Here is a 57,671-nt window from a genome sequence, read left to right as displayed (position 1 = left end):
CCGTCGCAATGACCTTCTGGCCGGATTTGGTCACGGCGTTGAAGGCAAGGCCCGACACGTGCGAGCCGACCCCCTCATAGGACAGCGAGACATTGCCAAAACTTTCGGAATAAAACCCCTGGACGTCATCAATATCGGCGTTGACCAGAATGCGTTTCTTGTCATTGCTGTCGCCCGCCTGCTTCTTGTCGGTCACCTGGTTCAGCAATGATCGCGCATCGAAGGATTTTCCCTTCACATCGGCCCGGTAGCCATAGCCGGTGCGCGATACCTTGACGGCGATATCGTCGGTGCGGTTGAGGCTGACCTGGCTGAAATCCGCGCTGACAAGATCGCCCTTGGCCACCGAGATGTCCCCGCGCAGCCGGAACGTTTCTCCCGCAATATCGAGATTGCGGATGCTGATATTGTCCGCATCCTGCTGCAAGCCGAATTTGGCGGTGGCCTTCACGCCTGCGCCCTTGGTCCAGCCAAGCTGCGCAAGCCTGACCTCGGCCTTGGACAAATCCGCAACCGCGACCTGCGAACCATCCGCCGCCTTGTCGATATCGATGCTGACCGGGCCGGATATGAACGGATCGAGGCTTGGAAACAGGGCGTTGCGGGTCTTGTCGTCCAGCTGCAGCGAAACCGACTGCTTGCGCTTGGCCGGATTGCTGCCAAGCGGCTCGAACATCGTGATATCCGCCGGAACGCCGTTCAGTTGGGCTTTGACATCGATATTCGCCTCGGTGTCGTTGACGTTCAGCGTCCCGTTGGCATTGGTTATGGTCTGGCCATCGACCTTTTTGGCAAGATTGACGCCGTTCAGCGCGATCTCCGCCGACCATTGCAGGCTTCCCTCCGGCGCATGGCGGGTCACGGGGAATGTCACGAGGACGTGGGTTTTCACATCGCCGCTGATATCCGCCGGGGTGAAAGGCACGCCCTTGACCGCATTGATCGGTTTGAAACCGGCGATTTCGGCAATGGCCGAGGCATCGCCGGCAATATTCAGATCAAGCTCCGACAGCACCGGACGCTGCGGGCCCCACGGGATGATCAGCGTGCCGTCCACAATGTGCGCCTCCCGGTTGCCGGGCGTGAACGCCGCGCCCTTGAGCAGCTTGATCGTGGTATAGGCACCGCGCACGCTGATTGCACCATCCGCATCACGAATGGGCGGCAGATCGCCGACAATGTCGAAGCGCGTGTCCTGCACGTTGAAATCCACCTGCACTTCATCGGCCGTCAGCGGCGGCGGTTTGCCCGGACCGTCGAAACGGCCGGCGGCAAACATCACATCGACCCGGCTGTCCCTGACTTCGCCGCCGAACAGATTGTCGAGCACCCAGCGGCGCGCACCGGTCGCCACCCAGATCGGCCACAGCTGCTTGACCTGGGCGGTGGGCATTTTCGGTATGCGCAGCGCCAGCGTCATGGCTGGCGACCCCTTGCCGAAGATGGCACTGCCCTGCCCGTAAAGCTCGCTCTCGCCATCGGCGCGCACGGCGATCTCGGAAATGTCCAGCTTGGCCTCATCGGACGCAAACCGGCCGGCAAGACGCGCGTTGAAGGCGAACGGCGGTTCGCTCGAATCCGCGGGGGCGGACACGGCTTCCTGGGTGATCAGCTCAAAACGATAGCCGGGATTGGCAACGGCGGCGACGGCCGTCGCATCCTCCGGCAGCGGTTCGGGTCCGACCGCTCCCTCGATCACGCCTTTGAAACCGCCAAAATGGATGGCCGACGGCGTGATTTCAATCTTCTCAGTACCGAAGAGATGCTCGAAATTGATCTGGGCACTGGCGCCCATATTCTCCACATTGCCGATGCTCACCGGCCCTTCGCCCACATTGAGCGACCCCGAAATCCGCATGGGGATGGTGTCCGCCCCGGCCACGCCCTCCAGTCGGATTTCAGCTTCATTGTTGTAGGCGAAATAGGATGTATCCGGCTTGATGCCATCGGCATCGGCAACCGGCGGTTCACCCTGTTCGCCGATGAGCGGAATTTTGCTGATCGCAAGGGAGAACGAATCGATCTTGGCGCCAAGGGCAGCACGCTTGACCTGCGCCGCGACATCGATGATTTTTCCGCGCCATTCCACCATGCCCTTGATGGCCACGGGGCCGCCGGTTTCCGTCAGTTCCAGATGGATGATGCGCAGGTTTTCCGGGCGCCCGGCAATGGTAAAATCAAAGCTTGCATCGGCAACCGTGATATCGCGGGTTTCCCGCTGGTCGAGCAGCGAAACCGCATTCTGCAATCCGGTGAAAATGAGTTTGGAAACCCCGTCGAGGTTGACGAGGCCGCGATCGTCCTGCGGCACGATCGACATGAAGTCGAACGGCTCCTGGCTGGCTGCGACCTTGATCTGCGCGCCGGTCAGTTCGAGGCTCTGCACCTTCACATCGCCCTGCAGCAGCGGCAGGGTGGCAAGGCCGATGCGCACGGAACGGATGTTCTTGATCTCGACCCCGCGCTTCACGTCCGAAATATTGACGTTGCGCGCTTCAAGCGCCACGTGCTTGCGCTGGTCGAGGGAAATTTGCGCCGACTGGATCGTCGCGTCGGTATCGGGGCCGACAACGGATTTGAGCGCGGCCTCTGCCCGCTGGGTCAGGGCTTCACCGCCGATACCCACCCGCAGCACGACAAACGCCACGCCGGCCAGAACCACCAGAAGAATCAGGAACGACGCCAGCGCCCCGCAGGCGAACCGAAACCGCGAGCGGCGCGCGGGCATGGCCACGGGCACCTCGCCTTGCTCGACCGCAGAGGGGTAATGATGAAATTTTAGAAAGTCCCGCTTTGTAAAACGGACTCTTTTCGGTTTCTCTGTCAAATTCCCAAGCCAATTGAGGAATCATGTGGGAAACCGTAGACGATTCCCGTGCCTCTCTTATAGTTGCCCAAGTGAGGCGCGCATTCAATGATGAAAGAAAGGCTTTCCTATGACAACGCTCGATATCGGCAGTTCTGCCCCGGATTTCACCCTTCCCCGCGATGGCGGCGGAACGCTTTCCCTGGCTGAATTGCGCGGGAAACCCGTTGTTCTCTATTTCTATCCCAAGGACGATACGAGCGGTTGCACCCAGGAAGCCATCGAGTTTTCCGGGCTGAAGCCGGAATTCGAAAAACTGGGGGCCAAGGTCATCGGCATGTCGCCCGATCCCACCAAGAAGCACGACAAGTTCAAGACGAAGTACGATCTCAAGGTGGATCTCGTTGCCGATGAAGAAAAAACGATTCTGGAAGCCTATGGCGTCTGGGCCGAAAAAAGCATGTATGGCCGCAAATATATGGGCGTTGAACGCACCACCTTCCTGATCGATTCGAACGGCAGGATCGCCCGGATCTGGAACAAGGTCAAAGTTCCCAATCACGCCGCCGAAGTCCTCGAAGCAGTGAAGGCTCTCTAGGGCAGATCCAGGGCCGCCACTACCGCTTTCTACCTGAAATTGATGGAAAATCGGGGTTCCGTCAGGATTTGTTAACCATAACCGGGTGTAATGCCTTCTATAAATTGAAGCTGCAAAATGACGAGCGAAGCGGCCATGAAGAAGGCAAAACATTCCCCCATCTTCAGCAACCAGCAGGAACCCCACACGATCATCATCGCGCGGGGTGAAACGATCCGTCATTTCACCCTGCGCCCCTGGGCCGCCATCCTCGGCGGCACGCTGGCCTTTGCGCTGGCCGGCACCTACCTCATCGCCACCTCCTATCTGGTTTTCCGCGACGACCTGATCAACGGCAGCGTGGCGCGCCAGGCGCGGCTGCAGCAGGCCTATGAGGACCGCATCGCCAGCCTGCGCACGCAGCTCGACCAGGTCACCAGCCGCCAGCTGCTTGACCAGCAGGCAATGGAAGGCAAGGTCGCCGAACTCATCCAGCGGCAAAAATCCCTCACGGAACGCCACGCGAAGCTTGCCCCCATGCTGGAGCGGGCCGAACATGCCGGCGCAGCCATTCCGCCCGAGGCGGACAGCAATGCGCCGATGGACAGCAACGGCCAGGATATCGTCAGATCGAACGATGATGATGCGTTCTATGGCATCGATCCGATCATCACCGGTCCGACCAGCGTGACCCACAAACCGGCACCGCGCGATGACAGGCCGCGCAAGAGTGTCGACAAGGCCGAACTGCTGCTGAAATCGGTCACTACATCGCTGACGGATATTGAGGCCAGGCAGATCGCCCAGATGCAGGCGCTGTCCAACACCGCCTATGAGAATGCCGACAAGATCATGGAAGCGCTTGCCGCAACCGGGGTCAAACCCGTTCTCGATGACAAATCGGATACGGGCGGCCCCTTCATTCCCGCTGGCAGCGTTGCCCCGTTTGACGCCAAGCTGAACGACCTCGATCAGGCGCTGGAACGTCTGGAGGGCGCCAAGGCGCTTGCCAAATCCATCCCGATTTCCAATCCAGTCCCCGGCATGCCGGTTTCCAGCACCTTTGGCGTGCGCAAGGACCCGATCATCGGTTCGATGGCGTTTCACTCCGGCATTGATTTTCGCGCCATGAGCGGCTCGTCGGTCCGCGCCACGGCCAATGGCACGGTCACCGAAGCGGGTTACAATGGCGGCTACGGCAATATGGTGGAGGTCGACCACGGTAATGGTCTTTCCACCCGCTACGGCCATATGAGCCAGATTCTCGTCACCCCCGGCCAGAAAATCAAGATCGGCGACGTCGTCGGCAAGGTCGGCAGCACCGGGCGCTCCACCGGCCCGCATCTCCATTACGAGGTGCGCCGGAACGGCAGCGCGGTCAATCCCGCGGGCTTCCTGACCATCGGCCGCGAGGTTGCCGCTGAACTCTAGGCCGCTGAACGCGGACAGTCAGATCATCATAAAAAATCCCCCGGCAGGACATCTCCTGCCGGGGGATTTTGATTCAGCTGTCATGCTGGGCTTAAGCGATATCCTGCACTTCCACGTCGCTGCCGTGCACGCGGTGTGCCAGCGCTGCCTCCATGAACATGTCGACGTCGCCGTCGAGCACATCCTGCGGGCTGGTGCTTTCGACGCCGGTGCGCAAATCCTTGACCAGCTGGTAGGGCTGCAGGACATAGGAGCGGATCTGGTGTCCCCAGCCGATATCGGTCTTGGAGGCGGAGATGGCATCAGCCGCCTGCTCGCGCTTTTCCAGTTCCGCTTCATAAAGGCGGGCGCGCAGCATCGACCACGCCGTGGCACGGTTCTTGTGCTGGGAGCGTTCCGCCTGGCACTGCACGACGATGCCCGTTGCGATGTGCGTGATGCGCACCGCCGAGTCCGTCGTATTGACGTGCTGGCCGCCGGCTCCGGACGCGCGATAGGTATCGATGCGCACATCCGATTCCGTCACCGCGATCTCGATATTGTCATCGACGACGGGATAGACCCAGATGCTGGAAAACGAGGTATGCCGCCGCGCATTGGAATCGTATGGCGAGATGCGCACCAGCCGGTGCACGCCCGATTCCGTCTTCATCAGGCCATAGGCATTGTGCCCCTTGATCAGGATGGTGGCCGACTTGATGCCCGCCTCTTCGCCGTCATGGATTTCGAGAAGCTCGACCTTCATGCCCTTGCGGTCGGCCCAGCGCGTGTACATGCGCAGCAGCATCGACGCCCAGTCCTGGCTCTCCGTGCCGCCGGCGCCTGAATGCACTTCGACATAGGTGTCGTTGGCATCGGCTTCACCCGACAGCAGCGTGTCGATCTGGCGCCGGTCCACTTCCACCTTGATGGCGCGAATGGCCTCTTCCGCTTCCGCGACGATGGACTTGTCACCCTCTTCGTCGCCCATGGCAATCAGCTCGATATTGTCTTCGAGCGACTGGCTGAGCGTGCGGATGGAATTGATACCGTCTTCCAGCTGCTGGCGCTCGCGCATGAGCTTCTGGGCTTCCTGCGCGTCATTCCACAGCGCGGGATCTTCGGCAAGCTGGTTCAGATAGCCAAGGCGTTTGATTGACGTATCCCAGTCAAAGATGCCTCCTCAGCAGGCTTATGGCCTGCTTGATCTCGTCGACCAGCGTCTCGATTTCAGCGCGCATTGGCTGTCCGTTCCTTCTGTTTTTGCATTGTTTTCCAATTGCGGCGGACCATATTCACTGGTCCGCGCGATGTAAAGTCTTCAGACTTTACGAAAATTCACCGGTCCCGGCGGTCAGAAAAGTCCGCCGCCGCCGCCCTGAATGACCCTGTTGACGTTCGGGGACTGCACCTCGACAGGCGCGCCTTCGGAGAAGGAATTGGCTCCGATGACGGAATAGCTGTCCGCAGGACCCGTGCCCGGCTTGAAGGCTTCCATGATCACATTGGGCTGGCCTTCGGTGGCGCGCATGCCGGTCTTGCGGTCGATCGCCACAACCGTCATGCCTTCCGGCACGCGGAAATCAACCGAACGCTGGCCCTTCATGGCAGCGTCCATGAAATCCTTGAAGACCGGGGTGGCAAGGCCGCCGCCGGTGCCGCCGTGACCCATCGGCGTCGGGGTGTCATAACCCATATAGAGGCCAACAACGAGGTCCGGCGTGAAGCCGATGAACCAGGCGTCCTTTTCGTCGTTCGTCGTACCGGTCTTGCCGGCGATCGGACGGTTGAGGCTCTTCAGGATGGTTGCCGTACCGCGCTGGATGACGCCTTCCATCATCGACGTGATCTGATAGGCGGTCATCGGATCGAGCACCTGATCGCGGTCGTCGACCAGCTCCGGCTCCGGCTGGTTCTTCCAGTCCTCGGCGGTGCAGTTGTCGCATTTGCGTTCATCGTGCTTGAAGATGGTCTTGCCATACCGGTCCTGCACGCGGTCGATGATCGATGGCGTGATCTTGCGTCCGCCATTGGCGATGATCGAATAGCCCGTCACCATGCGCATGACCGTGGTTTCACCCGATCCGAGCGCCATGGCCAGAACCGGCAGCATCTTGTCATAGATGCCGAAGCGTTCGGCATATTCGGCAACCAGCTTCATGCCCATGTCCTGCGCCAGGCGCACCGTCATCAGGTTGCGCGACTGCTCGATGCCGTAGCGCAGGGTGGACGGACCGGCAAAGTTGCCGCCATAGTTCTTCGGCGCCCAGACGCCGAGACTGCCGCCCTGATCGATCGAGATCGGGCCATCGAGCACCACCGATGCCGGGGTATAGCCATTGTCCAGCGCGGCCGAATAGACGAACGGCTTGAACGACGAACCCGGCTGCCGCATCGCCTGCGTGGCGCGGTTGAATTCCGATTCGGCAAAGGAGAAGCCGCCGACCATCGCCAGCACACGGCCCGTATGCGGGTCCATGGCAACCATTGCGCCTTCGATTCCCGGTATCTGATGCAGGTCGTAGGCCGTATCGCTGCCTTCCTTCTTCTGCACGAACACCACGTCGCCGGGCTTGAACACGCCGTCAAGCGACTTTACCGAGCTGGCTTTGCCGGCCTTGAGCAAACGGAACGCCCATTTGATGTCGGCGGCGGCAATCGTGCCCTTCTTGCGCTCGGCAACCAGACCATTGGCATCGTTGCGCTCGGGCTGCAGACCGATGACAGCCTGGGTTGGCGTCACCTCGAGGATAACCGCGAGCTGCCAGTCCGGAACGTCGGAGAATGCCTTGATCTCGGCCAAAGGAATACCCCAGTCGCCGATGGTGGAAATCGTCTTGTACGGGCCGCGATACCCCTTGGCCTCGTCATATTTGAACAGCCCGTGCTGCAGGGCGGCGCGGGCCTGCACCTGCATCTTCGGGTCGAGCGTCGTCCGCACCGACAACCCGCCCTCGTAGAGCGCGTTTTCACCATACTTGCCGATGATCTGGCGGCGGACTTCTTCCGTGAAATATTCAGAGGCGAACAGGTAGTTGCCAGTATGGCGCGGGGTTACGCCCAGCGGTTCGGTCTTGGCTGTCTTGGCTTCGTCCGTTGTGATGTAGCCGTTCTCGGCCATGCGGTCGATCACCCAGTTGCGGCGTTCGAGCGCCCGCTCCGTCTGGCGGAAAGGATGATAGTTGGACGGTCCCTTGGGCAGCGCAGCCAGATAGGCCGCCTCGGCGATGGTAAGCTCGTTGACCGACTTGTTGTAATAGGTCAGTGCCGCACCGGCGATACCGTAGGAATTCAGACCGAAAAAGATTTCGTTGAGATAGAGTTCGAGAATACGGTCCTTCGAATAGGCCTGCTCGATGCGGAAGGACAGGATTGCCTCCTTCACCTTGCGGCCCATCGTCTGGTCGGACGACAGAAGGAAATTCTTCGCCACCTGCTGGGTGATGGTGGAGGCGCCGACCGGGCGACGCGAGCCCCAGTTCTGCACGTTGACGATGATCGCGCGGGCAAGGCCGCTGATGTCGATGCCGGGATGCTGATAGAAATTCTTGTCTTCCGCCGACACGAATGCCGCCTTCACCCGGTCCGGAATGGCCTGGATCGGCAGATAAAGCCGGCGCTGCCTGGCGAATTCGGCCATCAGCGCTCCATCGGACGCGTGAATGCGCGTCATGACAGGCGGCTCGTACTTGGCCAGAACTTCATAATCAGGCAGGTCTTTGGATACCTTGACCACATAGAGCGCTGCGCCGCCTGCGGCCAGCAACGCGACGACGGTACCGATTCCGAAAAAATATCCGATCAAGCGTATCATTTGTATCCGGAACCCGTTTCATCCATTTGGCATGTCGATAGTCGATGCACGATCTTGGTCAATGCAAATTGCACGCCGGGACGTGGTTTTCCCGGCACTCAACCGGATTACACAACGCCCGGCAATTTCAGTGACGCAATTGAGCGACAAATGTGACAAAGGCAAGGACAACCCGGTTCTGCGCACAATTTAAATACCAATTGTGGAGTTTCGGCAACGCACGCACAAGTATATTAGGCCCGGCAAACTGCGTTGTGGTCAATCGTTGCATGAACGCTGTCGGAAACTGTCAATTCGATGCGCCCGCTGTCTTTTTTCCTGAAAATTCGCCCACGGCTGCAGCAAGCCGCTCAGCCACATGGGTCCGCCATGCCGGGTCAAGCATCAGTTTTGCGTCTTCATCATTCGACAGATAGCCGATTTCAACCAGCACGGACGGCACGTCAGGCGCGCGCAGCACCTGGAATCCGGCAAAGCGATGCGGATTGTTGATCATGTTCACGTCGCCCTTGAGCGCCCGCACCACCCCCTTGGCGAAACTGAGCGAAAATGTATGCGTCTCGCGCCGGGTCAGATCCATGAGAATATCGGCAATCTCCGGCGTCTCGTTGTCAAAGGCGACACCGGCAACCGCATCGGCCTTGTTTTCGCGGTCGGCCATGGCCCGCGATGCGGCATCGGATGCCTTGTCTGAAACCGTATAGACCGTTGCCCCGCGGATGTTGCGCTGGTTGATCGTGTCGGCGTGCACCGAGATGAACAGATCAGCTTCGTATTGCCGGGCAATGCGCACGCGCTCCGTCAGGCGCAGGAATTCATCGCTGTCACGGGTCATCTCGATCCGCAGGCCGGGAATTTTGCGCAGCTGGTCGCGCAGCTCGCGTGCGAACATCAGGGTGACGTCCTTTTCCATGATGCCGCCGGTGCTTTCGGCGCCGCTGTCTATGCCGCCATGCCCTGCATCCACGACGACGGTGAACGGCTTCGGCGCCTTGCCGACTTCTTCTGCCGCCGTACTGGCAAGACGGTCGCCCTTGGCACCAACCTGCGTCGACGCTGTGGTGGCATTCTGGTTTTTGAGCGCTTCGGCAAATTGCCGGTCCGACGAGGCAACGAGATCGGCAACGAGACGATAGCCCGGGCTGTTGTCATTCTTGAGAACATCGATGCGCTCGACACGGAACGGCCCCTTGACCGTGAAGATCAGCCGCGAACGCGCATCGCTGATCATCCCGTAGCGCACATTGTCGATCAGGCCGCGCGGTTCGACCGACTTCTTGTCAAAGGCAAAGACCGTTTTCGGCAGATCGATCACCAGGCGATGCGGCTCGCCCAGCAGCAGCGTCGACACTTCAGGTTCATGGTCGAAATTGATGACGACGCGGGTTCGCAGCTCGTCGCCCGCCGCCTGATAGGTCAGCGCCGCCAGATCATTGGCCGCAAAGACGCCCTGGTTCGACTGCATGACAGCAACCGAAGCCAGAAAGACTGTTACCAAAAACCGGCAGATCACATTCATGTCATTGCAGATGGACGCCGGCATGTGCCGGGCAATCATCCCCTCTGGTGCTATTTCGTATCAGACGGAGCCACATTATATGTGAATGATGAGTAACCCGTCGTGGTTAATTTAGTCTTATTAACCGCCTATCCCCGCTATTCCCCCGCCATCGCGACCGCCACTTCTGTGCCATACCGATGACACGATTATGAAGAAGGCCTTGTCATAACGCGACACACCTCCTAAAAGCAAAGGTGGGTTACTTTCCGCCATCCGGAATCATGCTCGCTATGTCACGGCCATTGGCCGGCTGGCACTGAAGGCAGAGACACGGAGTGGCAGAAGCGAAGCATCGCTGTGGTAACCGGAAAAGAATTTGGCGTGAGCAGACAGGGAATGTCGGCTGCGCTTTGTGTGAACGGCAGATGGCGCAGACAAGGCGCGTCGAGCCAGCCCTTTCGAGGGTGTTACCGCATAACCCCAGAAATCATTTTCGATTTTTGGATAAGGATTATGCGCAATCTTAGGTGTTACTGCGTCTCTGTGCGTCCGAAAAGACGCACGGCGCAGTAACGGGTCGGCAATGCTTCAAAGCATGCCATTCGTAGAGGTCGTTTCGTCAGGAACAGAAATGTTTGATACAGACGTGACTATTACCGGCTTGAACGCCGCGGGTGCTGAAAAGCAACGCCGCGTGATGCCGTGTCTGTCTGTTTCTGCGAACCTTAATATATCCGGCAAATGTGAAAACGCGGCTCCGGCACCCCTTTGGGCGTCCCGGTTGTCCCGCGTTTTGAGCGTTTCAGCCGGGGAGAAGAATTATAATGTCGGACAAAATGCTAATCGACGCCTCCCACCAGGAGGAAACGCGCGTTGTCGTGGTTCGCGGCAACCGGATTGAAGAATTTGACTTTGAGTCGGAACACAAGAAACAGATCAAAGGCAATATCTATCTCGCGCGTGTCACACGTGTAGAACCATCGCTTCAGGCAGCTTTCGTTGAATATGGCGGCAATCGCCATGGCTTTCTCGCCTTCAGCGAAATCCATCCTGACTATTACCAGATTCCAATGGCGGATCGTCAGGCTCTGATCGAGGCGGAAGCCGAGGCAGCCAGCCAGGACGAAGACCACGAGGAAGCAGCCGGTGAACAGCGCGCCCGTGATCGCAATGATCGCGGACAACGCAATCGCCGCCGCAGCCGCCGCGGTACGCGCCAGGGCGACGAATCGGTCAAGCTCGAATCGGCAGATGATGAAAACGCCGCCGCGGATGATGCCGGCGACAGCCATGAATCATCGGAGCAGGCTGCATCGGATGAAAATCCGTCCTCCGAAAACAATGGCGGACAGACGCTCGCTGCCGCCATCGACGCCGATGTTATTTCCGAAGCCGTTATCGTTGATGCCGACGATGCGGTTGACGCTGCCAATGATGCCGCTGAAAAGGCTGACGACGGTGACCACCAGCCGCGCCGGTCGAAACGCCGTTCGCAGGACGACAAGGAAGAGCCGCACGACGAGCTTGACGAAGTCGATTCCATCGGCGCCGAAGATGCCATGGAAGAAGTTCCGACGCATCAACGCTTCCAGCGCCGCCAGTACAACATCCAGGACGTGATCAAGCGCCGGCAGATCCTGCTGGTTCAGGTCGTCAAGGAAGAACGCGGCAACAAGGGCGCAGCCCTGACCACATATCTCTCGCTCGCCGGCCGTTATTCGGTTCTGATGCCGAACACCGCACGCGGCGGCGGCATTTCGCGCAAGATCACCAGCATTCAGGACCGCAAGCGCCTGAAGGATATCGTCAAGGACCTCGAAGTGCCCAAGGGCATGGGTGTGATCCTGCGCACGGCCGGTGCAATGCGCACCAAGCCGGAAGTGAAGCGCGACTACGAATATCTGATGCGCCTGTGGGAAAATGTCCGCAGCCTCACCCTCGCCTCCAGCGCGCCGACCCTCGTCTATGAGGAAGGCAGCCTGATCAAGCGCTCCATCCGCGATCTCTACAACAAGGACATCACGGAAATTCTCGTGGCCGGTGAAAACGGTTATCGCGAGGCCAAGGACTTCATGCGCATGCTCATGCCGAGCCATGCCAAGGTGGTGCAGCCCTATCGCGAGCTGACGCCGATCTTTGCCCGCAACGGCATCGAAGCGCAGCTCGACCGCATGCTGCAACCGCAGGTGACGCTGAAATCCGGCGGTTACATCATCATCAACCAGACGGAAGCGCTGGTTGCAATCGACGTCAACTCCGGGCGGTCAACGCGCGAACATTCGATTGAAGACACGGCCTTGCAGACGAATCTTGAAGCGGCAGATGAAGTCGCGCGCCAGTTGCGGTTGCGCGATCTTGCCGGTCTGATCGTCATCGACTTCATCGACATGGAAGAAAACCGCAACAACCGTGCGGTGGAAAAGCGCCTGAAGGATTGCCTGAAGGACGATCGCGCCCGCATCCAGGTCGGCCGCATTTCGCACTTCGGCCTGCTTGAAATGTCGCGCCAGCGCATCCGCGCCAGCGTGCTGGAAAGCACCACGCAGATCTGCTCGCATTGCGGCGGCACCGGCCATGTGCGCTCCGCCTCCTCCATCGCGCTGCATGTCATGCGCTCGATCGAAGAATACCTGCTGCGCCATTCGCAGAACAACATCATCGTTCGCACCACGGTTGCAACGGCGCTGTATGTGCTCAACCACAAGCGTCAGAACCTTGCCGATCTGGAGGCCCGTTTCGGCCTGACGATCAGCATCGAGGCCGATGACAGCGTGGGTGCGCAGCATTTTGCCATCGACAAGGGCTCCATTGCGGTTGGCCCGGTCGTTCCGCTCAGCGAAACACCGGCGCTTGGCCTTGCCGACGACTTTGACGAGAGCGATCCGGTGATCGAGGAGATCGACGAAGACGCCGACAGCGAAGCCCAGCCGGGTGACGCCGCCCGTTCGGGCGATCACGACGAATCGTCGCGCAAACGCCGGCGCAAGCGGCGGCGGCGCGGCGGCCGTGACCGTCAGGAAGCGGCAGCCGGTGAACCTGGCCAGGCCGTGCGCGGCGACACCGATGGCGACGATGCGGATGTTCCGGCTGTCGAGGGCGAGGATGCCGCGGCAACCAAAGCCCGCGAGGAAGAGAATGAACGCCGCAAGAAGCGCCGGCGCGGCCGTCGCGGCGGACGCAAGAACCGGCGTCCGGAAGATGGCGACGATCAGGAGATCGCAGCCAAATCCGTGCCCGATGCCGAACCGGTCTTCGTAACCATCCCTCTGCCCGATTTCAGCAAGCCGGCGGCTGCGGTTGAAGAGACGGTTGTCGTTGAAAGCACGGTGGTTGAAGCCGTTGCGGATGCGGAACCGGCGGTTGCCGAGGAAGTCCCGGCCAAAAAGCCTTCCCGCCGCAAGCCGCGTGCCAAGGCTGCAGCCGAACCGGTCGCGGAAGCGGCCGTTGAGACTGCGCCCGCCGAAGCTGTAGCCGAAGCACCGGCCAAGCCGAAACGCGCACCGCGCAAGACCGCGAAGAAGGCCGTTGCCGGGGAAACGGTTGCCGAGCCGGCACCAGAGGTCGAAGCGGAAGCACCGGCTGCCGCTCCAGCAGAAATCGAACCGGAACCCGCTGCGCCTGCGCAGGCCGAACCGGCGAAAGCGGACAACAGCACCCCGGTCGTCACCTCGACCACAGCCAAGGACAAGAAGGACGGCGAAGCCGCTCCCAAGCGCGGCTGGTGGCAGAAGAAGGGTTTCTTCTGAGAGCCAGAAACGCGTGGATAACTGAACTGGAGAACCGGCATCTTTGCCGGTTCTTCTTTATCAGGACCCGCCTTTTCCCTAAGCAGGACAGGGTCCAGGCCTCAGATTTGCCGGAATAATCCGCCATCTCACAAAAAAGAGAACACGGTCTGCTTCTCTTTCCTTCAAAGTCCGACTTCGATACGTATAAGCCATGATGACAGTTCGACAGATCATTTCCCGTCAATCGTTCACTGCCATGGCGCGCAGCACGGTCGCGGCCCTCGTTGCGGGCGCTGTCAGCCTGGTCCAGACGGGCATTGCTGCGGCGCAATCCAACCTTCCCATTGTCCGGGATGCCGAAATCGAAGCGCTGGTGACCGACTACGCCACGCCGATCATCAACACGGCGGGCCTTGGCAAGCATGCCATCCGCATCGTTCTCGTCAACAACAGCAGTTTCAATGCGTTTGTGGACGGACGGCGCATTTTCATCAACACCGGCGCCCTGCTGCAGGCCGAGACACCCAATGAGATCATCGGCGTTCTCGCCCATGAAACCGGGCATCTGGCCGGCGGGCACCAGTTCCAGCTGCGCGAGCAGATGTCGCGCGCCAAGACGATGGCGGTCGTTGCCGGGCTGCTTGGCCTTGGCGCCGCCGTTGCGGGCGCAGCGACAAAGCAAAGCGGCGTGGCCCAGGCCGGGACCGGCGTGGCCATGGGCGGCACGGAGATCGCCATGCGCAGCCTGCTCAGCTATCAGCGCACGGAAGAAATGGCGGCTGACCGCTCGGCAATCACCTATCTCGCCAACACCGGACAATCGGCAAAAGGCATGCTGACGACATTCGAGCGTTTCTCCAACGCCCTGTCGCTCAGCGGCACGCGCACCGATCCCTACCGCATCAGCCATCCCATGCCGCGCGAGCGCATCGCCAATCTGGAAACGCTCGCCCGCGCCAGTCCCTATTTCGACAAGGCGGACAGCCCCGCGCTGCAGCAGCGTCACGACCTGATGCGCGGCAAGATCGCCGCCTATACCGGCGGCGGCGCCAGCGTGCTGCAGAACTTCCGCAAGGACCCGAACAATATCGGCGCCCGCTATGGCAGCGCCATTGCCACCTACCTCAACGGCTCGTCACAGGAAGCACTCGGGAAAATCGATGCGCTCATCCGCGAGCAGCCAAAAAATCCCTACTTTCAGGAAATGCGCGGTGAAATCCTCCTGAAGCAGAACAAGGTCATGGAGGCGGCGGCGGCCTACAAGAAGGCCGGTACGCTCGATCCACGCAAATCGAGCCTCATCCGCATGGCCTATGGCCGCGCGCTGATGCTGAGCGGCACGCCCGCCAACCTGAAGGCTTCGATCAAGGAAATCCAGGCCGGGATCGACCGGGACCGCGAATTCCCCGACGGGTATGGCTATCTGGCGCAGGCCTATGGCCAGCTTGGCGACGGGCCGCGTTCGGACCTCGCCGCGGCCGAGGAGAAATACTATTCCGGCAAGATCCAGGACGCGCAAATCTTCGCCATAAGGGCCCAGCGCGCCCTTGCCAAGGGATCACCGGACTGGGTTCGCGCCCAGGACATCATCAATTCCAAGCGCAATTGAGCAGGATCATCCTGCTTTTTGCCGACACCGATACAAACAAGGACATGACGTTATGAAAAAAGTCGCTCTGGTAAGTGCATCCGCAGGCCTCGCGGTCCTGGCTGCACTCGGTTTCAGCCAACAGGCTGTCATGGCACAGACCAGCACGGCTGCAACGCCGCAGCCCGCCATGTCCTCGACCGTCAACCGTGCGGAAGTGGAAGCCATCATCAAGGATTACCTGATCAAAAATCCGGAAGTGCTGCTCGAAGCGCAGGCGGCGCTCAGCGCCAAGCAGGAAGCCTCGCAGCAGCAGGCACAGGGCCAGGTCATCAGCCAGAACCGCGACAAGCTGTTCAACTCGCCGCTCGATGCGGTCTTCGGCAATCCCAAGGGTGATGTCACCGTCGTCGAGTTCTTCGATTACAATTGCGGCTATTGCAAGCGTGCCCTGCCCGACATGGACGCCCTGCTCAAGAGCGACCCGAAGCTGCGCTTCGTGATGAAGGAATTCCCGATCCTCGGGCCTGATTCCACCAAGGCCCACATCGTCGCCAAGGCATTCAAGGCTTTGATGCCGGAAAAATACCTGGAATTCCACCGCGATCTCCTCGGCCGTGACGGCCGCGCCACGGAAGACGCGGCCATGCAGATTGCCGTCAAGCTTGGCGGAAACGAGAAGGCGATCCGCGAGAAGATGAAGTCGCCCGACATCGCCCAGGCCTTCCAGCAGAATTACGATCTCGCCAATGCCCTGAACATCAATGGCACGCCGTCCTACGTCATCGGCAATGAGGTGGTTCCCGGTGCCCTCGGTGCCGATGCGCTGGCGGAAAAAATCAGCCATATTCGCAACAAATAATGCTGCATTCATGCCAATGACTGCGGAAACCATTTGCGGACAGGCAATCGCGTGAATTTCCGGCTGGCGAACACCCGCTTTGTCAGGCAGTTTCGTCCGGTGGATAAACATCGGACCTGCTACCTTCCTTGTGGATTGCTTCGCCATCCGGGAAACACAGCTAGTTCCATTTGGCTATTCATTGCTCTATATGGGACCCGTCATCGGGTTCCGAAACCCGTCAATCTGTCCGGTATGGTATGAAACAGCTGATTTTTGTCCTCAATGGCCCGAACCTGAACATGCTGGGAAAGCGTGAGCCGGGGATCTATGGTGCTTCCACATTGAGCGACATCGAAGCCCTCTGCCGTGCCGAGGCCGAAAAACTTGGCGCCGGGATCGAATTCCGCCAGTCCAATCATGAGGGTGATCTGGTCTCGTGGATTCAGGAGGCAGGCGAGAAAAACGCCGCTGTTCTGATCAATCCGGCCGCCTATACGCATACGTCAATCGCATTGCATGATGCCATTCGCGCGGCTGCCGTCACGCTGGTGGAAGTTCATCTGTCCAATATTCACGCGCGCGAGTCATTCCGCCATCACTCCTACGTTTCCCCTTTGGCCAAAGGGGTGATATGTGGCTTCGGAGTGGATGGCTATGTGATGGGCTTGCGCGCACTCGTCAAAGCAGCGGCACCGCAATAACAAGGGTTGCCGAACAGAAATAAGGGGCTTGAAAAAGCATGGCTAGCAGAAACACCGGGATCGACAAGGTCATGATCCGTGATCTCGCAGAAATTCTGAACGAGACGGATCTCACCGACATCGAGATCGAACAGGGCGATCTGCGTATCCGCGTATCGCGGCAGATCACGATGCAGGCGGCGGCACCGCAGGCTGTCTATGCGCAGGCGCCCGCCGCCATTGCCGCTCCCGCCGCAGGCGCTGCGCCCGCCGAGGCGGCCAAGCCGGCCGGTGATACCTCAAAGAATGCAGTGCCCTCGCCGATGGTCGGCACCGCCTACCTCTCGCCGGCACCCGGCGCCCGCGCCTTCATCGAGGTTGGCTCGAAGGTCAAGGAAGGCCAGACGCTGATGATCATCGAGGCCATGAAGACGATGAACCAGATTCCATCGCCGCGCGCCGGCACAGTCACGGCCATTCTCATCGAGGACAGCCAGCCGGTCGAGTACGGCGAATTGCTAGTTGTGATCGAATAAATCGAGAGCGTGATGTTTCAGAAAATTCTCATAGCCAACCGCGGCGAAATTGCCCTGCGCGTCCTGCGCGCCTGCAAGGAGCTCGGCATTCAGACTGTCGCGGTCCATTCGACCGCCGACGCCGACGCCATGCATGTCCGCCTGGCGGATGAAAGCGTCTGCATTGGACCGCCCCCTTCGCGCGAAAGCTATCTGAATATTCACCAGATCGTTGCCGCCTGCGAAATCACCGGTGCCGATGCCATTCACCCCGGCTACGGCTTCCTCTCGGAAAACGCAAAATTCGCGGAAATCCTCGAAGCGCATGGCATCACCTTCATCGGCCCCACCGCGGCGCATATCCGCATCATGGGCGACAAGATCGAAGCCAAGCGCACGGCCAAACGCCTCGGCATTCCGGTCGTCCCCGGTTCCGACGGCGGCGTGACCGATGACAAGGAAGCCGCGCGCATTGCTGCCGAGATCGGCTATCCCGTCATCATCAAGGCTTCGGCCGGTGGCGGCGGACGCGGCATGAAGGTGGCGCTGAGCGAAGACGAGCTTTCCGTTGCCCTGTCGACGGCCCGTTCGGAAGCCGGTGCAGCCTTCGGCGACGACGCGGTCTACATCGAAAAATACCTGCAGAAGCCGCGCCACATCGAAGTTCAGGTGATGGGCGACGGCATGGGCAAGGCCGTGCATCTGGGCGAACGCGACTGCTCGCTGCAGCGCCGCCACCAGAAGGTCTGGGAGGAAGCCAATTCCCCGGCGCTCAATGCGGATGCGCGCGACCGCATCGGCATGATCTGCGCCAACGCCATGGCCGATATGGGCTATCGCGGCGCCGGTACGATCGAATTCCTCTACGAGAACGGCGAGTTCTATTTCATCGAGATGAACACCCGTCTGCAGGTGGAGCATCCGGTCACCGAAGCCATCACCGGCATCGATCTCGTGCACGAGCAGATCCGTGTTGCTTCCGGCGGCGGTCTCTCCGTCACCCAGGACGACATCCGCTTCCTTGGCCATGCCATCGAGTGCCGCATCAATGCGGAAGATCCCCGCACCTTTGCGCCCTCGCCCGGCAAGATCACCCACTACCACACACCCGGCGGGCTCGGCATCCGCGTCGATTCCGGAGTCTACACCGGCTACAAGATTCCGCCCTATTACGACAGCCTCATCGGCAAGCTGATCGTGCATGGCCGCAACCGCGTGGAATGCCTGATGCGTCTGCGCCGGGCACTGGATGAATTCGTGGTGGATGGCATCAAGACGACGCTGCCGCTGTTTCAGGACCTGATCAACAATCCTGATATCGCCAATGGCGATTACGATATCCATTGGCTCGAAAAATATCTGGCCGGCGATCCCGCGACCGCCGAAGAAGAGGCATGACGGGCAAGGACCCGGCAGAGAGCTTCAAAATCGACCCCGAGTTGCTGCTGCGCGCCTATGCAACCGGGGTCTTTCCCATGGCCGAAGAGGCCGACAACCCGGAAATCTTCTGGGTTCGTCCGGAACGGCGCGGCATCATTCCCTTCGAGAATTTTCACGTTTCGCACAGCCTGCGCAAAACCATCCGCCAGGGCCGCTTTGCCATCCGTTTCGATACGGACTTTGCCGGTGTGATCGACGGCTGCGCCAGCGGCAGCGGCGAGCGTGCGCGCACCTGGATCAATCAGCCCATCCGCGAAGCCTATGGCAAGCTCTTTGCCCTTGGCCATTGCCATACGGTCGAGGCGTGGCAGGAGGACCGGCTTGTCGGCGGCCTCTACGGCATCTCGCTGGGATCGGCCTTCTTCGGCGAAAGCATGTTCTCGCGCCAGCGCGATGCCTCAAAAGTCTGTCTTGTTCACCTCGTCAGCCATTTGATCGAAAAGGGTTTTACCCTGCTCGACACCCAGTTCACCACCACCCATCTGGAAAGCTTCGGCGCCGTTGAAGTTCCCCGTCGGCAGTACCAGAAGATGCTCGACAATGCCCTGGCACAGTCAGCAGAGTTCTGAAACGTCATAGTCCTCGCGTGAATCTGTAGTATTGTGCCCTTGGCCGTGCTGTCGACGGGAGCAGACCGGCCGAATAATTTTCTGATGAACAGTGTCGGGTTGCAATCTTTCCATACGTCCTTGGACGGGAAGAGCCCAATCCATGCGAGGAGAACTGTTATGAAAATCAATGCTTATCTCAGTTTCAACGGACAATGCGAAGAAGCATTCAAATTCTACGAGAAGGTCCTGAACGGCAAGATCGAATACATGGCCCGTTTCGCTGACATGCCCGAAGGCGCTCAAATGGTCGGATCGGAGCATCTGATCATCCATGCCCACATGACCGTCGGCGAAAACGAACTGATGGGGGCCGACGCACCGCCGTCCTATTTCGAAAAGCCGCAGGGCATGCACGTTTCCCTGCATGTCGATAGCGCTGCCGAGGCCGACAGGATTTTTGCCGCGTTGAGCGATGGCGGCAACGTTACCATGCCAATAGGCGAGACTTCCTGGGCCACACGCTTTGCCATGCTCGTAGACCGGTTTGGCACGCCCTGGATCATCAACCACGCCAAGCCGATGTAATTGGGCGGGATAGCCAGATCCCGGTGCTCCAGTGCCGGGATCGATCAGCTTTTGGCTGGTGCGGGAACATCCGAGGACTGTTTACAGCCTTTGAGCCAGACGTCATACACGGGATGCTCGACGGCATTGAGACCGGGGCTGTCGGCAAACATCCAGCCGGAGAAAATCTTGCGGATCTTACGGTCGAGGGTAATCTCGTCCACTTCGACAAATGTATCGGTTTTCGGCGTTTCCGTATCCGGACGCGTATAGCATACGCGCGGCGTCAGCTGCAGCGCGCCGAACTGAACCGTCTCATCGATATAGACGTCAAACGAGGTGATTCGTCCGGTGATCTTGTCGAGCCCGGAAAAAACAGCGATCGGATTGGAAATCTTGTCGTCGGCGGCATGTGCCGGTGCGCAAAGGCCGGCGGCCATCAGACCGGCTGCGAGAAGACGGGCTTTGCTCTGGAACAGAAAGGACATGCTGGGACGGATCATTTCAATTCCGGCTGTGTTCAGGCTGACGGGACGGTTTCATACCAGCCCGTCGATAATCGCCAATTGTGGCAGAAGAAAATCCGCTCAGGATCCCGGTGTCCACGCATCGTAATCGCCCGTCACAACAGGACGATTGTCGCCATGGGCAATGGAACCCTTCGGACGGTAGGCGGCAGCGGAACCCGTCAGGTTCGGCTGATGGGTCTTTTCCCAAGCATGCGCCTTGTAGTTTTCACGCGATGGCGGTGTTTCGGCGCGATGATGAATCCAGCCGTGCCAGCCAGCAGGAATGGCCGACGCTTCCGCATAGCCCTTGTAGATCACCCAGCGGCGCGTGCGGCCTTCGGAGTCCTGCGTGCCTTCATAATAGACATTGCCGAACTCGTCCTCACCGACTTTCGTACCCTTGCGCCAGGTAAAGACGCGTGTACCGATCGTCTGACTGTTCCACCAGGTGAAAAACTGTAAAAGGAAGGTCTTCATTGCAATCCTGCTTCGAACTCTGTCGTTCAACTCTTCGGGTTATGGCCGTATCACCGGGCGATAGCAAGGGTCAAGTTGCCGCTGGCAGGGCTTCCAGAACCATTTTGAAACCGGCATGGCTCTTCTTGAACCCCAGCCTTTCGTAGAAACGGTGCGCATCCGCGCGCTTGGCGTTCGACATGAGCTGGATCAGCCCCGCGCCGCGTTCCCTGCCGAGCGCAATGCAATGATGGATCAGCTTGGCGCCGATGCCCTGGCCGCGCATGTCGTCGCGCGTCTGCACGGCTTCAATCGTCATGTTGGTCCGGCCGCGGCTGGGAAGCGAGGTTGTGAAGGTGACCTGCGCCGTGGCAACCACCTCACCGCCGAAGACGCCCACCAGAAGGATATCGTTGGCGCTCGCCTCGATCCGCTCGAAGGCCCGCTCATAGCGCGCAAACGCATCCGGATGGACGGTATCGCCGTGCCCGCCCAGGGCATCGGCGGCAAAAAGCGCAATCAGCGCCGGCAAATCAGCGCGTTCAGCCCGGCGGAAAACAGGTTCAGCGGCTGAGGTCACGGTGCAAGCTCATATCCGGACAGGGATTTTTCCATGACCAGAACGGAAATACCGGAATTGGCCTCTCCCCAATTGTCGGTCCGCGCACCGGTCAGGTCAAAGCCCCGGCTTTCATAGAAGCGCCGGGCCTTGTGGTTCGCTTCGATCACTTCGAGCTGCAGCATGAAGACGCCGGGAAACGCGCTTTCCACTTCCGCCAGAAGCAGCGACCCTACGCCGTTGCTCTGCTTTTCCGGATGCACGTAGAGCTGGTTGAGCAGTGCCAGCTTGTGGTCCTTCTGCGAGGCATAGGCCATGCCATAGAGATCGGCGCCGTCATCGGCGAGAATGAACTCGGAATAGGGCTTGGCCAGCTGCTTTTTCAAGGCGTCCAGCGAGTGGTAGCGATTGGTGACCGCATTGACCTTCTCGACGCCATAAACATCGTCATAGGTGGCGTGCCAGGTCGCTACGAGCAATTCACGGACAGTTGCCAGATCGTCCTTCGTCGCGCTTCGAATCCACATGCTTTAATCGACAATCCCGAGTTTTGCCTTGACCAGATCGCTGACAGCCTGCGGATTTGCCTTGCCACCAGTGGACTTCATCACCTGCCCGACAAACCAGCCGGCCATGGTGGGCTTTGCCTTCGCCTGCTCGACCTTATCAGGATTCGCGGCAATGACATCATCGACAGCTTTCTCGATGGCGCCGGTGTCGGTTACCTGCTTCATGCCGCGCTCTTCAACCAGCGCCCGCGGATCGCCGCCCTCATTCCAGACAAGCTCGAACAGGTCCTTGGCGATCTTGCCGGAAATCGTGCCTTCCCGGATCAGATCGATAATACCGCCAAGCTGGACCGGCGATACGGGGGATTCCTCGATGCCCTTGCCCGCCTTGTTCAGCGCGCCGAGCAGATCGTTGATCACCCAGTTGGCGGCAAGCTTGCCGTCGCGCCCTTCAGCCACGGCTTCGAAATAATCGGCAATTGCCTTTTCCGTCACCAGAATGGATGCGTCATAGACCGACAGACCCAGCGCCGAGACAAGCCGCGCCTTCTTGTCGTCGGGCAGTTCCGGCAGATCGGCGCGCAGCTCGTCCACATAGGCCTGCTCGAATTCGAGGGGCAGAAGGTCAGGATCGGGGAAATAGCGGTAGTCATGCGCCTCTTCCTTGGTGCGCATCGAGCGCGTCTCGCCCTTCACCGGATCGAACAGGCGCGTTTCCTGATCGATCGATCCGCCGTCTTCGAGAATGGCGATCTGGCGGCGGGCTTCGTAGTCGATCGCCTGGCCGACAAAGCGGATCGAGTTGACGTTCTTGATTTCGCACCGGGTGCCGAACGCACCGCCGGGACGGCGCACGGACACGTTGACGTCGGCGCGCATGGAGCCTTCATCCATATTGCCGTCGCAGGTGCCGAGATAGCGCACGATGGTGCGCATCTTGGTCAGGTATGCCTTGGCTTCGTCGGCCGAGCGCATGTCCGGCTTGGAGACGATTTCCATCAGCGCCACGCCGGACCGGTTCAGGTCCACATAGGACATGGTGGGGTTCTGGTCGTGCAGGGACTTGCCGGCGTCCTGCTCCAGATGCAGACGCTCGATGCCGATTTCGATATCTTCGAACTGGCCCTTGTTGTCGGGTCCGACGGAAATGAGCATCGTGCCTTCGCCGACGATGGGCTGCTTGAACTGCGAGATCTGGTAACCCTGCGGCAAATCCGGATAAAAATAGTTCTTCCGGTCGAAGACCGATTTCAGGTTGATCTGTGCCTTCAGGCCAAGACCGGTCCGAATCGCCTGGCGCACGCACCATTCATTGATGACGGGCAGCATGCCGGGCATGGCGGCATCGACAAGTGACACATTCTCGTTGGGTTCGGCACCGAACGTTGTCGAGGCACCGGAGAACAGCTTCGAATTGGATGTGACCTGCGCATGAACTTCCATGCCGACGACAATTTCCCAGTCGCCTGTGGCACCGGAAATGAAACGCTTGGGTTCGGGCGTACGGGTATCAACGAGAGTCATGCTGGGCTGTCATTCCTGGCTAAATTTGTCTGTCTACTGGCTAGTCGAAACAGCCCCTTGAGGCAAGTGTTTCTCCATCTTGCGGCCGCGCGATTGCGCAAATGCGCCGCTTCGGCCTGTTTTTCCGGCGCAGCAATGCTACCGTTGATTCTCGCTGGCGGTGATCGGGAGAGGATCGCCGGAGACATTCGGAGGATATCCATGCAGAACATCAATGGTCTCGCCATTCCTGAGACTCTTGCCGAAATGGTCAGGCCCGAGACAACGGCGCTGGTCGTTTATGACATGCAGGTCGGCATATTGCAGCAGATGCAGGACGGCGGCGCCATTCTCGGCAAGGTGCTGCAAACCCTCGAGATCGCGCGTTCCGCCGGTATCCGCATCTTCTTCATGCGCCATATGTCCCTGCCGAAAAAGATGGCCGGCGTGTTTCAATTCAAGCAGATGATGGCCTGGCAGCGCAAGACATCCGCCAGCGATGTCGAACCGTGGTTCCTGCGCGACAGTCCCGGTTTTGCGCTTGCGCCGGAACTTGATGTTCGCGAGGATGAAGCCATTCTCGACAAGATCACCTTCTCGGCGTTCGAAGGCACGCCTTTGGCGATCGCCATGCGCGACTGCGGTCTGAAGAGTTTCATCATCTGCGGGATAGCGACAGAGATCGGTATCGACCCGACGGTTCGCAACGGCGCCGATCTTGGCTTTGTTCCGGTTGTCCTGACCGATGCCTGCGGCGGCGGCCACGCGGAAGCGGCAGAGCGGTCGATGGCCAACCTTGCCTATATGGGTGATGCGATGCTGTGCACGGTCGAGGAACTCTCAGCAGCGGTTCGATAGGCCAAGGGATATCAAGTGCGTGGCGCATGATTGTTCTGCAACGCTCTTCCCCGTTGCCACGCCCGCAAATGCGTCTGGCTGTTGAAAGAGGAGAATGACGGGCGGTCCTTGGAACGCGGGTCTAGGGGTAGTCTATATGCGATGCTTGCGATCCAAGGACCACCCGCCCCGGCGTTTTTGAGGTTTTTGCCGGGTGTACCACCACCGGGCCAAACCTCCCCGGCCGCACGAGGTTTTCCTCCCTGCATGGCCGAAGCGCCGATCCTTTCCCGACTTTCGAAAGTTTCCGGAAGCATTCCCGCCGGAAAGGACGAGGAGAAGGATAACTTGGGTTGGGAGAACGTGGATAAGTTTCACCCCAATTATTTTTTACCCCCCTCTGGGCTGCCGCCCATCTCCCCCACAAGGGGGGAGATCAGCTGTCATTGCTGTTTCAGCTAATCTTCAACATTGAAGATAACGCAAAGGCGTTGATGCCAATGTGATCTCCCCCCTTGTGGGGGAGATGGGCGGCAGCCCAGAGGGGGGTGACAATCAGACAAAGGCTTAGCGCATGAATGCCTTTTCTAACCCGCCAGCATTTCCCGCAACACCATCCGCTTGAACGTCTCGACCAGCGCATCGCCTTCCCCGCGCTCGACGGAAATCGCAAGGTGCATGGTGGCCTGCCCCAGATGCATGATCAGGAAACTCGAGCTTTCCAGCCGCGCCCTGTCCGCCGCCGGGTTGATGCGCAAACGCGCCGCGGCAAGCACGGCGCCATTCAGGCGGCTGTCATGCAGATCGATATCGCGCAGCGCCTTGTCCGCCTGCGTTCCCGACCAGATGTCGCGCATGACGGGTTCCGCCAGAAACATCGCGTGATACGTATCGATCAATTCGGCAAAAGATGTCTGCAAGCCCTTCATATCGCTCACATTTTGCAGCGCGTCCGCAATGCATTCGCGCCCCAGTGCATTGTACCTTTCCGCCAGAGTCCCGATGATCGACCCCTTGTCCGGAAAGTACTGGTAGAGCGACCCGATCGATATTTCCGCCATCTGCGCCACGTCGCTCATGCGCATGGCATCGCTGCCGCCCGTGGCGATGAGCGTCGAGGCACAGGACAGGATGCGTTCCACCCTCTCCTTGCTGCGCCGCTGCGTCGGCTCCTTGCGCGGCATGGTGGCTTCCCTGTCGCCGGAGGCAGGCACAACAGACGCAATCTCGTTCATGGGCAGGATCTCCAGGGTTCTCAAATTCCGCTTGACTCGCAGAATATGAGGATTTATCACATATTGCAAATGTGAGGATTACTCATATTTACACAAGGGAGATCATCATGACCAGCAGCAACAGCATATCGACAGCAAAACCCATTCTCATCGTCGGCGGTACGGGCAAGACCGGACGCCGCGTGGCGCAACGGCTCGCCGCGCAGAATGTGCCTGTGCGCATCGGTTCGCGCAGCGGCAACCCGGCCTTTGACTGGGAAGACCGCAACACATGGCTTCCCGCGCTTGATGGCGTCAAAGCCGCCTACATCACCTATTATCCGGACATTGCCATTCCTGGTGCCACACAGACCGTCGAGGCATTCGCGCGGCTTGCCGTGGACAATGGCGTGAAGCGGCTCGTGCTCCTGTCGGGGCGCGGCGAGCACGAGGCCCAGCGTGCCGAAACGGCATTTCAGCAGTCCGGCGCCGACTGGACCATCGTCCGCGCCAGCTGGTTCGCCCAGAATTTCAGCGAAAACGTCATGCTGGCCTCCATCCTTGCCGGTGAACTCGCCCTGCCGGTCGGCGATGTGGGCGAGCCGTTCATCGATGCCAACGATATCGCCGACGTGGTGGCGGCAGCGCTGACCGATGACCGCCATATCGGTGAGCTCTATGAGGTCACCGGGCCGCGTCTCTTGACTTTTGCCGATGCCACGGCAGAAATCGCCAGCGCCGTCAAACGCGATATTCGCTATGTGACGATCACGCCGGAACAGTTCGCGCAGGGGTTGGCCCAGGAACAGCTTCCGCCCGAGATCGTCGGCCTGCTCAATGAGCTCTTCACCCAGGTGCTTGACGGGCGCAACGAATATCTCGCCGATGGCGTGCAACGGGCGCTGGGCCGCGCCCCGCGTGACTTCTCGCACTACGTTCAGGAAACAGCAGCAACCGGCGTCTGGTCCGGTATTTCGGAGGGACAGTAACATGTGGCTACCTATTCTCACCCTTTTGGCCGCCCTGGGAAGCGGCCTGATGGCAGGGTTGTTCTTCGCCTTTTCAAGCTTCGTCATGGCGGCGCTGGCAAAACTGCCAGCCGAACAGGGTATCGCCGCGATGAACTCGATCAACGTGACGATCCTCAATTTCTCATTCTCCCTGGCCTTTTTCGGCACGGCGGCGATCTGTGTCGTCCTCGGCGTGGTCAGCGTCATGCGCTGGGGTGAATCCGGGTCGCTCGCCCTGCTTGCGGGCAGCGTGCTTTTCCTCGTTGGCACCATCATCGTCACCATGGTGTTCAACGTGCCGCTGAATGACACACTGGCTGCAATCAGCCCGACAAGCGCCGAAGGCGCGAGTGCATGGACAACCTATCTGAATGGCTGGCTGCCGTGGAACCATGTGCGGACAGTGGCGAATTTCGCCGCCCTCGCCGCCTTCATCTTCGCGTTCGCCCAGCAGTCGCAGGCTTGAAGCATCCGGCAAGCTGAAGCGTTCATCCGCTCTGCCCATACAATGAAACCCGGCCGTCCCACGGCCGGGTTTTTGCTTTGCAGAGTTCTCGTAAAATCACACTTGCGACTCACATAAGTCTGTGCTTATGTATTGGCATGTCCGAAGTCGATATATTCAAGGCCCTTGCCGACCCCACCCGCCGCGCCGTGTTTGAACGGCTGGCCGATGGCGAGAAGAATGCGACCGAGCTGCGCGAGGGTTTTTCCCTGTCGCAGCCTGCGATGTCGCAGCATCTGGCCGTCCTGCGCTCCGCCGGCCTTGTTGCCGAGCAGAAATCGGGCCGCCACGTTCATTACCGGGTCAACCCCGATGGCCTTGCGCAACTGCATCAATGGCTCCACCGCTACCGCGCCTTCTGGCCGCAGCGCGTCGATGAATTGAAACAGCTTTTGAAGGAAATGGATCAATGACCAGCGAAACGGCAGAGACCGGCCCGGCACTGCGTTATGAATATGATCTGGATGCTGCACCGTCAAAAGTCTGGCGCGCGTTGACCGTGCCGGAATTCGTCGCCCGCTGGCTGCTACCCGACCCGCAGGCGCCGCAGGAGCCACCGCGCATTTCGCTTGAGGTGATCGAAGCCGATGCGGAGCGCTTTGTCCGCTATTCCATGCGCGAAAAGGATGATGCCGTGGCTGACAGCATCGTCACCTTCCGGCTTAACCCCAATGGATCAGGCGGTACGATTTTCAGCATCGTGCATGAGCCTGTTGTCGCGGTGATGCCCCAGGGCCGCACCGCCGCCAATGGCAATGCGCCGCCGACGACCATGCGCCTCGCCGCTTAAACACACAGAAATACAACTGATGAAGGAGTGTTCGCCATGCGCGACATGATGCAGCTCGTCCCTATGGTCGTGGAACAATCCAGCCGCGGCGAACGGTCGTTCGATATTTACTCGCGTCTGCTCAGGGAGCGCATTGTCTTCCTGAACGGTCAGGTGGAAGACGGCATGGCAGCGCTGATCTGCGCCCAGCTGCTGTTCCTCGAATCCGAAAACCCGAAAAAGCCGATCTCGATGTACATCAACTCGCCCGGCGGCGTCATCACCTCGGGCCTTGCCATCTATGACACGATGCAGTTCATCACCTGCCCGGTCGCCACGCTGTGCATGGGCACGGCGCGCTCCATGGGATCGTTCCTGCTGATGGCGGGCGAACCCGGCCACCGCGCCGCCCTGCCCAATTCGAGCCTGCATGTGCACCAGCCGCTCGGCGGTTTTCAGGGCCAGGCTTCGGATATTTTCATTCAGGCGCAGGAAATGGCGGTGGTCAAGCAGCGCATGACCCGGCTCTATGCCGAGCACTGCGGCCGCACCGTGGAAGAGGTCGAGAAAACCCTCGACCGCGACCATTTCATGACCGCGCAGGAAGGCCTCGACTGGGGCCTTGTCGACACGATCATCAGCAAACGCGACGGCAATCCGCTGCAGCTGACAAAGGACTGAGGCGACCGTTCAGGCCTTCCAGTGCGAGCAGCGGATCACCTCGCAGAAATTGCCGCGATGGAAATGCGGATCCTTGTCCGCCAGCACATCGGCCTTGACGTTGCCGAATGTCGTCTGCGGCTTGTGCTTGATACCGTCATAGAAGGCCTGAATGATATCCTCCTTGAAATGCGCGCTGCGCGGGAAAGCTTTCACCACGGCCTCGCGCTCCGCATCGCTGTAGTGCCTGTAGGTCAGGCCCAGCACATCCATTTCCACGCCCGCGGTCACCAGCGCCACCACCGGATGCATATGCTGCGGAATCCCCGGCGTCGTATGCAGGGCAATTGCCGTCCACACCGTGTCGATATCCGCCTGCGCAATGCCGTGGCTGCGCAGAAAATCCCGTGCCGCATTGGCGCCATCGACCTCGAAGCGCTCATCGGCGCTGGAATGCCGATGCGTGAGGCCCATGTCGTGGAACATGGCGCCGGTATAGAGCAGCTCGGGATCGAATGTCAGGCCTTTCTGCTGCCCGGCAATGGCGCCGAAATAATAGACGCGGCTTGAATGGTTGAAGAGCAGTTCCGAAGCCGTGTCGCGCACCAGCTCCGTCACACCTCGCGCCAGTTTCGTGTCGGGAATCCTGATGCCGCCGATGGAAATGGACATATCGCTTTCTCCTTTGTCTCGGGAGCCTCAATCTATCGGGCGCGGCTTGTGGCAGCAATTGACGCAATACGGCTAATTCTGCCATTATGCGACCTCAAGTGCCACGGAGCGGAATATGCGGATCATCACCCTATTGGCCATGCCCGGCGTCCAGCTTCTCGACGTCTCCGGCCCCATGGACGTGTTTGCCGAAGCCAATGTGCAGGCGGGCCATACGGAATATCAATTGCTGGTGGCGGGCGCCGAGGCCGGTCCGGTCAGCAGCTCTTCCGGGGTGCGGCTGCTGCCGGACCGCTTAATGACCGACGCCCGGCCTGATATCAGCGACACCGTTCTGGTTGCCGGCTGCCCGCATGCGGCGGATATCCGCCTGACTGGGGCGCAGCGGCAATGGCTGCGGGACGCCTGCCTTCAGGCGCGGCGCTTTGGTTCGGTCTGCAGCGGCGCTTTCCTGCTTGCAGCCGCCGGACTTCTCGATGACAGGCGGGTGACGACGCATTGGGCCATGGCGGATGCGCTCGCGGCGGCCTATCCCGCGCTGCGGGTGGATGCCGATGCGCTGCATGTGCGCGATGGACCTGTGCGCACGGCTGCGGGCGTCACCGCCGGTCTCGACATGGCGCTCGCCCTGGTCGAAGAGGATCTTGGCCGGGAGATCGCCCTGAAAGTCGCCGCGCAGCTGGTGATGTTCTTCAAGCGTCCCGGCGGACAGATGCAGTTCAGCCGCCGCGGCGAAGCCGAACCGGGCGGACGCTCCGCCCTGCAGGAGGTGCAGCGCTGGGTTATCGCCCGGCCTGCGGAAGACCATTGCGTCGCGAGCCTTGCGCAGCGGGCCGGGCTCAGTCCGCGCCATTTTGCCCGCATTTTCCAGCAGGAAGTGGGCATGACACCGGCCGCATGGGTGGAAACGGCGCGCATCGATGCCGCGCGCAAGCGCCTCGAAGACAGCCACCAGCTGCCGAAGCAGGTCGCAGCCGAATGCGGCTTTGCCGATGCCGATACGCTGCGCCGCGCCTTCATGCGCCATGTCGGCGTAACGCCGGCAGAGTACAGGCGGCGGTATCTGTAGCGGTGCGGCGCGCCGCGCTTTGACATCGCCGTTTTCTTCTTTTATACGGCTCATCCACACCGATGGAGTGTTTATGTCTAACCAGTCTGAGTCCCTCTAAAGCCCCAGCTTCTTTGAAGGTTGGGGCGTGAAAACAGGAGCCCCGCGCCAAAGTTCTTTGGCAGCGGACGTGTTCTCATGGGCTTTTGCCCGTTTTCCCAGGACTTGGATCAATGGATATTTCGCGCGACGAACAGCGCATACTTCACCTGCTCGCCCAGGGCGGCAAAATCTTGCTTGAAAAAGATGAGCGCAAGGCCATCACGGATATCATCTGCCTGACCCGCGATGGTTCCCGCTACACCGCCTGCGACATCAGGCTCTTCCGCAAGCTCAAACAGAAAAAGGCCATCGCCTCGTCAGGCGGCGGCCCCTACCGGGTGACCCGGCGCGGCCTGCAACTGGTCCGCTCGGAGCTGGACAACCGGTAATGGCATGGCCGGCGGCGTGGAAACACGCCGCCGGTTTTATGCAACGGGTTTCCACAAACCACGCACAATGGCGATGCAAATATTGCCTCCTCAAAAATCTTCCGGTTCCGGAATCCGCCCGAAAGCAATCTTGGAGCCGATGTAATTGCCGGGACCGGTCGTCAGCCCGAGATTGAGGGCTTTGGAGCCATGGCGCACCCGCACCTTGTCGAGCAGGTCCGAAACACGTTCCCATTGGCCTCGCTGCTCGGTCATCCCCTGTGTGTCGAACAGATCAAGGCTTGCCTCCGTCTCGCCGGAAAGATCATGCAACACGACGGTGACCGAATTGACCTTCTTCATTTCACCCGCCTTGACCAGATTTTCATGCAACCCATTGAGGCAATTGAGAAAACTATGATCGTCCCGCGCCGGGCGGAACTGGCCTTCCACCGTCACGCGGCTATCCCAGCGCGTGCCCACGGTATAGCTGAGCGCTCCCGCGCGGTAATGCGATCGCCGCAGGCGCCGCGCCGCACTGAGGCACAGCAGCCGCGCGCATTGCAGCACCTTGTCGGGCGCGCGCCAATCCGGCGGCAGATTGCGGCCGTGACCGAACATGCGCTTGACGGTCTCCGGTTTTTCCACCGCATAGCCATGCAGCGCCGCGACGAAACGCTCGCCTTCCACACTGTTCCAGATCGCACGGGCATGTTTGGGCGCCAGCGCCCAGAGGCCACGCACATCGTTCACGCCGGACTGCCCGAGGCGCTGTTCCATTCCCTTGGAAATACCAGGCAAATCCTTCAGGCGAAGGTCGAACAGCCGTCCCGGCAGGTCGTCATCGCCGAGCACCACGCAGCCATCGGGCTTGTCCATCTCAGCGGCGATCTTGGCAAGCAGCTCGTTGAGGGAAACGCCGATCGAACAGGTCAGCACCGCGCCCATTTCGTCGTGCAGCGCCCGCTTGATGCGCGCCGCCAGCCCCTGCGGGTCCCTGGCTTCGGAGGCCAGCAGCGTGCATGCCACCTCGTCAATCGAGCGCACGGCGGCAATTGGCACGCAGGTCTCGATGGTCGACAGAATCCGGTTGTGCAGCTTCACATAGACATCGGGCCGCGCTTCCAGAAACACGATATCCGGGCAGAGTTCGCGCGCATCGCGCACCGAGGTGCCTGTCTTGATGCCGAAGGGTTTTGCCTCGCGGCTGGCGGCAATGACGCTTGTATGCGGCGAATCCAGCGGCACCACCGCGACGGGCCGGTTGCGCAGCGCCGGATTGAGCTGCTGCTCGGCACTGGCAAAAAAGCTGTCAAAATCCAGATAGAGCTTTTCCAGATGGGTTGGTTTACGCATGGGCCACGGGGTCTGTTCTCGTTGCAGAATGAGAACAAAAATAGAACATACAGCCATTCAATGCAAACTGAATCAGAGAATGCCGCGATCCCTGCTGACAGATGGTCAAGCCCGCGCTGCATCCATGATGCGGAACTGCGTGGTTGTCGAGCCGTTCCAGTGGTTCAAGGCCAGATTGCCCGCCACATGCATGGATTGGCCGAGATTGCCGAAGAGGAAATCACCCAGCGGTCCGCCCGTTGCACGAAAGGCAATGGCGTTGATGCGCTTGCCGTCGGCACCCGCCAGCGTCGCCTTGACATGGTTCGTGCCGACAGTGCGGGCATCGACAAGCCGGTGGTGCGGCAATGCCAGCACCGGTTGCGGATGGCCGGAACCAAATGGCCCCGCCCGTTCCATGGTCTCGTAGAGCGGCACCGTCGCGCCGGATGCGCTGAGCGCACCGTCAATGGCCAATGACTGGTTCGCGCGCAGCTGGCCGACCATTTCGGCCGCCTGCTCCTCGAAGAAGGCCCGCAGCGCGCCCATCTTGCCGCGCTCCACCGTGATGCCGGCCGCCATGGCATGGCCGCCGCCTTTGACCAACAGCCCGGCATCGACGGCGCTGCGCACCAGTTTTCCCAGATCAAACCCGCTGATCGAACGGCCGGAACCGCTGCCGGTTCCATTGACGTTGAAGGCGATGGCAAAGACCGGGCGCCGCGCCCGCTCCTTCAGCCGGGCCGCGATCAGGCCGACAATGCCCGGGTGCCAGTCGTCGCTGGCGGTCACCAGAACGGCAGGTCCGCCGCCGCTCGACATTTCCAGCATGGCCTCGGCTTCCGCCTGCTCCAGCATGATGGTTTCCATCGCCTGCCGCTCGGTGTTGAGCCGGTCGAGCTCGGCAGCAATCCGCGCCGCCTCGTTCGGATCGTCCAGCGTCAGCAGCCGCGCACCGAGCCCGGCATCGCCGATGCGCCCGCCCGCATTGATGCGCGGACCGATGAGATAGCCGAAATGAAAGGCGCTGAGCGGTTCGCCAATGCGCGAAACCCGCGCCAGGGCGGCCAGCCCGGCATTCTGCTGCGCCCGTGCCACCATAAGCCCCTTGACCACGAAGGCACGGTTGAGTTCCTTCAGCGGCACCACATCGCACACGGTGGCAAGCGCCACCAGATCGAGCATCGACAACAGATCAGGCGGCAGCGTTCCCGTCGCAATGCGCTGCGCGCGCAAGGTGCGCAGAACCTGCACCAGGGTGAGGAACACCACACCGGCTGCGCAGAGATGGCCCTGCCCGGACAGATCGTCCTCGCGGTTGGGATTGACCACCGCCGTGGCTGCGGCAGGCAGCTCGCCGCCGACCTGATGATGGTCGAGCACCACCACATCGGCACCCGCTTCGCGCGCAGCCTCGATGGCCGCCGCACTGTTGGTGCCGCAATCCACCGTCACGATCAGGGAAGCGCCATTTTGCGCCAGTTCGCGCATGGCCTGCGGATTGGGCCCATAGCCCTCGAAAATCCGGTCGGGGATATAGATATGGTTGGCAACGCCGTAATGGCTGAGAAAGCGCGAGAGAATGGCCGACGAACAGGCGCCATCCACATCGTAATCGCCGAAAATCGCCACCTTTTCGTGCTTGCCGATGGCCTGTGCGATACGAGCGGCTGCCTTTTCCATATCGGTCAGCGATGCGGGATCGGGCATCAGGCCCTTGATGGTCGGGTCCATGAAGGCGGGCGCATCGTCAACGCCGACGCCGCGCCCGGCGAGAACGCGGGTGACGAGATCGGGAAAACCATGGTTCTGCGCCATGGCGAGCGCAATATTGGCTTCACGCGGCCCCAGCCGGTCAACCCATTTCAGACCGGTTGCAGAATGTTCAACGCCGAGGAAAAGCCGTTCTGGTGCCATGCAAGGGTTCAATCATCCGGCAGCGCCGAATGCAATGCTCCGAACGATCTATCCGGTGCACAAACCAGCAATTACTGCGGGGCTGTCGCGGGTGCAGCCTGACCGTTGACCGGCGGCGTGCCCAGATCATTCATCGTCGTGGCAATCGAGGTCGCAAAATCGGCAAGGCTGCGCTCGGCCGCATCCTTGCTGCCCTTGGCATAGTTGGCGGCGGGCTGGATCAGCAGATAGCGGCTGTGCATGCCGACCACGCAAACCAGGAAGGCGTGCTTCTCCTGCGCCGCATCGGCGGTCACGCACGGCATGGCCCGGCCGGCGCTGTAGGGCAGCGTTGTCTGCACCGCGATTTCACCGGGCTGGGTCGAATGGTACTGGGTGGCCTTTTCAAAGAGATCGCGCACGACGGGATCGTCCGCACCGTCCTTGATCGGGTAAGCGGCATCCTTGTTGCTGGCCCGCACGCCCGCCATCGTCACCGTCGCCCTGGCGTCAACGGCTTCATACTCGGCCGTCACGGTGAAATCCTGCGGATTGACGCTGTGTTTGACCAGCGTAAAGGGTCCGACCATCTGCGGAAACCGGTCGGCAATCGAATTGGAGCGATAACCTTGAATGAGATCAAGGTAAGGGTCCTGCGCAAAGGCACTGTTCAGCGGGCCCAGAAGAACGAGCGTTGATACAAGGCAACCGGTTATTTTCGTTCGGATATTCATGGCTGTTCCACCGATCTGAACTCCCGCTGTGAAAATACCTCAAAAAGCATGGCCTCAATAGGGCATTTCCTATTGAGGCATGAACGCAGTTAATAAAATGCCCTGCGGATCAGCTGACCCGCAGGGCAAAAAGTGATTTGGTTCAGGTAACTTACTGGAACTTCGTCATATCCTGATGCTTCGCCTTGATCTCGCGCACGGTCTGCGAATGCGAGCGCATGACGATCGTGTGGGTCTGGATGTAGTCGCGCGCGAATTTGACGCCGGAGAGCATGTTGCCATCGGTAACACCCGTGGCCGCGAACAGCACATCGCCCTTGGCCATTTCTTCCATGGTGTAGATCTTCTTCGGGTCGCTGATGCCCATCTTGGCGGCGCGGGCAATCTTGTCGTCGCTGTTGAGCTGCAAGCGGCCCTGCATCTGGCCGCCGATGCAGCGCAGAGCCGCTGCGGCAAGAACGCCTTCCGGTGCACCGCCGATGCCGATGTAGATATCGATGCCGGTTTCGTCGGGATCGGTCGTGTGGATCACCCCGGCGACGTCGCCATCGCCGATGAGACGGATGGAAGCGCCGGTTGCACGCACTTCCTCGATCAGGCGCGCATGGCGCGGGCGGTCCATGATGCAGGCGGTGATTTCATTGACCGGAACGCCCTTGGCCTTGGCCACGGCAGCAATATTTTCCGCCGCAGGCGCGTCGAGCTGGATGATACCAGCGGGATAGCCCGGTCCGACGGCAATCTTTTCCATGTAGACGTCAGGTGCGTAAAGCAGGTTGCCCTTTTCGGCAATAGCGATGACGGCGAGCGAGTTGGGCAGGTTCTTGGCGCAGATGGTGGTGCCTTCAAGCGGATCAAGCGCAATGTCGACCTCGGGGCCTGTACGCGTGCCGACTTCCTCGCCGATGTAGAGCATCGGCGCTTCGTCACGCTCGCCCTCGCCGATGACAACGGTACCGCTGATGGGAAGACGATTGAGTTCCTGACGCATGGCATCCACGGCGGCCTGATCGGCAGCCATTTCATCGCCGCGCCCGCGCAGACGTGCGGCGGCAACGGCGGCACGCTCGGTCACGCGGACAAGCTCAAGGGTCAAAATACGGTCGAGGCCCATCGAAGTCTGGTCAGAAGTTTTCGGCATAATCTATCCTGCGTTCGTGTGGGAGTTACCCTTTTGCGGATCAACAGGGCACTTCCTAGCATTGCTGTGCAAACCTTTTGTCAAAGTCGCAGAGCAGCGGCAAGACCCCGCCGGCAGGAAAGTGCCTTCACCGAAAAAGCTAATCGATTAAACGGGGTAGCCGCCGTTCACGAAGCAATACAAGCCTTTTACAAACGGTCATATGTGCCAGGGAAAACTACAGGGATACCAGCGTCGTCCATTCGGAGAGCGAACTGGTGCGGGCGCGCACGGGCGCATCGATCCCGATCATCAGCGGCGCCCGCGCCGCATGCCTGTCAAGCGTGGGAAACCACAAACGGTTCCTGTCGACAAGGATCAGCAGGCCATCCGTATCGCCCGCCGGGGCAAAGGCCTCCGTCTGCGGCGGGAAAGCCGGCAGGCCGAAATCCGCCGCCAGCGCATCGATGGTTGCCTTGACGTTGTCGACGGCAAAGCCAACCTCGGCAATGGAAAAGGGCTGCAAGCCGACAAATGGCAGCCCGCTATACTCATCATGGGCAATGTACTCCAGGATGATGCCTTCCGGGCCGATGAAATAGAGCGAACGCGAGTGCCAGCCATCCGGCCCGCCGACCACATCTGAATCGCCGACGGAAATCAGCGTGACGCGCTTGCTCAGCCAGTCCCTGATCCGGCCGAACTTCGTCGGCGCAATGCCAAACGCCAGGTGATGCACACCGCTGAAAGCCTCGCCCTTTTCCATGATGAGACGGCTGTAACCGATGGTTACCGCCGCATGTCCGGCATGCTCGTCGACGGGAAACTGCAATACGTCGCGATAGAAGGCCGCAGCGGCGGCCAAATCCTGCACGGTGATGCGCGCGGAGAGAATTTTCATGTCCTGGGTCCCTGGAAATCATACGATCCGGCGACCGTAATTCCTCAACCATGGTTGAGGTCAACAGCAACAAGCAATTGTTTTTTAAAATTTTATTCGGGAAAGCAAAACGCCACCCTGGTATCCCCGGGGTGGCGCTGGCTTTTCAAGAGGACCGGGCGTATCAGCCGGCGCGTTCGATGCGGATCATCTGCGGCTTATCCGTGGAATGACCATCCTTGACGATGCCCTCAAGCGCTTTCTTGACTGCCGCTTCGGTGGTTTCGTGGGTAACGAGGATGACCGTCTTGGTGGCATCCGGGTGATTCACGGCACTCTGGCGCTGGACGATGGATTCCAGCGAAATCTCATTGTCGGCCATGCGCTTGGCAATCGCCGCAAAGACGCCCGCGCGGTCATGCACGGTCAGGCGGATGAAGTATCCGCCCTCATGCGAACGCATTTTGGCGCGTTTGTACGGAGCCAGCGCCTTTGCCGGCGTGCCGAAGACGGGCCCATGCTGGAAGCCCGGACGGCTCTTGGCGATATCGGCGAGATCACCGATAACCGCCGATGCGGTTGCCGCACCGCCCGCCCCCGGACCCGACAATAGCAGTTCGCCGAGAAGATCGGTTTCAATGGCCACCGCATTGGTTACGCCATGCACCTGCGCAATCACCGATTCGACCGGCACCATGGTCGGATGCACGCGCTGTTCGATGCCGCTGTCGGTCTTCAATGCGACGCCAAGCAGCTTGATGCGGTAACCAAGTTCATCGGCGGCCTTGATATCGGCCAGCGAGATATTGCTGATCCCTTCGAGATAGATATCGTCGGCGGCAATCTGCGTGCCGAAGGCAAGGCTGGTCAGAATCGCCAGTTTGTGCGCCGTGTCATTGCCCTCGATATCGAATGTCGGATCGGCTTCCGCATAGCCGAGACGCTGGGCGTCGGCGAGGCAATCCTCGAAGGAAATGCCCTCGTCCCACATCCGCGTCAGGATGTAGTTGCAGGTGCCGTTCATGATGCCGTAGACGCGCGACACGGTATTGCCGGTCAGGGACTCGCGCAGGGCCTTGATAACGGGAATACCGCCAGCCACCGCCGCTTCGAAGTTGAGCAGGACACCTTTTTCCTCGGCGATCTTGGCGAGAGAAACACCGTGCTTGGCCAGAAGCGCCTTGTTGGCGGTGACCACATGCCGTCCCGACTTGAGCGCCGCCTCAACGGCAACGCGCGCCGGACCTTCGTCGCCGCCGATCAGCTCGATGAACACGTCGATATTGTTCGACTTGGCCAGGGCAACCGGATCGTCGAACCAGGTGGCCGACGAGAAATCCACGCCGCGATCCCGCTTGGCATCACGGGCGGACACGGCGGTGACGATGATTTCCTTGCCGCACTGACGGGTGAGCATGTCGCCCTTGTCCCGCAAAATTTTCAGGACCGAGGCACCAACAGTGCCCAGTCCGGCGATTCCCACGCGCAGCGCATCACTCATCGTTCATTTCCCTGAAGTGTTTTAGCCTGAAGCGGCGCCCGGCGGCGCCGCGAGTTCCGGTGTCGGCACGCCGCGTCAGCGGCGCGCGTTCAACGGAATGACGTTGTGCAGCTTTTCATCCGCCGTTGCAAGGAACCGCTTGAGGTTGCGGGCTGCCTGACGAATGCGATGCTCGTTCTCGACCAGCGCGATGCGGATATAGTCATCGCCATGCTCGCCGAAGCCGATGCCGGGCGCCACGGCCACATCCGCGTGCTCGATCAGCAGCTTGGAGAATTCCAGCGAGCCAAGGCTGCGGAACTTTTCCGGGATCGGCGCCCAGGCAAACATCGTCGCCGCCGGTGACGGGATATCCCAGCCGGCGCGGGCAAAACTGTCGACCAGCACATCGCGGCGATGCTTGTAGACCGCACGCACTTCCGCAATGTCGGAACCATCGCCGTTCAGCGCCGCCGCGGCGGCAACCTGAATGGGCGTGAACGCACCATAATCGAGATAGGATTTGACCCGGGTGAGCGCCGAGATCAGGCGTTCATTGCCGACGGCAAAACCCATGCGCCAGCCCGGCATCGAGAATGTCTTCGACATGGAGGTGAATTCCACCGCGACATCGATCGCGCCCGGCACCTGCAGGACGGACGGAGGCGGCGCATCGTCGAAGTAAATTTCGGAATAGGCCAGATCCGACAGAATGATGATTTCATTCTTGCGGGCAAAGGCGACCACATCCTTGTAGAAATCCAGCGATGCCACATGGGCGGTCGGATTGGAGGGGTAGTTGAGGATCAGCGCCAGCGGCTTGGGGATCGAATGACGAATGCCGCGTTCCAAAGCCGGAATGAACTGATCGTCGGGCATCGCCGGGATGGAACGGATGACGCCGCCGGACATGATGAAGCCGAACGCATGGATCGGATAGGTCGGATCGGGGCACAGCACGACATCGCCGGGCGCGGTGATCGCCTGCGCCATGTTGGCAAAGCCTTCCTTCGAGCCAAGGGTCGCCACGACCTGCGTGTCGGGATTGAGCTTGACGCCGAAACGCCGCTCGTAATAGGCGGCCTGGGCGCGGCGCAGGCCGGGAATGCCTTTCGACGAGGAATAGCGGTGCGTGCGCGGGTCCTGGACGGCTTCGCACAGCTTGTCGACAATACCCTGCGGCGTCGGCAAATCGGGATTGCCCATACCCAGATCGATAATGTCCGCACCCGCCGCTCGCGCGCTCGCCTTCAGGCGATTGACCTGTTCAAAAACGTAAGGTGGCAGGCGGCGAACTTTATGAAATTCTTCCATAGGTTTGGGTCCGGTAAAAATGGGTTCAATGTGCGGGTGCGCTATACACCCAAACTGCACGGCGGTCGAGCGATCATTGGCATCGCGCATTGAGCGCCGGGGCCATCGCCCTCATGCCATCCAGTTCGGGATTTCCCTGATAAAGACACCCGTTCATGGTGTCTTCATGGCCTTGCCTGCGGCGCGTTATTGCCCGCTTTCAATGGCCTTCAAATCATCCTGCTGCTGCTGGACCAGCTTCTTCATCTCCGCCTGCCGTCTGGCAACGGCGGCCGGATCGGCGGTGGCATTGCCCTGCCCGCCCTTGGCCGCGACGAGGTTCTTGTGCAGATTGTCCTTCTCCTGCGGCGTGAGCTGCGCGGTTTCGCCCTTCGGATCGGGCGTGAAAACCGGAAAGGTGCCGGTGTTGACCGGACCGGTCAGCGGCGAATTCGACATGGGCTCGGGCGGCATGTTCGCGCAGGCGCTCAAACCGGCAATCAGAACGGCGCCAACCGCGTAGCTTGTGATGGTCTTGACCGAGATATTCATTGTTTGTCCTGACTGCCGGAATCGATATTCATCATAGTGATATGAAATGCACATTAGAGGGATAGCATTAGAGCAACCGACATTCAAATAGGTTCAACTCCGTTTCTCCCATGGAAATACAATCTGCGAAACAGGTGACAAGGCCGTGATCTTTCCTGCACAATGACCGCAATTGAATGTCCGTTGCTCTGACTTGTGGTATCATATCTACTAAGCTGATCGGAGGATCGGCGGGAGGGAGCGAATATATGGATAACCCAGGCGACAAGAGCGCTAAAACGCCGAACCTCGACAATTATGTCATCAAGGATCCGGAAGCCTTCGCACGCAATGTCGCCCATATGATCGAACAGGCCGGCAAGGCCGCCTCCGCCTGGGTCGAGCCGCGTGAAAAAGGCTTGAAACGCGACACGATCGCCGATCCCGTCACCGATGTGGTGAAAACCCTCTCGCGTGTTTCCGAATACTGGCTGTCCGAACCGGGCCGCGCGCTGGAAGCGCAGACGAAGCTGTTCGCCAGCTACATGGCCATCTGGTCCAATTCCATCCGCCGCATGAGCGGCGAACAGGTCGACGATGTCGTCAAGCCCGACAAGGGCGACAAGCGCTTTGCCGATGAGGACTGGGGCAAGAACGCTTTCTTCGACTTCCTCAAGCAGGCCTATCTCGTCACGGCAAACTGGGCCGGGGAACTGGTCACCCATGCCGAAGGCCTCGACGATCACACGCGCCACAAGGCAGCGTTCTACGTCAAGCAGCTGACCACGGCGATATCGCCCAGCAACTTCCTGCTGACCAATCCGGAACTCTACAAGGAAACGGTCGCCAGCAATGGCGAGAATCTGGTCAAGGGCATGAAGATGCTGGCGGAGGACATCGTCGCCGGCGGCGGCGACCTGCGCCTGCGGCAATCGGATATGACCAAGTTCGCCCTTGGCGAAAATGTGGCGACCACCCCCGGCAAGGTGATCGCGCGCAGCGATGTCGCCGAAATCATCCAGTATGAACCTTCGACGCCGGATGTCCTGAAGCGTCCCCTTTTGATCTGCCCGCCCTGGATCAACAAATTCTATATTCTCGATCTCAACGCGGAAAAATCCTTCATCAAATGGGCCATCGACCAGGGACATACCGTGTTCGTGATCTCCTGGGTCAATCCGGACCAGCGTCACGCCATGAAGGACTGGACTGCCTATATCAATGAAGGCCTGCGCTTTGGCCTCGACACCATCGAGAACGCAACGGGCGAAAAGGCCGTCAATGCTATCGGCTATTGCGTCGGCGGAACGCTCCTGAGCGCCGCCCTTGCCCTGTTTGCCCAGGAAGGCGAAAACAGGATCAGGAGCGCGACCCTTTTCACCACGCAGGTCGATTTCACCTATGCAGGCGATCTCAAGGTTTTTGTTGACGAGGATCAGATTCGCGCCCTGGAAGCCGCCATGTCGGCCGAAGGCTATCTGGACGGCACGCGCATGGCGACCGCTTTCAACATGCTGCGGTCCGGCGACCTGATCTGGCCCTATGTCGTCAACAATTACATGCGCGGCCGCGATCCCGTGCCCTTTGACCTTCTCTACTGGAATGCGGATGCCACGCGCATGAGCGCGGCCAATCATTCCTACTATCTGCGCAACTGCTATCTCGACAACAATCTGGTGCGCGGGATGATGAAGCTCGCCGGACAAAACCTGTCACTGGGCGATGTCAAAATCCCCATCTACAATCTCGCCGCCAAGGAGGACCACATTGCACCGGCGCTGTCGGTTTTTACCGGCTGCAAATATTTCGGCGGCGATGTCACCTACGTCCTGGCCGGCTCCGGCCATATCGCCGGTGTGGTCAACCCGCCCGCCAAGAACAAATACCAGTATTGGACCGGCGGCTCGCCCGCCGGCGCGTTCGATGAATGGCTCACCAACACGTCGGAGCATCCCGGCTCCTGGTGGAATCATTGGCAGAAATGGATCGAATCGCAGGACGATGCGCGTGTTTCCGCACGCCAGCCCGGTGAAAATGGCACAGAAATTCTCGGCGAAGCGCCGGGAACCTATGTCCGCATCCGCGTCTGAAAACCCGCTATTTTGCTGGCTTTTGAGTTGATCCCGGCCATGAAAACCATGGCAGGAAGGTGGCCAATCACGTTTTCGCCTTATTCTGGCGATAGCCCGGAGCTTGTGGAGACGTTTAAAAATCGTTAACTTTACGCTCTCTCTGCCGGTGTTTTTGCACTTCACCTAAACTTCGCGAGCATCCTGCTCATCTCAAAGCGGATTGGACCGAACAATTGCAAAAGCCGGAAAAGACGAGACGGGGGAATCGTTGAACAAGCTGTCAGCCTCAGTAGCAGCCTTCCGGGCAAGCACCGCTATTTGCTTCGTAACGATTTTTGCGATGGCGACGGCGTCCTGCACGTCGACGGGCTCCGCGCCGACTGCCGGCTCCGTCCTCAATGTCGCATCAGCCACGACAAGCACGGCGACAGCCAGCGCCGATCCGCATGCGATACCGGCAGCCGGATCTGAAAAAACATCCCCCGAAGCACTGGCTCTTGCGGGCGGCACCGAGACGAACGCTGCCAAGGCAGCCACTCAGGCTGCCGCAGCGGAAGCGCAGGGCAAAACGGTTGCCGGCCACCCGCAATCACCGAAGGAGGCAGCCGCAGCCCAGCAAGCGGCCAAAGCCACGGCGGAAACGGGGCAGCATGTCACAGCCTTTGCGCCCGCCGCCGTGAAGCCGCCGGTAAAGACATCCCTCTTCGGAAGCGCTGCGCCGGAAACGGCCGAGCAGCCGCAGGCGGCTGAAGCGCATGCCGCGCCGGAGACCGGGGCAAAGCCAACCAAGGCGGACGTGGAAACCAAGGCGGCGCAGGCTGCTTCCAGCGAAGCCGGGCAGACGATTGCCGTTCCCGACGCCAAACCAGCGGTGCATGCGCCAGCATCCGGCAAGGACAATGGCTTGCTGATGCGGCTCTTTGCCAACAATGCAGGCGCTTCCGCCTCAAAACGCCAGGTGGCCGTCATTCAGCCCAAGGCACAGGCGCAGCTCAAGGCCATCAGCGGCAATGCCACCGGACAGGTGGCCAGCGCCGCCGGCTTGCCTTCGCCATCCAATTACAGGCCGACCGAACATCTCTCGTCCCTGCCCGGCGTGCGCCCGAATGGCGGCATTCAGATCATGCAGCGCGACAGTCTTTATCAGGACGATGACGAATCAGCGGCGGCGCCGGTGATTCTGGCCTCGGCGGCGGGACTGGCCCGGCTGGCCCCCAACGGCCTCAAGGTTCAGCGCGAAAGCGTCGACGTCGCCTGCCTGAAACCGCAACTGGTCGGCATGCTCAAGACGATCGAACGCCGCTTCGGCAAATCGGTGATCGTAACGTCGGGCTATCGCAGCCCGCCCTATAACCGGCTGGTGAACGGCGCAAAGGCTTCTCTCCATATGTCCTGCGCGGCTGCGGATATCCAGGTTCCCGGCGTTTCCAAGTGGGATCTGGCGAATTTTGCCCGGACAATGCCCGGCCGCGGCGGTGTGGGCACCTATTGCTACACCGAATCGGTCCACGTCGATATCGGCCCGACTCGCGACTGGAATTGGCGTTGCGGTAGCCGCCGCGGCTGATCCGGATCGATTGCGGCCGCTCGCAATCGCCCATGCAAGCAGCATTTGTGCACAGACCCGCGAAGAATTTTCACTTTTCCCGAAAAAGAATGAAATATGGGGTTGCAGTCGAAAAACTGTTTCACTATAAGCCGCTTACCTGCAGGCGCCCATCGTCTAGCGGTTAGGACGGCGCCCTTTCACGGCGCAAACAGGGGTTCGATTCCCCTTGGGCGTACCAGGCTTTCTCCCTGTAAAATCAGCATATTGCAAAAGCCGGCTCATACACTGCCGGTTTATCAATCCATGCGGAACGGCCAGTTCCCGGCACATGCTGCCCGCTTGCCACTCTTTTCCAGCCGTTCAAGCTTTGTCACTGGCTGTTAAAGAAAGTTATGAGGCTCTATTCCTGACCTGACCTATCATCAATCACTGCTAAGATTCCGATCTTTGGCAGTAGGGTTCGGTTTAACCTCCAAACCAGCCCGAATTCTCCCACCCCAGAGCAAATTTGCCTGCCTTTCCCAAGGCAGGCCTTTTTTGTTCACCAACCGGTTCGGCCTATCTTTTCAAGTGCGCCTCGCTGCCTGCGAATAGGCATAGAGGGGCCATAATCTCAGCATGTTTTTCCCATCCTCTGTCACCATGCAGGAAAACATATTCATGAGCAGACAAACAAAGATTACAGTGACGTTCTTTCTGGCGGGCCTCGCGGCGACGGCCGCCATGCTCATGGCCAATCTGTCCCTGGCCGATGTGATCAGGACGGTTCAGGGCCTGTCCTGACCTTTCAGGCGATTAGAGCGGTTTGCGGCCATATTGGATCAGTTCTGTTTCCCGGATGGCGAGACAATCCACGCGGAAGGTAGCGAGGCCGATGTTTATCCATCGGACGAAGCTGCCTGACAAAGTGGGTGTCCGCCAGCCGGAAACCCGAAGGGCCGGGTGAATTTGGCCCAATGCCATCGGGCTTCGGCTTCGCCCGATGGAAAGGCATCGGTCTCGCCAAACCCCTCGACCTTGAACCAAAATCCCTCCGGCAGAACGATTCAATATGGTCGCAAACCGCTCTAGCGATTGTCCGGCCTGTCGCGGTCGGGTAGACCTCGCGCATGATTTTCTCTGCGCCCCTCGTCACCGGCCGACTGGTCCAGCGCTACAAGCGCTTTCTTGCCGATATCATCCTCGATGATGGCGGCCCGATCACCAGTTCCGTGCCCAATACCGGCTCCATGCTCGGGCTGACCGATCCCGGCATCCGGGTCTGGCTGTCCCAGTCGGATGACAGCAAGCGCAAATATGCCCACACGCTGCAGATCGTTGAGGCGCAGGGCACGCTGGTCGGCATCAATACGGGCCTGCCCAACCGGATCGCCGAGGAAGCCATTCTGGCCGGGCTTCTGCCCGCCCTCAGCGGCTATCGCGACCTCAAGCGCGAGCAGAAATATGGCGCGAATTCCCGCATCGACATTTTGCTGACCGATCCCGAACGGCCGGCTGCCTATGTCGAAGTGAAGAACGTGCACTTCTCCCGCACGGCAGACCTGGCGGAATTTCCCGATTCTCCGACCGCCCGCGGCGCAAAACATCTGGACGAGCTTGGCAACATGGTTGAGAATGGTCATCGTGGTGTCATGCTTTACGTGATCCAGCGCGACGATTGCGACCGCCTGAGAATTTGCGGCGACCTGGATCCGGTCTACGCAAGGGCATTCGAGCGGGCAATGGGCCGCGGGGTTGAAGCTTACGCAATAAGATGCCACATCACGCCTTCGGGAATTGCTGCGACAGCTGCGATACCCATTATTGATTGACGCCAAGCGGAAAGCACCATGGTCACCTATCTCGATGCGCAGACAGCGCCCCTGAAGAACACCGGACAGATCAGGCTTCACGGCCCCGAGGGTTTCGCGGCCATGCGCAAGGCGTGCCAGCTCACAGCGCGCTGCCTCGACGAACTCGCCGGCCTTGTTGCGCCGGGCGTGACCACCAACACCATCGACCGCTTTGTCTTCGAATTCGGTGCCGATCATGGTGCCCTGCCCGCGACCCTCAACTATCGCGGCTACACGAAATCATCCTGCACGTCGATCAACCACGTCGTTTGCCACGGCATTCCCGATGACAAGCCGCTGCGCGAGGGCGATATCGTCAATATCGACGTCACCTACATACTCGACGGCTGGCACGGCGATTCCAGCCGCATGTACCCCGTGGGCGAGATCAAGCGCGCCGCCGAACGCCTGATGGAAGTGACGCATGAAAGCCTGATGCGCGGCATCGCAGCGGTTCGCCCCGGTGCCCGGACCGGCGCGATCGGCGCCGCCATCCAGAATTACGCGGAAGCCGAGCGCTGCTCCGTCGTTCGCGATTTCTGCGGCCACGGCGTCGGCCAGCTTTTCCACGACGCACCGAACATCCTGCATTACGGCACGCCGAATGAAGGCGTCGAACTGCGCGAAGGCATGATCTTCACCATCGAGCCGATGATCAATCTCGGCCGCCCGCATGTGAAAGTCCTTGCCGATGGCTGGACCGCCGTGACCCGTGACCGTTCGCTCACAGCGCAGTACGAACACACGGTCGGCGTCACCAAGGACGGCTGTGAAGTCTTCACCCTCTCACCCGCTGGCCTGTTCGCTCCGGGTTTGAAACTCGATTAGGAACGCCGGGGCCCATGAGCGAAGACGAGCCACCCAAGACCTTCTTCCTCAAAGAGCCCTCACCGAAACCGCTGCCGAAACAACCTGGTGTTGAGAAAGCCGCCGGTACATCCAATAGCCATCCCGCGGAGCCGCATTACACCGGCCACCGCGAGCGGATGAAGGAGCGTTTCCAGAAAATCGGCCATCAGGGCTTTGCCGATTATGAAATGCTGGAAATGCTGCTGTACCGCCCCATTAGGCAGGGCGACACCAAGCCGCTGGCCAAGGCGCTTCTCGCCCGCTTCGGCAGCCTGGCGGAGGTCCTCGGCGCGCCGGAACATCTCCTGCGGGAGGTAAAGGGCTGCGGCCCGACCGTGGCCTTTGATCTCAAATTCATCGCCGCCCTCGCCCACAGGGCCATGCGCAGCGGCATGGGCGAACGCATGACACTTGGCTCATGGAACAAACTGATCGACTATTGTACCGCGGCCATGGCGCATGAATCACGCGAACAACTGCGCATCCTCTTTCTCGACAAGAAGAACACGCTGATTGCCGACGAGGTGCAGCAGGTGGGCACCGTCGACCATACCCCGGTCTATCCGCGCGAGGTGATCGCCCGCGCCCTGCAATTGTCGGCAAGCGCGCTCATTCTCGTGCACAATCATCCCTCGGGCGACCCGACGCCGTCGAAGGCGGATGTCGAGATGACAAAGACCATTGCCAGCATCGGCGGACAGATGGGAATCATCGTTCATGACCACATCATTATCGGCAAGAACGGCCATGCCAGCCTGAAGGGCATGAAACTCTTCTGAGGCTGGCGGATCGAACCGCAAGCGTGATCAAATGCACGCCGCCGGTACCGTGTATTGCTGTGCCGTGTCTCAATGGAGAGTTGCATGAATTCGGTTGAGAAAGCGATCTGGTATGTGGAAAGTCATTTCGCCGAGGAGATCACGCTCGACGACATCGCCGCTGTGGCGGGCCTGTCGCGGTTTCACATGTCCCGCGCCTTCGGCGTTTTTGCCGGCCGTTCCGTCAGCAGCCACATCCGTGGACGCCGGTTGTCCGAAGCGGCAAAATCCCTGTGCGACGGTGCTCCGGATATTCTCAGCGTCGCGCTCGATGCCGGCTACAGCTCCCATGAGGCCTTCACACGGGCGTTCCGCGATCAGTTCGGCCTGACACCCGAACAGGTCCGCGCACAGCGCCATACCCGCAACATCCCATTGGTGGAGCCGATCAAAATGGACGAACAATTTATCACCGATATCGAGGAGCCGCGCATCGAGAACGGCAAACCCATGCTCATTGCCGGCATAGGCGAGCGATACACCTGCCAAACCAGCAGTGGCATTCCGGCGCAATGGCAGCGTTTTACCCCCTATTTCGGCCATATCACCGGCCAGATCGGCGACGTCGCCTATGGCGTCTGCTGCAACAGCGATGACGCGGACAATTTCGACTACATCGCCGGTGCCGAAGTCAGGGATTTTTCCGATGTACCGCCGGAATTTGCCCGCATACGCATCCCCGGCCAGACCTATCTGGTGTTTTCACACCGCGCGCATATTTCGACCATTCGCAGCACGATCATGACGATCTGGGGCAAATGGCTGCCCGAATCCGGCCGCAAGGTGGCAGACGCGCCGAATTTCGAACGTTATGGTCCGGAATTCGACCCGCGGACCGGCAATGGCGGAATGGAGATCTGGATTCCCGTCGAGCCGTGACCCCGATCCATGCTGACGGAGTGCTGTCAGGAGGAAATCCGCTATGATGGGTCTTTGTAGCGGAGACACCACAATGTTGCAGGCATGTCTGAATGGCGGACGCATGCGGGATTTTCACCCGGCGCTTCCGTTTACAGCAACGGAAATCGCCAGCGACGCCGCGCTCGCCGTGGCCGCTGGCGCCCGCGAGCTGCATATCCACCCGCGTGGACCGGATGGAGCGGAAACGCTGGAGCCGGAGCATATCGCCGAAACCCTGCAGGCCGTTCGTTCGGCCGTGCCGGGCATTCCCGTCGGCCTTTCCACCCATTGGCGTATCCCTCCCGGCGGCCTGTCGCGGCAGGAACCCATCCGCCGCTGGACGACCCTGCCCGACTACGTCTCGATCAACCTGATCGAAGAAGACGCTGAGGATATGATTGCGCTTGTGCTCGGCAAGGGTATCGGCGTCGAAGCGGGTCTTTGGTCCGTCAGCGATGCGCAGCGCTTTGTCGGCCTGAAGGATGCGGCAAAATGCTTGCGCGTGCTGATCGAAATCAACGAGCAGGATATCGATGAGGGACTGCGCGCCGCCGCCGGTATTCAGGCGGTTCTGCGGCAGGCAGGCAGCACATTGCCCATCCTCATGCACGGCGATGAAGCCAGTGTCTGGCCCATCTACAGCGAAGCCATGGCGAGGGGTTTTGACAGCCGTATCGGCCTTGAGGACGGCAATCTCCTGCCCTCGGGACGAATGGCTGGGGATAATGCCGAGTTGATCCGCGCCGCCCTTGCCCTCGCGCCCCGCTGAGACTGTTGCCACACGGCGAAAATAAAAAGGCCGCCCGAAGGCGGCCTTTCCAATGTGAATGATAAAAAGCTTACGCTTCGTCTTCGGTCTTCTTCTTGGCGGCCTTCTTCGGCGCTGCCTTCTTGGCAGGCTTCTTGGCTTCGCCGGACTTTTCATCCGACTCGTCTTCAGCCATCAGCTCTTCCTTCGTCACCTTCTTGTCGGTGACGTTGATCGAGGTGAGAAGGTGATCGACAACCTTTTCTTCGAAGATCGGAGCGCGCAGATTGTTGATCGCTTCCGGAGTCTTGCGGAAGAATTCATAAATCTGCTGTTCCTGGCCCGGATACTGGCGAACCTGATCGTAAACGGCGCGCTGCAGTTCCTCTTCGGTCACTTCGATGCCGGCCTTGTTGCCGATTTCGGAGAGAACGAGGCCGAGACGAACGCGGCGTTCAGCCAGCTTGCGATATTCTTCGCGTGCTTCTTCTTCCGTTGTCTCTTCGTCTTCGAACGTCTTGCCGGCCTGGGCGAGGTCCTGGCCGATCTGTGCCCAGATGTTGTTGAACTCGGCATTGATCAGGCGTTCCGGCGATTCGAACTTGTACTCGCCGTCGAGCGCATCGAGAATCTGACGCTTGACCTTCTGGCGGGTGAACGAGCCGTACTGGCTTTCGATCTGTTCGCGGATAACCTGACGCAGACGGTCGGCGCTTTCGATGCCGAGCTTCTTGGCGGTCTCGTCGTTGATTTCGAGTTCGCCCGGCTTGCCGATTTCCTTGACGGTGATGTCGAAGGTTGCATCCTTGCCGGCGAGGTGCGCTGCACCGTATTCAGCCGGGAACGTCACCTTGATCTGCTTTTCGTCGCCAGCCTTGGTGCCGATCAGCTGATCTTCGAAGCCGGGAATGAACTGGCCCGAACCGAGGATCAGGGTCGCATCGGTGTCGGCGCCGCCATCGAACGGCACGCCGTCGATCTTGCCGAGATAGTCCATGGTGACGCGATCGCCGGTTTCGGCCTTGCCCTTCTTGGGCTCGAACGTCTGGGCGGAGCTGGCAACGCGCTTGACCTGCTCTTCAACTTCCTCGTCCGTCACATCGACGACTTCGCGCGTGACGCTGATCTTGGAGGCGTCCTTGAGCTCGATGACCGGCAGGACTTCGTAGTTCAGGGTGAATTCGAAATCGGCTTCGCCGTTCAGAACCTTGTCCGCTTCCTTCTCGTCTTCCGTCATCGCAACTTCCGGCTGGGTCGCCGACTTTTCGTTGCGCTCTGCAAGGATCGTGCGCGAGGAATCGCTGAGGATCTCGTTGACGACTTCAGCCATAAACGACTTGCCGTACATCTTGCGCAGGTGGTTGAGCGGCACTTTGCCGGGGCGGAAGCCATTGATGCGCGCCTTGGCGCTGGCACCTTGGAGGCGTTCGGAAAGCTTTGCTTCCAGATCCTTGGCCGGAACGACGACCTTGATCTCGCGCTTCAGCCCTTCATTGAGCGTTTCAGTAACCTGCATGTCCAAACCTTCACTTTTTTAACATTTGTCCCGCCGTCGCCGGCCTTTGAGCCAATTTGCGGGAGAAAAACTGTCTGCCATCGTGGCTTCTGGTGCAGATGGGGCGAGCCATGCCCTCACCATCCACGTTGATTTTATTGCTTTATTTCTCTTTCAGCTCATTTTTTGTGACACAATTCATATCACAGAACCCGTCACAAAGCCGCGCAAGAAATTGCACCCTTACCGATTGGTGGCTCCATTTACTTGCACTGCGTACAAAAATCAATGGCAGAGCCTCAGGGTCGGACAAACTTGTGCACGGCCGGTCAGCCACTTTCATGATCACAACAACACGTGAATATTTGCCTGATGACAACAATGTGCAACTGTGCAAATCTTCCCCGCGTGGGGACCATCGATAGCCAACTGGAAATATGCCTTCACGGAATTTGGAACTGCCCTTGCGCTGGTCCCTATCGAAACTAAATACTAAATCGATACAATCTGAGAAATTGACTTGTTTGTCTGCGGCGCCAGCATTCCAGCTGTTCGGGTCAACTCATCACCTGACCCTTGGCCGTACGATGAATCACCAGCGCTGAACCGCGATGCCCAGGCATCCCGATATGCCTGGAAGTCTGATCGTCATGGAGGCCTGCCCTTGTCACGGAATTCTCTCTCTACCTTCAAAATCGGTGTTGCAATTGCGCTTATGGCCGCCTCTCCGGCATTGGCGCAGACTGCGCCCCCGCCTCCAACCGTCACGGTGGCAAAGCCTGTTGTCCGCGATGTCATCGACAGCGATGAATTCATCGGCCGCTTTGAAGCGGTCGATCAGGTTTCGGTGCGCTCGCGCATCGACGGCTATCTCGACACCGTGCATTTCAAGGATGGCTCACTGGTCAAGAAGGGCGATCCGCTCTTCACCATCGACCAGCGCCCCTATATATCCGCCCTGGCGCAGGCCCAATCCGCGCTCGAAGTAGCCAAAACAACGGAAACCTATGCGGAAGCCCAGTTCAAGCGCACCCAGTCGCTCACCGGCAGCGGCACGCTGTCCGTATCGACGCTGGACGATCAGCGCCGCGCCTATCTCGCCGGTCAGGCCAGCGTGGCCGGCGCCCAGGCCGCCGTCGATGCGGCGCAGCTCAACCTGAACTATACGCAGATCACGGCACCGCAGGATGGCCGCATCGACCGCAGGCTCATTTCCGTCGGCAATCTCGTCAATGCCAACAACACCATCCTGACAACCATCGTTTCGCTCGATCCGATCGATTTCTATTTCGACGTGGATGAGCGCAACCTTCTGTCCTATGCCAAGACGGCGCGTGAAAACGGCAGCAATCTGCAGGAAGGCGGCGGCGGCCTCGAAGTGACGGTCAAGCTGACCGATTCCAATCAGCCGCCCTTCAAGGGCAAGCTGGATTTTGCCGAGAACCGGCTTGATGATGCCACCGGAACGATGCGGGTGCGTGCCCGCTTCAACAATCCGGATTTCGTGCTGCAGCCAGGGCTGTTCGGCCGGGTCGAAGTGGCGGCCTCGAACACCTATAAGGGCATTCTGGTGCCTGACGAAGCGGTTGGCTCCGATCAGAACGAGCGGGTTGTCTATGTCCTCAATGCGGACAACTCCGTCACGACCAAGCCCGTGCGTCTCGGCCCCAAACTCTACGGTTACCGGGTGATCCGCAGCGGCATAACCGGCGATGAGACCATCGTGGTCAATGGCCTGATGCGGATTCGCCCCGGCATCAAGGTCAAACCCGACGTCGTCCAGCTTCCGCCGGAGGTGAAGGCTGCGGAGGCGGGCCAATGAGATTTGCGCATTTTTTCATCGACAGGCCGATCTTCGCATCCGTCCTGTCGATTGTGCTGCTGATTGTAGGCGGTATCGCCTACACGCAGCTCCCCGTCGCCCAGTATCCGGAAATCGCGCCGCCGACCATTGTCGTGCGCACCGCCTATCCCGGCGCCGATGCCGAAACCATTGCCAACACGGTCGCCACCCCCATCGAACAGCAGATCAACGGCGTCGAGGACATGCTCTATATGTCCTCCTACTCGACCGCCGACGGGTCGATGGCGCTGACCATCACCTTCAAGCTCGGCACCGATCTCGACAAGGCACAGGTCCTGGTACAGAACCGCGTCGCCATTGCCGTACCGCAATTGCCGCAGGACGTGCAGCGCAACGGCATCACCACGACGAAAAGCTCACCCGACCTGATGATGGTCGTGCACGTGCTTTCGCCTGACAACCGTTATGACCAGCTCTATGCCTCCAACTACGCCAACACCCGAATCCGCGACGTGCTGCTGCGGCTTGACGGCGTCGGCGAAGTCACCATCTTCGGCGAGCGGCAATATTCCATGCGTATCTGGCTCGATCCGCAGAAACTGGCCGCCTACTCCATGACATCGGCTGACGTGGTTCAGGCACTGCGCGACCAGAACGTGCAGGTCAATGGCGGTGCCATTGGCGGACCGCCCACACCGGGCACAAGCGCCTTCCAGTACACAGTCACCATGCAGGGCCGGTTCAGCGATGCGCGGCAATTCCGTTATGTCATCGTCAAAACCGGCGGTGACGGCCGACTGGTACAGTTGCAGGATGTCGCGCGCATTGAACTCGGCGCCAAGGATTATGTAACCAACAGTTATCTCGACGGCAGTCCTGCCGTTGCGCTGGGTATCTTCAGCCGTCCGGGCACCAATGCGCTGGCCGCCGCAGAATCAATCCGGTCCACCATGGCGGAACTCTCCAAGGATTTCCCTCCGGGCCTGAAATACGACATCGTCTATGATCCGACGGAGTTCATCGCTGAATCGATCTCCGACGTTTACAAGACGATCTTCGAAGCCGTGATCCTTGTGGCGCTGGTCGTTCTCGTCTTCCTGCAATCCTGGCGGACGGCGATCATCCCGATCGTGGCCATCCCGGTTTCATTGATCGGTACCTTCGCCATCCTCTCGGCCTTCGGCTTCTCGCTCAACATGCTGACCCTGTTCGGTCTGGTCCTTGCCATCGGTATCGTGGTGGACGACGCCATCGTCGTGGTGGAGAACGTCGAGCGAAACCTTGCGGCGGGCATGAGCCCCAAACAGGCCTCGCATGTGACCATGGATGAGGTGGGAACCGCCGTTATCGCCATTTCGCTGGTGCTGATTGCGGTGTTCGCGCCAACAGCATTCATTCCTGGCATATCGGGCCAGTTCTACATCCAGTTTGCCGTGACCATCTCGGCAGCAACCGCCATTTCGGCCATCAACTCGCTCACGCTCTCTCCTGCCCTTGCAGCGATCGTGTTGCGCCCGCACGGCCATGCTGTCTCCAACAACCCTCTGGCGCGGTTTGGCCGGGCCTTGGCCAATGGCTTCAACACCGGCTTCGACAGGATGGCGAACGGTTATTCCTGGATTGTCCGGCATCTCGTCGGGTCGACCATCGGCCTCCTCGCCTCCCTGCTGGTGTTCGCAGGGCTGCTGGTCGCCACCTGGTTCATGGCGGTGACGATCCCCCGCGGCTTTGTGCCGCCGATGGATCAGGGCTATGCCATCGTCGTGGTCCAGCTGCCCGACGGCGCTTCGCTCGCCCGCACGGACGCGGTGATCGAAAAGGCATCGAAGATCATCAAGGGCATTCCGGGCGTGCGCAACGCCATTGCCTTTGCCGGGTTCAACGGCGCGACCTTCACCAATGCGTCGAATTCCGGCGTGGTGTTCGTTCCGTTCCAGCCTTTCGCCGAGCGGATCAAGAATGGACAAACGGCCAATTCCATCATTGGCCAGGTCTATGGCAGCCTGCAAAGCATTCAGGAGGCCTTCATCATCGCCGTGCCGCCGCCGCCGATCCGCGGTGTCGGCAATGCCGGCGGCTTCAAGATGCAGCTCCTCGACCGCGACAGCTCCGATATGCGCCGCGTCCTGGGATTGGCCTATCAGATGATGGGCGAAGCCAATCAGACACCGGGCCTGACCGGCGTCTACACCACGTTCTCCGCCAACAGCCCGCAATATTTCCTTGAGGTGGACCGTGACAAGGCACAGGCCTTGAATGTGCCCATTCCCAACATTTTTGAGGCGCTTTCAACCAACCTTGGCACCTCCTATGTCAATGACTTCAATGCCTTCGGCCGCGTCTATCAGGTGCGGGCGCAGGCCGATCAGCAATACCGGCTTGATCGAACCGACATCCTTGCCCTGAAAGTACGCTCGGCAACGGGCGCTCTGGTCCCGTTGGGCACGCTGATCAACATCAAGGACACCAACGGCCCCTCGCTCGTGCAGCGGTACAACATGTACGTATCGGTGCCGCTGCAGGGCAACGCCGCGCCCGGGGTTTCCACCGGTACGGCGCTCGACAAGATGGAGGCCCTCGCCGCCAAGACGCTGCCCAGCGGAACGACGTTCCAGTGGACAGAACTGGCACTTCAGGAACGGCAGACCGGAAACACGGCAATCTTGATCTTTGGACTGTCAGTGGTGTTCGTCTTCCTCGCCCTTGCTGCACAGTATGAAAGCTGGGTGCTGCCGCTGGCGATCATCCTGATCGTGCCGCTGGCGGTTCTGGCCGCGCTGATCGGCGTGTTCCTGCGCGGGATGGACAACAACATCCTGACGCAGATCGGCCTTGTCGTTCTGATCGGCCTGGCGGCGAAGAACGCGATCCTGATCGTGGAATTCGCCCGCCAGCATCAGGCGGAAGGTGCAACGCCGGTCGAAGCCGCCATCGAAGCCAGCCGTCTGCGGCTGCGCCCGATCCTGATGACCGCCTTTGCCTTCATCTTCGGTGTCGTGCCGCTGATGATTGCCCAGGGCCCCGGCGCGGAAATGCGCCAGTCACTCGGCACGGCGGTGTTCTCCGGCATGCTGGGCGTGACCTTCTTCGGCCTGTTCCTGACACCGGTGTTCTACGTTGCGCTCCGTTCCTTCGGACGCAAGAAGGCTCCGGCCGAAAAACCGGCGGAAGAAGCAGCGGCCCACTAAGGTCAAAGCCTCCAATACGAAAGATCGCGCCGGCTCATCACCGGCGCGATTTTTCATCAATGCCGAATTTGATGGTTCGAGGCATTGCAAAAAACCGTGCTTTCAAGACACTGCCTGGCAGATTCCAAGGGAAAGTGACGCTCATGACCAATCAGGATATTCGCCCGACCATCGATGCTCCCGATGACGATCCGCGCATCTGGCTCGAAGAAATCGACGGCGCAAAACCGCTTGAATGGGTGGAGAAACAATCCGCCATCACCATGCAGCGCTTCGGCGGCCAGCAGTTCGAGCATGACCGCGATGTTTTGACCGCCATTCTCAACCGGCCGGACAAGATCCCGATGGTCGCACGGCGCGGCGATTACCTCTACAACCTCTGGCAGGACGAGAAGAACCCGCGCGGTCTGTGGCGCCGGACCACCATGGTGTCCTACAAGACGCCGGAGCCCGAATGGGAACTTCTGCTCGACATCGACGCTTTGGCCACAGCCGAAAATGACGACTGGATCTGGGCGGGCGCGCAGATCGAGCCGGAGAAGCGGCAACGCGCCATTCTCTCCCTGTCGCGCGGCGGCAGCGATGCGGTGGTCAACCGCGAGTTCGATCTGGAAACGCTGCGGTTCATCGCGGATGGATTCAACCTTCCCGAGGCAAAGGGCGGTCTTGGCTGGCTCGATCCTGACACGGTGCTGATATCAAGCGCCCTTGGCGAAGGCATGGCCACGCAATCGGGCTATGCGCGCACCGTCCGCCTGTGGCCCCGCGGGACCGATCCGCGGGCAGCGGCCGTGATTTTTGAATGCCCGCCGGACTCCATGGCTGTTGGCGTCGACATCGATCACAGCACGGGCAGCGAACGCCTCTGGTTTGTCGAACAGCGTTCCTTCTTTGAAACCGCTGGCTGGCAGGGCGATCGCAGCGGCCCCAGGCAGCGCATGGATGTGCCTGCGACGGCATGGTGGAATTCCTACGACCAATGGCTGACGGTCAAGCCAAGGGAAGACTGGACAGTCGCCGGTGTCACCCACCCCGCCGACACGCTGCTCGGCATTTCGCTCCAGGCATTTCTCGCCGGAGACCGTGATTTCCAGGTTCTGTTCGAACCGGCACCGCGCCGCGCCCTGCAAGGGTTCTTCTGGAACGACAAGAAACTGGTCGTCTCCTATCTCGACAACCTTGCGCCGCGCTTCGAGATTTTCGAGCCTGCTACTGGCAAATGGACGAGGCGGCCCATCGCCGTTCTGCCGGCCGAAGGCATGGTCCACGTCTGGTCGCTGGATGTCGAACACAACCACACCAATGGGGAACTGCTGGTTGCGGCGCAGGACCCGATAACCCCAGCGCAGGTCCTGCTCCTCGACATTGCCGAACCCGACACACTGGCTGCGCCCACGCTGCTGAAACAAAGCCCTGCGGTCTTCGACGCCACCGGACTGGTGGTGACCCGGCACGAGGCGATCTCCAGCGACGGCGAGTCAATCCCCTATACGCAGATCGGCCCCAGGGCCGAAACCGGCGATGCACCGGTGCACATGACCGGTTATGGCGGGTTTGGTCTGTCGATGGAGCCCTATTACAGCGCATCCGTGGGCAAGCTCTGGCTCGAGCGCGGCGGCACCAGCGTGGTCGCCAATCTGCGCGGCGGCGGCGAATTCGGCACGCCCTGGCACGATGCCGGGCGCCGCGCAGGCAAAAGGCTCTCCCACGATGATTTTGCCGCCGTGGCCGCCGATCTCGTGCGGCGCGGCGTCACACGGCCGGACCGTATCGCGGCGGAAGGCGGCTCCAATGGCGGCCTGCTGATTTCCAACATGCTGACGCGCTATCCCGAACGCTTCGGCGCCCTGTTCTGCACCATTCCGCTGATCGACATGCGCCGCTACAACAAGCTTCTCGCCGGGGCGAGCTGGGTCGACGAGTATGGCGACCCGGACAAGCCGGAAGACTGGGCCTTCCTGAAGGAAATGTCGGCCTATCACGCGGCTGTACCCGGCCGTCCCTATCCGCCGATCCTCATAGCCACAACCCGCAGGGATGACCGCGTCCACCCCGGACATGCCCGCAAGATGGCGGCAAAGCTGCAGGAACTCGGCTACACCGCCTCTTTCTATGAGCCAGAGGCGGGCGGACACGGATATGGCAAGGATAACAGGGAGCGTGCCAGCTTCATTGCGCTGGGCTACGCCTTCCTGCGGGATGCAATCGGCTGGACGCCGGCGTAATCCTGTTCAAGCGGCGGCTTTTTCCTTTGACCCCCGGAAAGAGGGTGATATAGAGACCGGCGCTTGAGGGCCGGATACGGCCCTCATCTGCGGATATGGCGAAATTGGTAGACGCACCAGATTTAGGTTCTGGCGGGAGACCGTGGGGGTTCGAGTCCCTCTATCCGCACCACTCTTTTTTCA

General features: G+C 60.1%; 49 protein-coding genes and 2 tRNA genes (1 of these 51 only partly in view). 31 read left to right on the top strand and 20 right to left on the bottom strand.

Going from position 1 to position 57,671, the window contains the following annotated elements; translation table 11 throughout:
* On the bottom strand, positions 1-2,728 hold the 5' portion of the coding sequence (locus tag C5750_RS04610; protein WP_245421012.1) for a YhdP family protein. It extends 611 nt beyond the left edge of the window; the window shows 2,728 of its 3,339 coding nt (coding positions 1-2,728); it begins with the start codon at positions 2,726-2,728; its stop codon lies beyond the left edge, outside the window.
* 208 nt (positions 2,729-2,936) lie between these two features.
* Between C5750_RS04610 and bcp the strand changes: the two genes are divergently transcribed.
* Together bcp and C5750_RS04600 are read left to right on the top strand one after the other, a co-directional pair.
* On the top strand, positions 2,937-3,404 hold the full coding sequence (gene bcp / locus C5750_RS04605) for a thioredoxin-dependent thiol peroxidase (protein ID WP_105732644.1): 468 nt from the start codon (positions 2,937-2,939) through the stop codon (positions 3,402-3,404).
* A 117-nt stretch (positions 3,405-3,521) separates the two neighbouring features.
* The gene (locus C5750_RS04600; protein WP_245420979.1) at positions 3,522-4,814 is read left to right on the top strand and encodes a M23 family metallopeptidase; all 1,293 of its coding nucleotides are present in this window, start codon (positions 3,522-3,524) and stop codon (positions 4,812-4,814) included.
* A 91-nt stretch (positions 4,815-4,905) separates the two neighbouring features.
* Here C5750_RS04600 and prfB read toward each other — a convergent pair.
* The 3 genes from prfB to C5750_RS04585 form a co-directional block, all read right to left on the bottom strand.
* Positions 4,906-6,034, bottom strand: a protein-coding gene (gene prfB / locus C5750_RS04595; protein ID WP_105732643.1) for a peptide chain release factor 2 whose coding sequence is annotated in 2 segments (ribosomal slippage) — positions 4,906-5,964 and positions 5,966-6,034 — 1,128 coding nt in all. Because the reading frame shifts where the segments join, the coding sequence is not laid out codon by codon here.
* A gap of 113 nt (positions 6,035-6,147) precedes the next feature.
* On the bottom strand, positions 6,148-8,607 hold the full coding sequence (locus C5750_RS04590; RefSeq protein WP_105732642.1) for a penicillin-binding protein 1A: 2,460 nt from the start codon (positions 8,605-8,607) through the stop codon (positions 6,148-6,150).
* Positions 8,608-8,896: 289 nt separating this feature from the next.
* On the bottom strand, positions 8,897-10,150 hold the full coding sequence (locus C5750_RS04585; protein ID WP_245420978.1) for an N-acetylmuramoyl-L-alanine amidase: 1,254 nt from the start codon (positions 10,148-10,150) through the stop codon (positions 8,897-8,899).
* Positions 10,151-10,932: 782 nt separating this feature from the next.
* Between C5750_RS04585 and C5750_RS04580 the strand changes: the two genes are divergently transcribed.
* The 8 genes from C5750_RS04580 (at position 10,933) to C5750_RS04550 (ending at position 20,039) form a co-directional block, all read left to right on the top strand.
* Positions 10,933-13,854 carry an Rne/Rng family ribonuclease gene (locus tag C5750_RS04580; protein WP_105732641.1) on the top strand — a complete coding sequence of 974 codons (2,922 nt, stop codon included), beginning with the start codon at positions 10,933-10,935 and terminating at the stop codon, positions 13,852-13,854.
* Positions 13,855-14,050: 196 nt separating this feature from the next.
* Positions 14,051-15,445, top strand: coding sequence for a M48 family metalloprotease (locus C5750_RS04575; protein ID WP_425350422.1), 1,395 nt, complete (start codon positions 14,051-14,053; stop codon positions 15,443-15,445).
* 52 nt (positions 15,446-15,497) lie between these two features.
* Positions 15,498-16,286, top strand: coding sequence for a DsbA family protein (locus tag C5750_RS04570; RefSeq protein ID WP_105732639.1), 789 nt, complete (start codon positions 15,498-15,500; stop codon positions 16,284-16,286).
* 239 nt (positions 16,287-16,525) lie between these two features.
* Entirely contained in the window at positions 16,526-16,969 is a 444-nt protein-coding gene (gene aroQ / locus C5750_RS04565; RefSeq protein ID WP_105732638.1) for a type II 3-dehydroquinate dehydratase, read from the top strand.
* A gap of 38 nt (positions 16,970-17,007) precedes the next feature.
* Positions 17,008-17,484: an acetyl-CoA carboxylase biotin carboxyl carrier protein gene (gene accB / locus C5750_RS26735; RefSeq protein WP_114949232.1), complete on the top strand. Its 477-nt coding sequence runs from the start codon at positions 17,008-17,010 to the stop codon at positions 17,482-17,484.
* 12 nt (positions 17,485-17,496) lie between these two features.
* Complete coding sequence (gene accC, locus C5750_RS04560) at positions 17,497-18,861, top strand: acetyl-CoA carboxylase biotin carboxylase subunit (protein ID WP_114949233.1); 1,365 nt, start codon at positions 17,497-17,499, stop codon at positions 18,859-18,861.
* The gene (aat, locus tag C5750_RS04555; protein ID WP_105732637.1) at positions 18,858-19,472 is read left to right on the top strand and encodes a leucyl/phenylalanyl-tRNA--protein transferase; all 615 of its coding nucleotides are present in this window, start codon (positions 18,858-18,860) and stop codon (positions 19,470-19,472) included. The genes accC and aat overlap by 4 nt, the downstream gene beginning before the upstream one ends.
* A gap of 159 nt (positions 19,473-19,631) precedes the next feature.
* On the top strand, positions 19,632-20,039 hold the full coding sequence (locus C5750_RS04550; protein ID WP_105732636.1) for a VOC family protein: 408 nt from the start codon (positions 19,632-19,634) through the stop codon (positions 20,037-20,039).
* Between the two features lie 44 nt (positions 20,040-20,083).
* Here the strand turns inward: C5750_RS04550 and C5750_RS04545 are convergent, their stop codons facing one another.
* From C5750_RS04545 to gatB, 5 genes are all read right to left on the bottom strand, one after another.
* Positions 20,084-20,506 (bottom strand): DUF2155 domain-containing protein, encoded by a 423-nt coding sequence (locus tag C5750_RS04545; protein ID WP_105733111.1) that lies wholly within the window; start codon positions 20,504-20,506, stop codon positions 20,084-20,086.
* Positions 20,507-20,605: 99 nt separating this feature from the next.
* Positions 20,606-21,004: an NADH:ubiquinone oxidoreductase subunit NDUFA12 gene (locus C5750_RS04540; protein ID WP_105732635.1), complete on the bottom strand. Its 399-nt coding sequence runs from the start codon at positions 21,002-21,004 to the stop codon at positions 20,606-20,608.
* Between the two features lie 70 nt (positions 21,005-21,074).
* A complete protein-coding gene (locus C5750_RS04535) occupies positions 21,075-21,563 on the bottom strand; it encodes a GNAT family N-acetyltransferase (protein WP_105732634.1) in 489 nt (162 codons plus the stop codon).
* Positions 21,560-22,069, bottom strand: coding sequence for a GNAT family N-acetyltransferase (locus C5750_RS04530; protein WP_105732633.1), 510 nt, complete (start codon positions 22,067-22,069; stop codon positions 21,560-21,562). Before C5750_RS04530 ends, C5750_RS04535 begins: the two co-directional genes overlap by 4 nt.
* 3 nt (positions 22,070-22,072) lie before the next feature.
* Positions 22,073-23,575 (bottom strand): Asp-tRNA(Asn)/Glu-tRNA(Gln) amidotransferase subunit GatB, encoded by a 1,503-nt coding sequence (gatB, locus tag C5750_RS04525; protein WP_105732632.1) that lies wholly within the window; start codon positions 23,573-23,575, stop codon positions 22,073-22,075.
* 201 nt (positions 23,576-23,776) lie between these two features.
* Between gatB and C5750_RS04520 the strand changes: the two genes are divergently transcribed.
* Positions 23,777-24,412 carry a cysteine hydrolase family protein gene (locus C5750_RS04520; RefSeq protein WP_245420976.1) on the top strand — a complete coding sequence of 212 codons (636 nt, stop codon included), beginning with the start codon at positions 23,777-23,779 and terminating at the stop codon, positions 24,410-24,412.
* A gap of 566 nt (positions 24,413-24,978) precedes the next feature.
* Here C5750_RS04520 and C5750_RS04515 read toward each other — a convergent pair.
* The gene (locus C5750_RS04515; RefSeq protein ID WP_105732631.1) at positions 24,979-25,626 is read right to left on the bottom strand and encodes a TetR/AcrR family transcriptional regulator; all 648 of its coding nucleotides are present in this window, start codon (positions 25,624-25,626) and stop codon (positions 24,979-24,981) included.
* Between the two features lie 107 nt (positions 25,627-25,733).
* On the opposite strand from C5750_RS04515, the gene C5750_RS04510 reads away from it, so the two are divergent.
* The 5 genes from C5750_RS04510 to C5750_RS04490 all read left to right on the top strand — a co-directional run bounded on the left by C5750_RS04510 (position 25,734) and on the right by C5750_RS04490 (position 28,570).
* Complete coding sequence (locus C5750_RS04510; RefSeq protein WP_105732630.1) at positions 25,734-26,594, top strand: NAD(P)H-binding protein; 861 nt, start codon at positions 25,734-25,736, stop codon at positions 26,592-26,594.
* Between the two features lies 1 nt (position 26,595).
* On the top strand, positions 26,596-27,081 hold the full coding sequence (locus C5750_RS04505) for an anthrone oxygenase family protein (protein WP_105732629.1): 486 nt from the start codon (positions 26,596-26,598) through the stop codon (positions 27,079-27,081).
* Positions 27,082-27,218: 137 nt separating this feature from the next.
* Positions 27,219-27,533, top strand: a complete 315-nt coding sequence (locus C5750_RS04500) for an ArsR/SmtB family transcription factor (protein ID WP_105732628.1) — start codon at positions 27,219-27,221, stop codon at positions 27,531-27,533.
* Positions 27,530-27,910, top strand: coding sequence for an SRPBCC family protein (locus C5750_RS04495; protein WP_105732627.1), 381 nt, complete (start codon positions 27,530-27,532; stop codon positions 27,908-27,910). The genes C5750_RS04500 and C5750_RS04495 overlap by 4 nt, the downstream gene beginning before the upstream one ends.
* A gap of 36 nt (positions 27,911-27,946) precedes the next feature.
* Entirely contained in the window at positions 27,947-28,570 is a 624-nt protein-coding gene (locus tag C5750_RS04490; protein WP_105732626.1) for an ATP-dependent Clp protease proteolytic subunit, read from the top strand.
* A gap of 9 nt (positions 28,571-28,579) precedes the next feature.
* Here the strand turns inward: C5750_RS04490 and C5750_RS04485 are convergent, their stop codons facing one another.
* Entirely contained in the window at positions 28,580-29,221 is a 642-nt protein-coding gene (locus C5750_RS04485; protein WP_105732625.1) for an HD domain-containing protein, read from the bottom strand.
* Between the two features lie 115 nt (positions 29,222-29,336).
* Here C5750_RS04485 and C5750_RS04480 point away from each other — a divergent pair, with 115 nt between their 5' ends.
* Positions 29,337-30,290 (top strand): GlxA family transcriptional regulator, encoded by a 954-nt coding sequence (locus C5750_RS04480; RefSeq protein ID WP_105732624.1) that lies wholly within the window; start codon positions 29,337-29,339, stop codon positions 30,288-30,290.
* 212 nt (positions 30,291-30,502) lie between these two features.
* Entirely contained in the window at positions 30,503-30,760 is a 258-nt protein-coding gene (locus tag C5750_RS04475; RefSeq protein WP_105732623.1) for a YjhX family toxin, read from the top strand.
* 90 nt (positions 30,761-30,850) lie between these two features.
* Here the strand turns inward: C5750_RS04475 and C5750_RS04470 are convergent, their stop codons facing one another.
* The 8 genes from C5750_RS04470 to C5750_RS04435 all read right to left on the bottom strand — a co-directional run bounded on the left by C5750_RS04470 (position 30,851) and on the right by C5750_RS04435 (position 40,029).
* Positions 30,851-32,095: a Y-family DNA polymerase gene (locus tag C5750_RS04470; protein ID WP_105732622.1), complete on the bottom strand. Its 1,245-nt coding sequence runs from the start codon at positions 32,093-32,095 to the stop codon at positions 30,851-30,853.
* Positions 32,096-32,200: 105 nt separating this feature from the next.
* A complete protein-coding gene (gene recJ / locus C5750_RS04465) occupies positions 32,201-33,991 on the bottom strand; it encodes a single-stranded-DNA-specific exonuclease RecJ (protein WP_105732621.1) in 1,791 nt (596 codons plus the stop codon).
* Positions 33,992-34,062: 71 nt separating this feature from the next.
* On the bottom strand, positions 34,063-34,704 hold the full coding sequence (locus C5750_RS04460) for a hypothetical protein (RefSeq protein ID WP_105732620.1): 642 nt from the start codon (positions 34,702-34,704) through the stop codon (positions 34,063-34,065).
* A gap of 151 nt (positions 34,705-34,855) precedes the next feature.
* Entirely contained in the window at positions 34,856-35,845 is a 990-nt protein-coding gene (gene glpX, locus C5750_RS04455; protein WP_105732619.1) for a class II fructose-bisphosphatase, read from the bottom strand.
* Positions 35,846-36,062: 217 nt separating this feature from the next.
* Positions 36,063-36,725: a VOC family protein gene (locus C5750_RS04450; RefSeq protein ID WP_105732618.1), complete on the bottom strand. Its 663-nt coding sequence runs from the start codon at positions 36,723-36,725 to the stop codon at positions 36,063-36,065.
* Between the two features lie 163 nt (positions 36,726-36,888).
* On the bottom strand, positions 36,889-38,205 hold the full coding sequence (locus tag C5750_RS04445) for a homoserine dehydrogenase (protein WP_105732617.1): 1,317 nt from the start codon (positions 38,203-38,205) through the stop codon (positions 36,889-36,891).
* 75 nt (positions 38,206-38,280) lie between these two features.
* Positions 38,281-39,498 carry an LL-diaminopimelate aminotransferase gene (locus tag C5750_RS04440; RefSeq protein WP_105732616.1) on the bottom strand — a complete coding sequence of 406 codons (1,218 nt, stop codon included), beginning with the start codon at positions 39,496-39,498 and terminating at the stop codon, positions 38,281-38,283.
* 186 nt (positions 39,499-39,684) lie between these two features.
* Complete coding sequence (locus C5750_RS04435) at positions 39,685-40,029, bottom strand: flagellar basal body L-ring protein FlgH (RefSeq protein ID WP_105732615.1); 345 nt, start codon at positions 40,027-40,029, stop codon at positions 39,685-39,687.
* A gap of 248 nt (positions 40,030-40,277) precedes the next feature.
* On the opposite strand from C5750_RS04435, the gene phaC reads away from it, so the two are divergent.
* The 9 genes from phaC to C5750_RS04395 all read left to right on the top strand — a co-directional run bounded on the left by phaC (position 40,278) and on the right by C5750_RS04395 (position 48,797).
* On the top strand, positions 40,278-42,098 hold the full coding sequence (gene phaC, locus C5750_RS04430; protein WP_105732614.1) for a class I poly(R)-hydroxyalkanoic acid synthase: 1,821 nt from the start codon (positions 40,278-40,280) through the stop codon (positions 42,096-42,098).
* 322 nt (positions 42,099-42,420) lie between these two features.
* Positions 42,421-43,647 carry a YcbK family protein gene (locus tag C5750_RS04425; protein ID WP_105732613.1) on the top strand — a complete coding sequence of 409 codons (1,227 nt, stop codon included), beginning with the start codon at positions 42,421-42,423 and terminating at the stop codon, positions 43,645-43,647.
* Between the two features lie 145 nt (positions 43,648-43,792).
* Positions 43,793-43,867, top strand: a tRNA-Glu gene (locus C5750_RS04420).
* 422 nt (positions 43,868-44,289) lie between these two features.
* Complete coding sequence (locus C5750_RS26900) at positions 44,290-44,412, top strand: hypothetical protein (protein WP_264319114.1); 123 nt, start codon at positions 44,290-44,292, stop codon at positions 44,410-44,412.
* A 326-nt stretch (positions 44,413-44,738) separates the two neighbouring features.
* A complete protein-coding gene (gene sfsA, locus C5750_RS04415; RefSeq protein WP_105732612.1) occupies positions 44,739-45,440 on the top strand; it encodes a DNA/RNA nuclease SfsA in 702 nt (233 codons plus the stop codon).
* Positions 45,441-45,458: 18 nt separating this feature from the next.
* Complete coding sequence (gene map, locus C5750_RS04410; protein WP_105732611.1) at positions 45,459-46,289, top strand: type I methionyl aminopeptidase; 831 nt, start codon at positions 45,459-45,461, stop codon at positions 46,287-46,289.
* Between the two features lie 14 nt (positions 46,290-46,303).
* Positions 46,304-47,089: a RadC family protein gene (gene radC, locus C5750_RS04405; RefSeq protein ID WP_105732610.1), complete on the top strand. Its 786-nt coding sequence runs from the start codon at positions 46,304-46,306 to the stop codon at positions 47,087-47,089.
* 84 nt (positions 47,090-47,173) lie between these two features.
* Entirely contained in the window at positions 47,174-48,007 is an 834-nt protein-coding gene (locus C5750_RS04400; protein WP_105732609.1) for an AraC family transcriptional regulator, read from the top strand.
* 73 nt (positions 48,008-48,080) lie between these two features.
* Positions 48,081-48,797: a 3-keto-5-aminohexanoate cleavage protein gene (locus C5750_RS04395; RefSeq protein WP_105732608.1), complete on the top strand. Its 717-nt coding sequence runs from the start codon at positions 48,081-48,083 to the stop codon at positions 48,795-48,797.
* 70 nt (positions 48,798-48,867) lie between these two features.
* On the opposite strand, the gene tig is transcribed toward C5750_RS04395, so the two are convergent.
* Positions 48,868-50,292 (bottom strand): trigger factor, encoded by a 1,425-nt coding sequence (tig, locus tag C5750_RS04390; protein WP_105732607.1) that lies wholly within the window; start codon positions 50,290-50,292, stop codon positions 48,868-48,870.
* Positions 50,293-50,986: 694 nt separating this feature from the next.
* Between tig and C5750_RS04385 the strand changes: the two genes are divergently transcribed.
* From C5750_RS04385 to C5750_RS04370, 4 genes are all read left to right on the top strand, one after another.
* Positions 50,987-52,093 carry an efflux RND transporter periplasmic adaptor subunit gene (locus C5750_RS04385; protein ID WP_105732606.1) on the top strand — a complete coding sequence of 369 codons (1,107 nt, stop codon included), beginning with the start codon at positions 50,987-50,989 and terminating at the stop codon, positions 52,091-52,093.
* Positions 52,090-55,263 carry an efflux RND transporter permease subunit gene (locus tag C5750_RS04380; RefSeq protein WP_105732605.1) on the top strand — a complete coding sequence of 1,058 codons (3,174 nt, stop codon included), beginning with the start codon at positions 52,090-52,092 and terminating at the stop codon, positions 55,261-55,263. Before C5750_RS04385 ends, C5750_RS04380 begins: the two co-directional genes overlap by 4 nt.
* 143 nt (positions 55,264-55,406) lie before the next feature.
* A complete protein-coding gene (locus C5750_RS04375) occupies positions 55,407-57,488 on the top strand; it encodes a prolyl oligopeptidase family serine peptidase (RefSeq protein ID WP_105732604.1) in 2,082 nt (693 codons plus the stop codon).
* A gap of 89 nt (positions 57,489-57,577) precedes the next feature.
* Positions 57,578-57,660 (top strand) — tRNA-Leu (locus tag C5750_RS04370).
* Positions 57,661-57,671: the final 11 nt, after the last annotated feature.

The organism is Phyllobacterium myrsinacearum (genome assembly GCF_002980555.1).
Classification (GTDB): domain Bacteria; phylum Pseudomonadota; class Alphaproteobacteria; order Rhizobiales; family Rhizobiaceae; genus Phyllobacterium; species Phyllobacterium myrsinacearum.
The sequence above is the reverse complement of the archived record's forward strand: the minus strand, read 5'-3'. Positions and strand labels throughout refer to the sequence as shown.

What these genes read in the sequence shown, in the direction of transcription:
- C5750_RS04515 (WP_105732631.1), bottom strand. Translation starts at nt 25,626, where the DNA reads ATGAACGAGATTGCGTCTGTTGTGCCTGCCTCCGGCGACAGGGAAGCC.
- C5750_RS04580 (WP_105732641.1), top strand. Translation starts at nt 10,933, where the DNA reads ATGTCGGACAAAATGCTAATCGACGCCTCCCACCAGGAGGAAACGCGC.
- C5750_RS04495 (WP_105732627.1), top strand. Translation starts at nt 27,530, where the DNA reads ATGACCAGCGAAACGGCAGAGACCGGCCCGGCACTGCGTTATGAATAT.
- C5750_RS04445 (WP_105732617.1), bottom strand. Translation starts at nt 38,205, where the DNA reads ATGAGTGATGCGCTGCGCGTGGGAATCGCCGGACTGGGCACTGTTGGT.
- C5750_RS04500 (WP_105732628.1), top strand. Translation starts at nt 27,219, where the DNA reads ATGTCCGAAGTCGATATATTCAAGGCCCTTGCCGACCCCACCCGCCGC.
- C5750_RS04400 (WP_105732609.1), top strand. Translation starts at nt 47,174, where the DNA reads ATGAATTCGGTTGAGAAAGCGATCTGGTATGTGGAAAGTCATTTCGCC.
- radC (WP_105732610.1), top strand. Translation starts at nt 46,304, where the DNA reads ATGAGCGAAGACGAGCCACCCAAGACCTTCTTCCTCAAAGAGCCCTCA.
- C5750_RS26900 (WP_264319114.1), top strand. Translation starts at nt 44,290, where the DNA reads ATGAGCAGACAAACAAAGATTACAGTGACGTTCTTTCTGGCGGGCCTC.
- C5750_RS04600 (WP_245420979.1), top strand. Translation starts at nt 3,522, where the DNA reads ATGACGAGCGAAGCGGCCATGAAGAAGGCAAAACATTCCCCCATCTTC.
- accC (WP_114949233.1), top strand. Translation starts at nt 17,497, where the DNA reads ATGTTTCAGAAAATTCTCATAGCCAACCGCGGCGAAATTGCCCTGCGC.
- C5750_RS04425 (WP_105732613.1), top strand. Translation starts at nt 42,421, where the DNA reads ATGGCGACGGCGTCCTGCACGTCGACGGGCTCCGCGCCGACTGCCGGC.
- C5750_RS04470 (WP_105732622.1), bottom strand. Translation starts at nt 32,095, where the DNA reads ATGCGTAAACCAACCCATCTGGAAAAGCTCTATCTGGATTTTGACAGC.
- C5750_RS04440 (WP_105732616.1), bottom strand. Translation starts at nt 39,498, where the DNA reads ATGGAAGAATTTCATAAAGTTCGCCGCCTGCCACCTTACGTTTTTGAA.
- aat (WP_105732637.1), top strand. Translation starts at nt 18,858, where the DNA reads ATGACGGGCAAGGACCCGGCAGAGAGCTTCAAAATCGACCCCGAGTTG.
- accB (WP_114949232.1), top strand. Translation starts at nt 17,008, where the DNA reads ATGGCTAGCAGAAACACCGGGATCGACAAGGTCATGATCCGTGATCTC.
- C5750_RS04480 (WP_105732624.1), top strand. Translation starts at nt 29,337, where the DNA reads ATGCGGATCATCACCCTATTGGCCATGCCCGGCGTCCAGCTTCTCGAC.
- C5750_RS04460 (WP_105732620.1), bottom strand. Translation starts at nt 34,704, where the DNA reads ATGAATATCCGAACGAAAATAACCGGTTGCCTTGTATCAACGCTCGTT.
- bcp (WP_105732644.1), top strand. Translation starts at nt 2,937, where the DNA reads ATGACAACGCTCGATATCGGCAGTTCTGCCCCGGATTTCACCCTTCCC.
- C5750_RS04380 (WP_105732605.1), top strand. Translation starts at nt 52,090, where the DNA reads ATGAGATTTGCGCATTTTTTCATCGACAGGCCGATCTTCGCATCCGTC.
- C5750_RS04520 (WP_245420976.1), top strand. Translation starts at nt 23,777, where the DNA reads ATGCAGAACATCAATGGTCTCGCCATTCCTGAGACTCTTGCCGAAATG.
- glpX (WP_105732619.1), bottom strand. Translation starts at nt 35,845, where the DNA reads ATGCCGAAAACTTCTGACCAGACTTCGATGGGCCTCGACCGTATTTTG.
- C5750_RS04385 (WP_105732606.1), top strand. Translation starts at nt 50,987, where the DNA reads ATGGCCGCCTCTCCGGCATTGGCGCAGACTGCGCCCCCGCCTCCAACC.
- C5750_RS04450 (WP_105732618.1), bottom strand. Translation starts at nt 36,725, where the DNA reads ATGAAAATTCTCTCCGCGCGCATCACCGTGCAGGATTTGGCCGCCGCT.
- tig (WP_105732607.1), bottom strand. Translation starts at nt 50,292, where the DNA reads ATGCAGGTTACTGAAACGCTCAATGAAGGGCTGAAGCGCGAGATCAAG.
- C5750_RS04585 (WP_245420978.1), bottom strand. Translation starts at nt 10,150, where the DNA reads ATGCCGGCGTCCATCTGCAATGACATGAATGTGATCTGCCGGTTTTTG.
- C5750_RS04485 (WP_105732625.1), bottom strand. Translation starts at nt 29,221, where the DNA reads ATGTCCATTTCCATCGGCGGCATCAGGATTCCCGACACGAAACTGGCG.
- C5750_RS04575 (WP_425350422.1), top strand. Translation starts at nt 14,051, where the DNA reads ATGACAGTTCGACAGATCATTTCCCGTCAATCGTTCACTGCCATGGCG.
- C5750_RS04505 (WP_105732629.1), top strand. Translation starts at nt 26,596, where the DNA reads ATGTGGCTACCTATTCTCACCCTTTTGGCCGCCCTGGGAAGCGGCCTG.
- C5750_RS04375 (WP_105732604.1), top strand. Translation starts at nt 55,407, where the DNA reads ATGACCAATCAGGATATTCGCCCGACCATCGATGCTCCCGATGACGAT.
- C5750_RS04395 (WP_105732608.1), top strand. Translation starts at nt 48,081, where the DNA reads ATGTTGCAGGCATGTCTGAATGGCGGACGCATGCGGGATTTTCACCCG.
- C5750_RS04550 (WP_105732636.1), top strand. Translation starts at nt 19,632, where the DNA reads ATGAAAATCAATGCTTATCTCAGTTTCAACGGACAATGCGAAGAAGCA.
- phaC (WP_105732614.1), top strand. Translation starts at nt 40,278, where the DNA reads ATGGATAACCCAGGCGACAAGAGCGCTAAAACGCCGAACCTCGACAAT.
- C5750_RS04435 (WP_105732615.1), bottom strand. Translation starts at nt 40,029, where the DNA reads ATGAATATCTCGGTCAAGACCATCACAAGCTACGCGGTTGGCGCCGTT.
- C5750_RS04590 (WP_105732642.1), bottom strand. Translation starts at nt 8,607, where the DNA reads ATGATACGCTTGATCGGATATTTTTTCGGAATCGGTACCGTCGTCGCG.
- sfsA (WP_105732612.1), top strand. Translation starts at nt 44,739, where the DNA reads ATGATTTTCTCTGCGCCCCTCGTCACCGGCCGACTGGTCCAGCGCTAC.
- C5750_RS04570 (WP_105732639.1), top strand. Translation starts at nt 15,498, where the DNA reads ATGAAAAAAGTCGCTCTGGTAAGTGCATCCGCAGGCCTCGCGGTCCTG.
- C5750_RS04540 (WP_105732635.1), bottom strand. Translation starts at nt 21,004, where the DNA reads ATGAAGACCTTCCTTTTACAGTTTTTCACCTGGTGGAACAGTCAGACG.
- map (WP_105732611.1), top strand. Translation starts at nt 45,459, where the DNA reads ATGGTCACCTATCTCGATGCGCAGACAGCGCCCCTGAAGAACACCGGA.
- C5750_RS04490 (WP_105732626.1), top strand. Translation starts at nt 27,947, where the DNA reads ATGCGCGACATGATGCAGCTCGTCCCTATGGTCGTGGAACAATCCAGC.
- aroQ (WP_105732638.1), top strand. Translation starts at nt 16,526, where the DNA reads ATGAAACAGCTGATTTTTGTCCTCAATGGCCCGAACCTGAACATGCTG.
- gatB (WP_105732632.1), bottom strand. Translation starts at nt 23,575, where the DNA reads ATGACTCTCGTTGATACCCGTACGCCCGAACCCAAGCGTTTCATTTCC.
- C5750_RS04475 (WP_105732623.1), top strand. Translation starts at nt 30,503, where the DNA reads ATGGATATTTCGCGCGACGAACAGCGCATACTTCACCTGCTCGCCCAG.
- recJ (WP_105732621.1), bottom strand. Translation starts at nt 33,991, where the DNA reads ATGGCACCAGAACGGCTTTTCCTCGGCGTTGAACATTCTGCAACCGGT.
- C5750_RS04530 (WP_105732633.1), bottom strand. Translation starts at nt 22,069, where the DNA reads ATGTGGATTCGAAGCGCGACGAAGGACGATCTGGCAACTGTCCGTGAA.
- C5750_RS04545 (WP_105733111.1), bottom strand. Translation starts at nt 20,506, where the DNA reads ATGTCCTTTCTGTTCCAGAGCAAAGCCCGTCTTCTCGCAGCCGGTCTG.
- C5750_RS04510 (WP_105732630.1), top strand. Translation starts at nt 25,734, where the DNA reads ATGACCAGCAGCAACAGCATATCGACAGCAAAACCCATTCTCATCGTC.